Raw genomic sequence first — 57,671 nt, 5'->3', positions numbered from 1 at the left:
CGTCTCGATCCGCACGGGCGCGTAGCCCAGCTCGGCGAGTTCGTAGGGACTGGCGCGCATGTCCAGTTCGCGGACGTCCACGGCCAGCTCGAAGCAGTCCGCCAGCAGGTCGCTCGGTGTGAACGGCGCCAGCTTGTAGCTGTGCTTGAAAAGATCCATGTTCGCGTGCAAGCAGCCAGGCTGCTCGAGCGCGACCTGTGACTCACGTGTGGGCTGCACGGCGTTGAGCGGCCGTGCGGGCTCGGTGAAGAACCTAAAGGCGTCGAAGTGGCTGCACGCGACCCGCGAGTCCTCGACGACGCCGTCTGTGCCGTCGTGCCCTAGGCGCAACGACCAGCCGGTGTGCCGAACTTCCTCGGGAGTCGTGCGGTAGACCATCGCCCACTCATGGAGACCGAAGCACCCCAAGCGCGGCGGACGTGACGCGGTGGCAGTGAGCAGCGCGAGCACGAACTCGGCAGTGCGGCGCCGGGCATCGGTGAACGTCACCGGGTCGAGCGCGACGCCGTGCTCAACAGCCGAGTAGCCGGCCCACTCCAAGTACTCGTCTGCGCCCTGTAAGACGACGTCGGGGCCTGGGTGCCACCGCTCCAACCGCGAGGGGCGGAAGGAGTAGTAGGTGAAGAGGAAGTCCAAGACGGGATGCTTGAGTCCTTTAATGCGTCGCTCGCGGTGTCCCTGCGTCCACGGACTGACGCGCGCGAGATGGGCGTCACGGCGCGCACGCCACTCCGCCTCGCTCAACACCACGGTCATGCCGCACAGCGTATTAGTGCGGCGCGATGCGGAATCCGCCGGTGACCGCCTCGGCCAGGTACAGGGAGCGCTTCTTGCTCGCGTTCCACCGCGCGCGCAACGCGGACGACAGGTCGGACACCGCGAAGTCCTTCGTCAGCGCACCAGAAGCCGCGAGCATGTGGATCGCCGAGTAGGCCGACTCCGTGATGCTGGACAACGGAGCGGCCGTGGCACCGAACCGCTCGCGGTAGCGGCTCAGGAAGTCCTTGTTGCGCTTGGAGTCCACTTCCTGGAAGTAGCCGAACGTCGCCCACACACCACGCGACGCGTCTCCGCCGGTGAGCTCGCGCGTGGACTCGTCGTAGGCCATCGACAATGTTCGACACCGGTCGCGCAGCCCCGCGCAGTGGGACTGCCGTTCGAACAGTGCCGAGTCCGAACCCACGAAGGTCGACACCACCACGTCCGCGCGGCTGGCGACGATGTCCTCGATGACGTCGGAGAAGTCGTGGGTGCCCATCGGCTTGTAGCGCTCACCGGCCACTGTGCCGCCAAGACGCTCCACGAGCCCCCGTGCCGTCGCGTTCATGACGCGCGGCCACACGTAGTCATTGCCCGCGAGGAAGACATTGGTGCCGGTGCTCTTCATCAGCACGGGGAGCGCGGTGCTCAACTGTGTCGACGGACGTTCACCGAGCCGCACGACATTGGGGGAGTACCGGCCACCTTCGTTGATCGGTGTGTGCACGAGCAGCACTCCGAGGCGCCGCGCCAGCCTCGCGATCACCGGGAACACCGCCGACGTGCAGTTCGTGACCACCACCCGGCAACCGTCTACGCCGACCAATCGCCGAAACTGCTCCGCGCCGACCTCAGGGACACTGGCGTCGTCGCGCACCACGACCTGCACACGGGCTCCACCGTCGGCATTGACCTCGTCAGCCGCCATCAGGGCCAGCCGCTCGGTGGTGGCACCGAAGATGCTCGCGGGGCCGGATTTGCTGACGAGCACGCCGATCCGCACTGTTCCGGGCTCGGCGCGCTCTTCGATCGGGTCGTAGCCGCGTTGTCGCAGCAGCCAGGTCACGGCGTCTCCGGGGACTTCGACGTCTAATCGCACCGTTGTGCCGGAACCGTCCTTCGCGGGCAGCATCGTGCAGGTCACCGTTCCCGGCCACGGTGTCTGCTGCTCGATGACGATGCGCCGTGGCGGGTCGAGCACGGCAATTCGGCCCGTGGCCTCGATCGTGGCGCTCGACGGATCAGCGGGGTTCACGGGGAGGTCGAACCGCACGAGCCCGCCGACGCGCATCGCGCCGTAGTCGGCGCCGAAGAGCCAGCCAGCCGAGTCGTCGCTGCCCAGCAGGGCGAACACGTCCCCGGGGAGCAGGGGCACGTGCCGTTGCTGGGTCAGGACGAGGTTCCCCACCGCGTCCCTTCGACCTCGGCGGAGCGCTGTTCGGCGACAGCGGCCAAGGAGTCCAGCGAGGCGCCGTAGAGCGAGCTGAGGAAGCTGAGCACCTCGTTCATCGGCTCGACCCGCAGGGAGTAGTAGCGGTACTTGCCCGCGCGCCGCTCCTGGACCATGCCCGCGTCGCGCAGAACCTTGAGCTGCATGGAGACCGCCGTGCGGCCGATGTGGTCGAACCGCGACGCGAGATCGGAGACGGTCAGTTCGCCGTGCTCGGAGAGAAGGCTCAGAACGGCGCGGCGGGTGTCGTCGGCCAGCGCGTCGAACGCGCCGGAGGAACTGCCCGAGATCTGGCTCACCGAACCGCCCGCCGCCCGCGAAGTTGAAGATCGGCAGGGTATCGCCGCGTTTGCCACCCTGGCAAACCGTCCCTCGGAAGGTCGAAGTCCAGGCGTGGCGGCCCGAAGTCGGGTCAAGATCCATTGACACGATCCTCGGGGCGTCCATACCCTTTGCGGTGTCTGGGAATCCGCACGGACCACCGCACAAGAACCTTGGCGCAGAAGGGAACCGTCGTCGATGGGCATAGTCCCTCCGTCCGTCGCGGAGCTCAGGAAGATCGCGGAGCGCCACGGCCTGTCCCTCGACGACGACGCGCTCGCGTCCTTCCGCGATCTGATGGCACCGACCCTCGCCTCCTACGCCGAGGTCGAGCGGCTCCACGCCGAGCGGGCCCCCGAACCGCTCCGGCGGGAGCACGCGGTCCCCTCCCCGGAGGGGAACCCGCTCAACGCCTGGTGCGTGCGCACCGACCTGCGCACGCACCGGGACGGCCCGCTGGCCGGACGCACCCTGGTGGTCAAGGACAACATCGCCGTCGGCGGCGTCCCGATGGCCAACGGCTCCCGCGCACTGCGGGGATTCGTGCCGCGCGCCGACGCGACCGTGATCACCAGGGTGCTCGACGCGGGGGTGCGGATCATCGGCAAGGGCACCTGCGAGGACCTCGGCTACTCCGCGGGCAGCCACACCGGAGCCGACGGGCCCGTGCGCAACCCGTGGGACCCCGAGCGCTCCGCCGGCGGCTCCTCCTCCGGTCCCGCCGTGCTGGTCGCCACTGGCGAGGCGGACCTCGCGCTCGGCGGGGACCAGGGCGGCTCGCTGCGGGTGCCCGCCGCGTTCAGCGGAATCGTCGGGCACAAGCCCACCCACGGCCTGGTCCCGTGCACCGGCGCCTTCCCGATGGAGAACACGCTGGACCACCTCGGCCCCATGGCGGCGACGGTCACCGACGTGGCGACGCTGCTCGGCGTGCTGGCCGGGCCGGACGGCCTCGACCCCAGGCAGGGCCCCGGCGCGGAGCCCGTCGACTACCTCGCCGACCTCGACTCCGGCGTCGCGGGCCTGCGGATCGGTGTGCTGACCGAGGGTTTCGGCCTGCCGGGGCTGTCCGACCCCCGGGTGGACGAGGCCGTGCGCGCCGCGGCCCACCGGCTCGGCGCTGACGTTCGCGAGATCAGCGTTCCCTGGCACATCAAGGGTTTCGACGTCTGGAAGGTGATCGCCACCGATGGCATCGCCTGGCAGATGATCGACGGCAACGGCCTCGCGCGAGGGGTGCCCGGCCCGATGGACCCGGAGCTGGTCGCGCACTTCGGCGCCGGGCGGGCCGAGCACGCGGACTCCTTCTCCGAGACCGTCAAGCTGGTCACCCTCAACGGCGCCTACACCCTGGGCCGCTACCACGGCGCGCACTACGCCATGGCGCGCAACCTGGTTCCGGAGCTGATCGCGGGCTACGACGCCGCACTGTCCGAAGTGGACGTCCTGGTGCTGCCGACCGTGCCGCACGTGGCGAACCCCTTGCCAGGCAAGGACTCCTCGCGCGCGGAGTACGTGGGTGCCGCGCTGGGCATGGTGAACAACGTGGCCCCGCTCGACGCGAGCGGGCACCCGGCGACGGCGGTGCCCGTGGGGCTGGTCGACGGCCTGCCGGTCAGCATGATGATCGTCGGCCCCCGATTACGCGACGACCTCTGCCTGCGCGTGGCGCGGGCGCACGAGGTGGCCATGGGGGGCTTCCCCGCGCCACAACGGATTCCGAGCACGGCGAGAGCGTGAGACGACGATGACCAAGCCCCCGAACCCCGGTCGCGGCACCAGGAACCCGGGCCGACTGGACCCGCAGATCTTCTTCTGGCAGCCCGAGGAGGGCGCGCGGCACGCGATCCCCGGCGCGCACGCCGACTACGAGCTCGGCGAGCAGGGGCAGTCGCTGTGCGCGCAGCCCGTCCGGGTCCGCGCCGCCTCGGAGTCGGAGTGGATCGCCTTCCCCACCTGCGACAAGTGCTGGCAGGCGGCGAAGTCGCTGCACGGCGAACTCAAGACCGCCCGCCCCCGCCTCCTCTAGCCACTCCCCGAAACGCCCCGGCACCCGCTGGTGTGGGGCGTTTTTCTGTGCCCGCGCCACGCCACCGCGGTCGTCTCAGCCGTCGTCAAAGCCCTGAATGACTCAGTGAGGGCGCTCAAGTACCTCAATGAGTCATTCAGGGCGTAAGGGCGGGCGGCTAGCCGACGTGGGTGGCGTCGCGGACGGTGCCCACGTACTCCTCGACCAGGTCCTCCATCGCGACGATGCCCAGCACCTCCCCGGTGGAGGAGACGGCCGTGGCCAGGTGGCTCTGCGCGCGCCGCAGGGCCGCCAGGGCCTCGTCCAGGCCGGCGTCGGCGGGGATCGCGGGCAGGCCGCGCACCCGACCGGCCGGGACCGGCGTCTCGGGGGTCGCGCCCACCTGGTCCAGCACGTCCTTCACGTGCAGGTAGCCGCGCATCGAGCCGTCGGCGGCGCGGACCGGGAAGCGCGAGTACCCGGTGCTCGTCACCGCGCGCTCCACGTCACCCACGGACGGGTTCTCCGGCAGCGTGGTGAGCCGGTCCATCGGCACCAGCACGTCGGCGACGGCGCGGTCGGTGGAGGAGAGCGTCTTGGCCAGCCTGCGGTGCTCGGAGGCGTCGAGCAGGCCCTCCCTGCGGGACTCCGCGATCAGCGCGGAGAGCTCGTCGGAGGTGTAGGCGGTGTCCAGCTCGTCCTTGGGCTCCACCTTCATCAGCCGCAGCGTCCCGTTGGCCGCCACGTTGAACAGCTGGATCAGCGGGTTCACCAGCCGGACGAACGCGACGTGCAGCGGCACGAGCAGGATCGCCGAGCGCTCGGGCCCGGCGATCGCGATGTTCTTCGGCACCATCTCGCCGAGGACGATGTGCAGCACCACCACGATCGCCATCGCCAGCACGAACGCGAGCGGGTCCAGCACCGCCTGCGGCACGCCGAGCGGGCCGAGCAGCGACTCCAGCTGGTCGGCGACGGCGGGCTTGCCGAGGTTGCCGAGCACCAGCGAGCAGATCGTGATGCCCAGCTGCGCGCCCGCCAGCATCAGCGAGACCTGCTCGGAGGCCTTGATCACGGTGCGCGCCCCGGCCACGCCCTGTTCCGCCAGAGCTTCGAGGCGATCGCGCCGCGCGCTGATCAGGGAGAACTCCGCGGCCACGAAGAAAGCGTTGGCCAGCAGCAACAACAGCGAGATGGTGACGGCCAGGGAGTTGTTCATCGGGCCGCCTCCTTCTGCTGCGCGGTGCCCGCGGTGTCCACAGTGGACTCGGGCTCGGGGACCTTGGACACGCGCAGTTCGGCGATGCGGTGCCGGTCCATCCGCAGCACGGTCAGCCGCCAGCCGTCGTAGCGCACCTCGTCGTTGACCGACGGGATGCGGCCGAGCCGGTAGAGCACGAAGCCCGCGATCGTCTCGTAGTACTCGTCGTCGGGCACGCGCAGGCCGGTCGCCTCGTCGACCTCGTCCAGCCGAAGCAGTCCGGAGACCACCCAGCTGAGCTTGCCGAGCGGGCGCACCGGCGCGATCTCGTTGCGGTCGTGCTCGTCGCGGACGTCGCCGACGATCTCCTCGACCAGGTCCTCCAGCGTGACCAGGCCCGCGGTGCCGCCGTACTCGTCGACGACGACGGCGGTCTGCAGGCCCGAGCCGCGCAGGCGGTCCAGCAGCGCGTCGCCCTCCAACGTCTCCGGCACCGTCGGCACCGGGCGGCACAGCGCGACGACCCTGGTGGTGGCGCGCTCCTCGCGGGGGACGCCGAACGCCTGCTTCACGTGCACAACGCCCTGGATCTCGTCCAGGTCACCGGTGTGCACGGGGAAACGCGAGAAGCCCGTCCGCCGTGCCACCTCGACCAGGTCGAGCACGGTCGCGTCCGCGCGCAGGGCCTCCACCCGCACGCGCGGGGTCATCAGCTCCTCCGCGTTGCGCTCGCCGAAGCGCAGCGAGCGGTCCAGCAGCGTCGCGGTGCCCTGGTCGATGGTGCCGCCGGCGGCGCTGGAGCGGACCAGCGAGCCCAGCTCGTGCGGGGAGCGGGCGGAGCGCAGCTCCTCGGCGGGCTCGACGCCGAAGCGCCGGACGATCCAGTTCGCCGAGCCGTTGAGCGCGGTGATCAGCCAGCGGAAGGCCGAGGAGAACCCGGCCTGCAACCCGGCGACCATCCGGGCGGTGCCCAGCGGGCGGGCGATGGCCAGGTTCTTCGGCACCAGCTCGCCGAAGATCATCGACAGCGAGGTCGCCGCCAGCAGCGCGATCGCCAGTGAGATCCCCGCGGCGGCGGACTCACCGAGGCCGAGGCCGACCAGGCCGGGGGTGATCAGCACGGCGAGCGCGGGCTCGGCGAGGTAGCCGGTGACCAGCGTGGTGATCGTGATCCCCAGCTGCGCGCCGGAGAGCTGGAAGGACAGCGTGCGGTGGGCCTTCTGCACGGTGTGCGCCCTGCGGTCCTTCACGAGGTGGACGTGGCTGTCCACCTGGCTGCGCTCCAGCGCGGTGAGGGAGAACTCGGCGGCGACGAAGACCGCGGTGCCGAGGGTGAGCAGGACCACGACGGCGAGGCCGATCAGGCTGAACAGCACGTCGTTCATGAGCTGCCCCGCAGGGAGGAGGCCGGGTACAGATGACAGCCGGGGCTTTCCCCCGGCTCAGTACTACAGGGCTCGCCGCACGGTTCCGAGGAACCGCTGGGTTGTTCGAGCATCCGCTGGGACTGCGGATCGGGCACGGAGGTAGTCACTCCCTTGGTTGAACGGGTTGCTGACCAGTGTAAGTGCTCTTCAGGGCAGCTGTCGCGGCTCAGCCGAGAACTGCGGTGCTCTTGCGCAGCACGACCTCGGCGCCGATCTCGACCGTGCGCGGCGCCGAGGGTGCCTCGCCCTCCAGTGCCAGGCGGGCCGCCCGCTCGCCGATCTCCTCCAGTGGCAGCCGCACGGTGGTCAGCGGCGGCACGAGATCGCTCAGCGTCGGGATGTCGTCGAAGCCCGCGACCGCGATGTCCTCGGGGGAGCGCAGTCCGCGCTCGCGCACGGCCGCCAGCGCTCCGACCGCCATCACGTCGTTCACCGCGAACACGCACTTCGCGCCGGTTCCGCGCTCAAGCAGCTCGTGCATGGCCACGTGCCCGCCGTCGCGGGTGAAAGCGCCGTGCACGACGTTGTGCGCGGCCAGCTCGAGGCCGTGCTCTGCCAGTCCCGCGCGGAAGCCGTCCAGCCGGTCGCGCGCGGCGAGCAGCTTCTCCGGTCCGGCGAGGACGGCGAACTCGCGGTGGCCCTGCGCGGCGAGGCTGGCGGCCAGGTCGTGCGCGCCGAGGGCGTTCGCGGGGACCACGGTGTCGGCGGGCAGGTGCGCCTGGGAGACGCACGCCACGCGGCCGCCCTGGGCCTGGAACGCCGTGATCTCCTCGGCGAGCCGCTGCGTCGCGGAGTCGTCGGTGGTCCTGGTGCCGACCAGCACCACGGCCCGCGCCCGGTGCGCGCGCAAGGTGGACAGCAGCGCCAGCTCGCGCTCCGGCTCGCGGGAGGTGGTGCCCAGCACCACGATCAGCCCGGCCTCCTCGGCGACCCGGGTCACCCCGGCGGCGATGGAGGAGAAGTAGGGGTCGGCGATGTCGTGCACGACCAGGCCGACCAGCGAACTGGTGTTGCGCGCCAACGCCTGCGCCGAGGCATTGGGCAGGTAGCCCAGCTCGCGCGCCGTGGCAAGCACCCGCTCCCGCAGCTCAGCGCTGACCTGGCGCGTGCTGCCGTTGAGCACCCTCGACGCCGTCGCCAGGGACACCTTCGCGTGCTTGGCCACCTCGGCCAGCGTCACCTGATGATGCGCCACCCGTCACCTCCGTACCGGTCAACGGGGCAGCGTAACGGTCTGCCCGGCGGGGCGGAGCTTCCGGCGCCGCGCGTCCCCGGAGAAAGCAGGTGTGAAGTTGTCTCACGTCACACACATTTGAGTACTTCCGGCTCTCGACGAAATCGGGGCCGCGCTCGCTATGGTCCAGACAACGGCACCGGGGCCGTTGGCGTGGTGCTGGCGTGCCCTCGGGGCGACAACGCCAGAGGGAGGACGTCGATCGTGACGGCCACGGAATCCACGAAGCCAGCACAGCAGCGGGGCTTCTTCGGCCACCCGTGGGGGTTGGCCACCCTGTTCTTCACCGAGATGTGGGAGCGCTTCTCCTACTACGGGATGCGGGTCCTGCTGATCTTCTTCCTGACCGCCTCGGTCGCCCAGGGCGGTCTGGGCATGGAGAAGGGGCTGGCGTCCTCGCTGGTCAGCGCCTACGGCGCGGCGATCTACATGTCGGCGCTGGCCGGTGGCTGGATCGCCGACCGGCTGCTCGGCGGGCAGCGCTCGGTGCTCTACGGCGGCGTTCTGATCATGGCCGGCCACATCTGCATGGCCGTTCCAGGCGGCAGCACCACGATCTTCGCCGGGCTGGCGCTGGTCATCCTCGGAACGAGCCTGCTCAAGCCGAACATCTCCACCCTGGTCGGCGGTCTCTACCCCGAGCACGACGCCCGCAGGGACGCCGGTTTCACGATCTTCTACATGGGCGTGAACCTGGGCAGCTTCGCCGGGATCACCATCTCCGGCTGGCTCGGTCAGCAGATCGACTTCCACCTCGGCTTCGGCGCGGCCGCCGTCGGCATGGCGCTCGGCCTGATCCAGTACGTCCTCGGCAGGGGCAACCTCGGCGCGGCCACCGCCGTGCCGGTGAACCCGCTGACCGCCGACGAGCGCGGCAAGGTCCTCGGCCGCATCGGCGCGGGGCTGGCCGCGTTCGTGCTGGTGATCGTCGTGCTGCTGTCGATGGGCTTGCTGGACCTGCCGCTGGTCATCGACGGCATCAGCCTGATGTCGATCCTGCTGCCCGTCGGCTACTTCGCGGTGATGCTGCGCAGCCCGCTGCTCGACGACGACGAGCGCTCCCGGGTCAAGGGCTACATCCCGCTGTTCCTGGCCTCGGTGATGTTCTTCCTGATCTTCGAGCAGGCCGCGAACGTGCTCAACCTCTACGCCAGCGACAAGGTGCAGAACACCGTGCTGGGCATGGAGTTCCCGGCGTCGTGGTTCCAGTCGGTCAACCCCGTCTTCATCCTGCTCTTCGCCCCGCTGATCGCCGCGGTGTGGATGAAGATGGGCCAGCGCCAGCCCTCCACCGCGCGCAAGTTCGCCATCGCCCTGGTGCTGATCGGCGCCTCCTTCGGCGTCATCGTGCTCGCCGACGCGACCAGCGCGGGTGGCCTGGTCAGCCCGCTGTGGCTGCTCGCGGTCTACGCGGTGCAGACCATCGGTGAGCTGCTGCTGTCCCCGATCGGTCTCTCGGTCACCTCGAAGGCCGCGCCGAAGGCGTTCGTGTCGCAGATGATGGCGCTGTGGTTCCTGTCGATCGCGGCGGGCCAGGGCATCGCGGCGCAGCTGGTTCCCTTGTACGGCAACATTCCGGACGCGGTGTACTTCGGCATGTTCGCCGGGGCGGCCGTCGTGCTCGCGGTGCTGCTGTGGGTCAGCGCTCCGAAGATCCGCCTCATGATGCGCGGCGCGGAGTAGCGCTCGTCCCGATCGCGGAGCGGCCCGCTGTCCACTGTGGACGGCGGGCCGTTCTCGTTCAGATCAGCGGGCGAAGCAGAGCGGCAGCCTCGGTCATCTCGTACAGGACTTCGAGCCGGTTCAGGATCTCGGGGATCTCGCGCGGACGCCCCGTGCGACCGGATCGCGCGGCGATCGCCCTGACGGCGGTGAGCGCCTGCGCTGGGTTCAGTGCGACGGTGTCAGCGGCGAATCGCTTCGGGGCGAGGACATCGATGCCATCGGGGAGCAGGTGTGGCGGGAAGTCCTTGGTGTTGTGGGTGACGATCGCGCCCGCTCCGCCGACGACGGCGGCCGCGATCACGTGTTCGTCGTCGGGGTCCGGCAGGCCGTAGGTGCCCGCGAGCCCTTGCCAGCCGTCGATCTCCGCATCGTCGAACGCCTGGCGCATCACCGTGACGAGCCTTCTCGCGCGGTGCGCCGCTCGCGTGGTGTCCTCGCCCCGTGCGACCAGCTTCTGCTCTTCCTCGTACTCCAGCTCTTCGAGGATCGCCGTGCTCCACACCGGTCTGTACATGCCCTCGACCGCGAGGGACAGCAGGAAGTCGCGTTGCAGGCTGGGCCACAGAACGCAGGTGTCGAGCAGGGCGGTGAACACGTGGTCGGCTCTTCCGGGGTTGTCCGATGATCAGCTCATGCCGTTGCCCCGACGTCTCGCGACCTCTTGGCGCGCCTTCTTCAAGCGAGCCAGTGCGGTGTCGATGTCCTCGTCGTCCTCCACCGCGGTCGCTTCGAGGGCGGCGTACTGACGGGCACGGCGCTCTTCACGGTATGAGAGCAGATCTCGGAGCAGGATCTTGCGATGGCTGTTCACCCGTTCGAACGGGATCTGCTCCTCGTCGAGCAGGCGTATGACTGTCGGCCTGCTGACTCCGAGCAGGTCAGCCGCCTGCTGCGTGGTCAGCGTCGCCGTCACCGGGGCCACGGAGACCGCCAGGCCCTCCTGGAGCGCGGTGACCACCTGGCGCAGGACGCGGTACAGCTCGTCGGGGAGTTCGACCCGGTCGCCGGGCGCGTTCCCGCTGAGGAAGCAGGGAACGTGCGGACGGCCGCGTCCCGCGTCTTCGTGGGCCTGGAGGAAGTCGTAGACCCGTGCTACCTGATCGCCCTCGTCCGGCTCCGGGAGATAGGTCTCCTGGCGCAGCTTCTCGCCCATTGCGCACCTCCACTTTCGAACGAAACGTAGCAGGTTTCGTTTCGTTCGACTAGTGCTAGCGGACCGTGGTGCGGCGGCGGACCAGGGAGACGGGGACGCTCTCCAGGGTCGGCAGCAGGCGGGCGTGGTTGCGCTTGACCTGGCCGTCCAGGCGCAGGTGCGGGAAGCGGCGGAACAGCTCGCGCAGCGCGATCTCGCCCTCCATCCTGGCCAGGCCCGCGCCGACGCAGAAGTGCACTCCGCCCGCGAAGGCCAGGTGTTCCCGCGCGTTGCGGCGGGTGATGTCGAAGCGGTCGGGGTTGCGGAAGACCTTGGGGTCGCGGTTGGCGGCGGCGAGCAGCACCGCGACGTGGTCGCCCGGCTTGAGCTGGGTTCCGGCGATCTCGACGGGCTCCAGCGCGGCGCGCACGGTGAAGTGCACGGGAGGGCTGTGCCGCAGCGTCTCCTCGACGACGTTGGCGGCGAGGTCGAAGTCGGCGAGCAGGCGTTCGCGCGCGTCGCGGTTGACCAGCAGGGCGAGCGCGCCGTTGCCGATCAGGTTGAGCGTGGTGCCGAAGCCCGCGAGCAGCAGCAGCCCCGCGGTGGCGAGCAGGTCGCGGTCCGCGACGGGGGCACCGTCCACTTCGGCGTGCACGAGCTGGCTCAGCAGGTCATCGCCCGGGGAGCGCCTGCGGTGGGCGATCAGGTCGGTGAAGAAGGTGTGCAGCTCGCCGATCACGCTGTCCAGCCGCCGCTGCTCGGTCAGCGAGTGCACGCCGTCCAGCGCGGGGCCGACCTGCCTGGCCCACGCGCTGAACTGCTCGTGGTCGGGGGCGGGCACGCCGAGCATGTCGCTGATCACCTGGATCGGCACGCGGTCGGCGAACTCGGGCACCAGGTCGAAGCGCTCGCGCGTGGCCAGTTCGTCGAGGTAGCCGGTGATGGTGCGCTCGATCTGCGCGTAGCGGGCGCGCACGGCGCGCGGGGTGAACCACGGCGCGACGAGCTTGCGCAGCCGCGTGTGCTCGGGCGGGTCCATGCTGAGGAACGAGTCCTCGATGGGGTGCACGGGCTCCGGCGGGCGCGGGGGCAGCGGGATCAGCATGCCCTCGCTCGCCGAGACCTGGCTGACGCCGAAGCGCGGGTCGCGCAGGATCTGGGTGGCCCAGCGGTGCGAGGGCGTGATGTAGAGCTGGAGCTTGCTGCGCACGAGGTCGCCGTCGCGCCGGATGCGCTCGTACAGCGGGTAGGGGCTGTGCGAACCCCGGCGCAGGAGCTTGGCGCCGTGGTCGCCCCGGGACGAGTAGATGCTCAGAGCCGCGCGCTCCACCAAGAATGACACCGTCCGCCGTACATCCTCGTTGATGCCCATGGCGTGTCCCTCCCGGGTCGGGCCGCGTCCCCGAAGAAGTATCGTCCCGACCCGGCCGACGCGGAGTGCCGCCGGGCCCGGAGCGGGACGCGGGTGCATGTTACTCGATGGTAGGCGCGGCACCCGCGAGCTTGACCGACTTTTTTCCGAACTGAAGAATCTTGGTTAACAAGGCAAGGATGGGGGCGGCCATGACTCCGGACGACAGCTCCGCGCTCGCACGGCGGATCTCCGACGCGGACCGGGAGAACGCCGCGGTCGTGCTCAACCGTGCGGTGGCCGACGGCAGGCTGACCTGGCCGGAGCACGCCGAGCGGCTGGAGCTGGTCTACGCCGCGCGCACCGCGGCCGACCTCAGCCCCGTACTGGCCGACCTGCACCTGCCCGCGTCCGTGGACCGCACGCCGAAGCGGCTCAGCGCGGTGTTCAGCAAGGTCCTGCGCGCGCCGGAGGGGGCGAGCCCGCTGCACGTGCGCGCGGTGTTCGGCACGGCCGTGCTCGACCTGCGCTCCGCCGCGCCCGGCGAAGAGGTCGAGCTGAGGCTGTCCTCGCTGTTCGGCAAGATCGAGCTGACCGTGGCCGAGGACGCGGTGGTGCTCGACGAGGGCGGCGCGGTCTTCGGCAAGCGGCGCATCCCGGGGCGGCCCGCCGGAACCCCCGGCGCGGTGATCAGGCTCAGCGGCCGCAACGTCTTCGGCAAGCTGACGGTGCGCCGGGCCTAGCTCTGGTTGCGGTGGCGGCGCACGGTTTCCTCGACCACGTCGAGCACGGGGTCGAGGTCGTCGGCGGGCAGGCCCATCGCCAGGTGTGACACGAGCCCTTCGAGCACCAGCTCCAGGAACGCGGTCAGCACCTTCACGTCGACGTCGTCGCGGAGGTTGCCCGCGTCGCGCTGGCGCTGCAACCGCGCGGTGGTGGCCTCGGTGAGCTGCTGGGAGCGCTCGGCCCAGCGGGCGCGGAAGTCGGGGTCGGTGCGCAGCCGCCGCGTCACTTCCAGGCGCGTGGCCAGCGAGTGCACCGGGTGCTCGCCGCCGATGTCCTGCGGGGTGGCGAGCAGCTCGCGCATCACCTGCACCAGGCCCTGTTCGGCGACGACCTCGGCCATCCGCAGCGCGTCCTCCTCGGCGAGCGCGAGGAACAGCGATTCCTTGTCGCGGAAGTGGTGGAAGATCGCGCCGCGGGACAGCCCGGTGGCCTCCTCCAGCCTGCGCACGGTCGCGCCCTCGTAGCCGTGGCGCGCGAAACAGCTCCGGGCGCCGTCCAGGATCTGGCGGCGGCGGGCGTCGAGGTGGTCCTGGCTGACCCTGGGCACGGGCAGATCGTGTCAGCCGGTGTGCGCCCTGTGCAATCCGTACGTACGTATTGGGCCTGACCTCACGCGACGGGGCGAACGGTACCGCCACGCGCCCCGGATGGACGAATCCGATCGGAGGGTGTGCGGCAAGCGCTTACCCCGTGCTCTTGCGCGGTGCGGGGATCTGGCGAACCATCAGGGAACTTCCTTCACCTTTTGTGAGCACGACCGCCGCTGGACCGCCGCCGCACCCTGCACGCCCTCTTCGCTCTGGAGGCACTGTGGCTGTCCAACCCCGATGGCGTCCCGCCCTGGCCGTGGCACTGGCGGCGACCACGATCACCGCGACGCTGGCCGCGTCCGCGAACGCCGCGCCCACTGATTACGAGGCCGAGGACGCGCTGGTCTCCCAGGGCGTCGTCGAGTCCAACCACGCCGGGTTCTCCGGGAGGGGATTCGTCAACTACACCAACGTCTCCGGCAGCTTCGTCGAGTGGACGGTGAACGCCGCGCAGGCGGGCACGCACTCGTTGACCCTGCGGTACGCCAACGGAACCGGCGTGAACCGGCCGGTCGACATCCGCGTCAACGGCGCGCTGTCCGCGAGCGCGGTGGCCTTCCCGGGCACGGGAGCGTGGACGACCTGGCAGACGAAGACCGTCACGGCGACGCTCGCGGCCGGGCAGAACAAGATCCGCGCGACCGCGACGACGGCGGAGGGCGGGCCCAACGCGGACAAGCTCACCGTCGATGCCGCTGACGCTGAAAAGCCGACTGCGCCGGGGAATCTGCGCTCCAACGGCGCGGCGACCCCGAGCACCGTCGCGCTGGCGTGGGATGCCGCGCGTGACAACGTCGGAGTCGTGGGCTACGACGTTTACCAGCACGGCCAGCACATGAAGTCGGTCACGGGGTTGTCCACGACCGTCGACGGGCTCACGCCGAACACCGAGTACCAGTGGACGGTCTTCGCGAAGGACGCGGCGGGCAACGTTTCCCCGGCGAGCAATGAGGTGGTCATCAAGACGCCTCCCGCGCAGCAGGACACCGAGGCGCCGTCTGCTCCGACGAACCTCGCGCGCGGCACGGTCGGGCCGAACAGCGTTGCGCTGCAATGGAGTCCGTCGCGGGACAACATCGGCGTGACGGGCTACGAGATCCTGCGCGACGGCCAGGTCGCGGCCACGGCCACGGGAACTTCCGGCGAGGTCGGCGGGCTGAATCCCAGCACTGCCTACAGGTTCACGGTTCGCGCGCGCGATGCCGTTGGCAACAGATCCGCTGCCAGCAACGAGGTCACCGTGACGACAGCTCCGCCCGGTGGTGGCGGTGGAGTGGAGCCGGGGCGGGTGACCACGATCGCGTCCAATGTGGACGTTCCGTGGGGAGTGGCGTTCCTGCCGGACGGTTCGGCGTTGGTCAGCGAGCGCAACAACTTCAACGTATTCAAGCTCACGCAGAGCGGACAGCGCACTGCCGCGGGCAAGGTTCCCAACGCGGTCACCACGGGCGGCGAAGGCGGCCTGCTCGGGCTTGAGGTGTCGCCGAACTTCGCTGCTGACAAGTGGGTCTACATCTACCACTCGTCCAACGCGGGCAACCGCGTCGTGCGGATGAAGTACGAGAACAACGCGCTCGTCCAGTCCAGCTACCAGGTCCTGCTCGGCAACATCCCGCAGAGCCGCTACCACAACGGCGGACGGTTGCGCTTCGGGCCGGGCGGAATGCTTTACGTGGCAACGGGTGACGCGCAGGCGCACCAGAACGCGCAGAACCTCGGCTCCACGGCGGGGAAGATCCTGCGGATCACGCCGGACGGAAAGGTGCCGGGCGACAACCCGTTCGCCGGGAACCCGGTGTGGAGCTACGGCCACCGCAACGTCCAGGGACTCGGCTTCGACTCGCGAGGTCGTTTGTGGGCAACGGAGTTCGGCAACAGCCAGATGGACGAGCTGAACCTGATCGTCAAGGGCGGCAACTACGGCTGGGCGGACTGCGAGGGCACCGCGACCGGGCTCGGCGGTGGTGGCTGCGGCAAGCCCGGGTTCATCCGGCCGGTGCGGACGTTCGCGCCGACGGGGTCGAACTCGCCCAGCGGTTTGACGATCGTCAACGACCACATCTTCATCGCGCAGACCACCGGGCAGCGCGTGTACCGAATGAAGATCAACGGTGACGGGGTCGAAGCGCCCAAGGCGTACTTCCAGGGCGCCTACGACCGCCTGCGCACGGTGGAGAAGTCACCGACCGGCGGGCTCTGGTTGACAACCACCACCGACAAGGACGGTACGGCCAACAACGACCGGGTCCTGCACGTGGAGCTGACCGGCTGAGGTGGCTGACGCACGGGGGACGGCTCGGGGCTGAACGGGTGATGACCCGCTGGTGAAACCCGGTGCTCAAGCCGTCCCCCGTGCGGCGGCGCCTCACTCGACGGGGTGCGGGTGTCAGGGGGCGTGTGTAGCTTCGGGATGACCCCAGGCACCAGGAGTGATCATCTTGACCGCACGCACCGCGCCCCCGAGCGCGCAGGTCGTCAGCACGCGCGCGCACGCCGAGGCCTACATCGCCTCGATCTGTTTCAAGACAGGGCCTCCGCGTCTGGTGGGCGTCGAGCTGGAGTGGACCGTGCACCACGCCGACGACCCGCGAAGACCGCTGGAACACGACAACCTCGTCGCCGCGCTCGGGGCCCACGCGCCGTCCGAGCTGAGCGGCCCGCAACTCCCTCTGCCGAACGGTTCGCTGCTCACCGTGGAGCCCGGTGGCCAGGTCGAGATCTCGACCGCCCCGCAGCCCGAACTGAGCACCCTGATCTCCCTCACTTCCGGCGACATCGCTTACGTCGCCGAACTCCTGCGTCAGTCCGGGCTCGTGCTCGGCGCCAACGGGACCGATCCGTTCCGGCCGCAGAAGCGCCTGCTGGACACGCCCCGCTATCGGGCGATGGAGCGGGCTTTCGAACCCGTTGGGCCGCACGGCCGAACCATGATGTGCAGCACCGCTGGCCTCCAGGTCTGCCTGGACGCGGGGGAGCCGCACCGGCTTCCCGCGCGCTGGGCCGCGGTGCACGCGCTCGGTCCGGTGCTGTCGGCGGCTTTCGCGAATTCCCCGGAACTGTGCGGCGCGCGCACGGGCTGGGCTTCTACGAGGATGCGCGCGGTTTCCGGGACCGATCCCGGGCGCACGTCGCCCGCGCCCGTGGGTGCCGATCCGGCGCTGCTGTGGGCGCGGCACGCGCTGGACACGCCGCTGGTGTGCTTGCGCAGACCGGGTGACGACTGGACGCCGCCAGCTGGCGTGACGCTCGGCGACTGGGCGGACGGCGCGCTCGCGCCGGCGCCGACCACCGACGACATCGACTACCACCTGAGCACGATGTTCCCGCCGGTGCGCCCGCGCGGCTACATCGAGGTGCGCTACCTGGACACGCAGCGGCCCGGCGAGTGGGTTGTGCCGGTGGTGCTGCTCACCGCGCTGTTCCACCGGGAGTCCACTGTGGACGCTGTGCTGGACGTGACGGAGGACGCCGCCGACCGCTGGGAGCAGGCGGCGCGGTACGGGCTGGCCGATCCGGTGCTGGCCCAGGTCGCCGCGAAGGTCTTCGAGCTGGGCGTGCGCGCGATCCCCGCGCTGGGGCTGCCCGCCGAACTGGCCGCGCTGGTGACCGAATCCCTTGATCGGGCGAGGGCGGGTGAACTGGCATGACGACCACGGAGCAGGAACAGCTGCGGGCGAAGGCCGCCGCCGAACTGGAACGGGCGCGGCTGCGCAGCGCGGCGCTGACCGACGTGCTGGACGACGACGAGCTGGTGCGGCAGCACTCGCCGCTGATGTCGCCGCTGATCTGGGACCTCGCGCACATCGGCAACCAGGAAGAGCTGTGGCTGGTGCGCGACGTCGGCGGCCTGCCCGCCGTGCGCAGCGACATCGATGAGCTGTACGACGCCTTCAAGCACTCGCGGTCGTCGCGACCGGCGCTGCCGCTGCTCAAGCCGGGTGAGGCGCGGCAGTACGTGGACCAGGTGCGACGCAAGACGATGGACGTCGTGGACCGCGTTCCCTTGCAGGGGCGCAGATTGGTCGAGAACGCCTTCGCCTTCGGCATGCTCGTGCAGCACGAGCAGCAGCACGACGAGACGATGCTGATCACCCACCAGACCCGCAAGAGCACGGCCGTGCTGCACGCTCCGGACCCGCCGAAAGCGGGCAGAGCCGTTCTGCCCCAAGAGGTTCTGGTGCCGGGCGGGCCGTTCACCATGGGCACCTCGACCGAGCCGTGGGCGCTGGACAACGAGCGCCCGGCGCACCAGGTGCACGTCGACGCGTTCTTCATCGACACCACGCCGATCAGCTGCGGGCAGTACCAGGAGTTCATGGCCGATGGCGGCTACGAGCGCGCGGAGCTGTGGAGCGAGGTGGGCTGGGAGCACCGCAACAAGGCGAATCTGCGCGCGCCGCTGTACTGGCGGAGGGACGGCGATCGCTGGCTGCGCGACTGCTTCGGCGTGGTCGGGCCGGTGCGCGACGCCGAACCCGTCGTGCACGTCAGCTTCCACGAGGCGCAGGCGTACGCGCGCTGGGCTGGCAAGCGGCTGCCGACCGAGGCGGAGTGGGAGAAGGCCGCGCGCTTCGACCCGGAGAGTGGGCGCTCGCGCAGATTCCCTTGGGGCGATGAGAATCCCGGGCCGGAGCACGCCAACCTCGGCCAGCGCCACCTGCGCCCGGCGGAGGTCGGCGCCTACCCGGAGGGTGCGTCACCGCTGGGTGTGCGGCAGTTGATCGGCGACGTGTGGGAGTGGGTGGACACCGACCTGCACGGCTACCCGGGCTTCACCGCGTTCCCCTACCAGGAGTACTCCGAGGTCTTCTTCGGGCCCGACTACAAGATGCTGCGCGGCGGCTGCTTCGGCACCGACGCGGCGGCCTGCCGTGGCACGTTCCGCAACTGGGACTACCCGATCCGCAGGCAGATCTTCTCCGGATTCCGTTGCGCGCGAACGCCAGGGGGTGGGGAGCTGGGGTAGCGCCATGTGCCGACACCTCGGCTACCTCGGCAGGGAAGTCCTGCTGGGCGACCTGCTGTTGCTGCCGCCGCGTTCCCTGATGCGCCAGTCCTGGGCGCCGCAGGACATGCGCGGCGGGGGCACGATCAACGCGGACGGCTTCGGCGTCGGGTGGTACACGGCCGCTCGACCCGAGCCGACCCGCTACCGCACGATCCGTCCACTGTGGAGCGACACGGCGTTCGCCTCGCTCGCCGGGACCACGAGCAGCGGCGCGGTGCTGGCCGCTGTGCGCTCGGCGACGGTCGGCATGCCCGTGGTGGAGACCGCGAACGCTCCCTTCGCTGACGGCGAGTGGTTGTTCAGCCACAACGGCCGCGTCGACGGGTGGCCGGTGTCGCTGGCGGGCCTCGCCGCGCGACTGCCGACCGTGGACCTGATCACGTTGGACGCGCCCACGGACTCGGCGGTGCTGTGGGCGCTCGTGCGGGACTGCCTGCGTGCCGGAGCGCCGCCGGGGGACGCGTTGGCCGAGGTGGTCGCGGAGGTCGACGCGGCGGCCCCGGGGTCGCGGCTGAACCTGATGCTCACCAACGGGCGGCAGCTCGCCGCGACGACCTGGGACCATGCGCTGTCGGTGCGGCAGACCGCAGGCGGCGTGCTGGTCTCCTCCGAACCCATCGACGACGAGTCCGACTGGAAAGCGTTGTCGGACAAGCAACTCATCACGATTAGTGAATCCACTGTGGACATCGAGAGCCTTTAGGAGCTTCACCATGCCACAGCTCGTGCTCGACCTGCACCACACCGAGGCCGACGCCGCGCGCTCCCTGCGCGCCGACGTCCTCGCCGGCCTCGCATCGACCCCGAAGTGGTTGCCGCCCAAGTGGTTCTACGACGCGCGGGGCAGCGCGCTGTTCGAGGAGATCACCCGGCTGCCCGAGTACTACCCGACCCGGGCCGAACGGGAGGTGCTGGAGCGCGAGGCCGACGAGATCGCCAGGGTGACCGGGGCGGAGACGCTGGTGGAGCTGGGCTCGGGCTCCTCGGAGAAGACCAGGCTGCTGCTGGACGCGCTGCACCGGCAGGGCCTGCTCAAGCGCTTCGTGCCGCTGGACGTCTCCACCAGCGCGCTGGCCATGGCCGCCTCCTCGATCGCGTCGGAGTACACCGACGTCGAGGTGCACGGGGTGGTCGGCGACTTCACCGCGCACCTGGACGCGATCCCGGCCGTGCCCAACCGCATGGTCGCCTTTCTCGGCGGCACGATCGGCAACCTGGAGCCGCAGGAGCGCGCGGTGTTCCTGCGCTCGGTGCGCGAGGCGCTGGAGCCGGGGGAGTGGTTGCTGCTGGGCGCGGACCTGGTGAAGGACCCCGGAGTGCTGGTGCCCGCCTACGACGACGCCGCCGGGGTGACCGCGGAGTTCAACCGCAACGTGCTGCACGTGCTCAACCGCGAGCTGGGCGCGGACTTCGAGGTCGAGGAGTTCGAGCACGTCGCGCGGTGGAACGAGGAGGCAGAGCGGATCGAGATGTGGCTGCGCGCGCGGCGGGCCATGAGCGTGACCGTCGCCGAGCTGGGGCTGCACCTGTCCTTCGCCGAAGGGGAGGAGCTGCGCACGGAGACCTCGGCGAAGTTCCGCAGGCAGGGCCTGGCCGACGAGCTGCACGCGGCCGGGCTGGCGCTGCGCCGGTTCTGGACCGACGGGGCGGGCCGGTACTCGGTGGCACTGGCGCAGGTGACCGCGACTACCGGCGGGTAACCTCGGGAACGTGAATCCGATTACCGCCGTGGCGCGTCGGCTCGGCCGCAAGAAGTGGTTCTCCGACCTCGGCCGGGCCGTCGTGCCCGTCGACCTCGCCGTGCAGCGCCGGACCAGGGGCAAGATCAGCCTGCTGGCGCTGCTCGGCCTGCCGTCGATGCTGCTCACCACGACCGGGCGCAAGAGCGGGCAGCCGCGCGAGGTGCCGCTGCTCTACGTCCCGCACCCGCGCGGCTTCATCGTGACCGGCTCGAACTGGGGCGGCGAGAAGCACCCGGCGTGGTCGGCGAACCTCATCGCCAACCCCGACGCGCAAGCCCTGGTCCGCGCGAAACCCGTTGCGCTGCGGGCGGAACTGGCCGAGGGGGAGCTGCGTGCGGAGCTGTGGGCGCTGATCACCCAGCACTGGCCCGCCTACGACACCTACGCGGAGCGGGCGGGGTCGCGGCGGATCAGGGTGCTCCTGCTGACGCCCAGGACGTGACTTTCGGGCACGGCCAATGGGCCTCCCCGGCGACGCGTCGAGCTGGCTAGGTTCGCCGTGTGCCCACACGTGCTGTTCTCGCGACGGTCATGGCCCTGCTGGTCTTCGGCGGCGGGGTCACGGCGGCGGCCGAGCCGGTGTCCTACGCCGCCGTCCGCTTGGTGAAGGCGACACCCAGCGCGCCGAGCACACCGGAGATCACGCTGCCCACCGGCTACTCGATGGTGCCCGGCGCGAAGCACCAGGTCGCGAGCCGCGCGGAGTTCCACTTCTACCTGCAAGGCCCGCGCAGCACGGGGGTGGAGATCTCCGTGCGCTGGCCGGGAACTCCGATCGGCGCGGTGATCGAGGGCAAGGACCGGATTCCCACCGAGGCGGAGCCGGAGGGCGTGCGGTTCACCGTGCCGGTGCTCGCGGCGAGCCCCAACGCGGCGAGCTGGACCGTGCAGGTGTCCAGCTACCTCAGCGGGTCGACCGCGAGCGGGCTCTACTGGCGCGTGGAGCACAACGACCCCGACCGCGTCGCCGGGCCGTGGACGTCGGTGGCCTGGCCCGCCGGGCAGGTGAAGGCCGTGGTGAACCACATGGCCGCCGCCGAGGTGGTGCTGCGCGACGCGGGGCTGGTCGAGAAGGCCCGGCAGCGCGGGCACTTCTTCGCGTTGATGGGCTTCGAGACCAACAACACGCTGCACACCGACAACCCGCCGCACTGGCACCTGTCGTACTACCCGGGGCAGACCTTCAGCGCTCCCAAGGCGCACGTGCCGCACTTCTGGGTGGACAAGGCCGGCGCGAACTTCTACAACGGCATGGACGTCGTCGGCGAGGGTCGCAAGAAGTTCTACGTCGGCGATCCCGCCCCGGTCCACGACGCCGATCGACAGCTCGTCGTCACGCTCACGATTCGCGCCGATGGCGGCCTGGACGTGTTGGTGCCCAACGGTTCCGCGTACTCGGTGCTGCCCGTGGAAGGCGGCCTGACCGAGGGTGCGCAGGTGCTCCGCGACGGCCAACCGCTGACCGTGGTTCGCGCGGTCGACGACGTGCGCGGCGGCGTGCTCACGCTGCCCGGAGGCGTGCACCGCTACGACCCGCTGACGGGCTCGCTGATCTGACGGGTCGGGATGAACTCGACGATCTCCGCTGTGGCCGCACGGCTGGTGACGAACGGGTCTCTGGCCACCGCGCGCTCAACCTCCTCGCGCGTGCCGTCGAGCACCATCAGCCCGCCAGTACGGGGTTCCAGGCGGCCCGCGAGGCGCACCAAGCCCTTGGCGAACGCGCCGTGCGGGTTCGCGTAGTGCTGCTCCAACAACGCGTCGATCGCTTCCATCGAGTGGTACTTCAAGAGGACGAGGAACATGCCTCCAGTGAAGCTCGTGCGATGGCTCGCTGACCAAGACGAATCCGCGCGCGAGGCATAGGCTGGGGCCTATGGCTCAGCTCGACGGCATCGAACTGCGGCACCTCCGTGCGTTCCTCGCGGTCGTCGAGGCGGGCACGATCACGGGCGCGGCCGAGGAGCTGCGGATCGCGCAGCCGAGCCTGAGCCAGCAGATCAGTGCCTTGGAGCGTCGGGTCGGCGCGAAGCTGTTCCGCCGCAACGCACGTGGAGTCCGGCTCACCCCTGCCGGTGACGCGCTCGCCGTGGCGGCCCGCAAGGCGTTCCGTGTGCTCTCGGACGGGTTGGACGCGGCGCGGTCGGTCCCGGTAGAGGTCGTTGTCGGGCTCTGCTCCGGGGTGTCTGGCGAGCTGTTGCACCGCCTGCGCGCCGAGGTCGACGGGGAGGTTCGCTTCGAGCCCGCGGACTCCGCCGCTCAGCCCGGGCTGGTGCGTTCGGGCGCGCTCGACCTCGGTGTGGTGCGGCTGCCCGTGCCGTTGGACGGCTTGAAGAGCACGGTTCTCGCCGAGCAACCGCTTGGCGTCGTCGTGCACCGCTCGCACCCGCTGGCCGAGTTGTCCACTGTGGACTGGACTTCGCTTGTGGGGCAGCGGCTGTTGTGGTTCCCGGAGGAGCGCGCGCCCGGCTACTCGACCGCGGTGCTGGAGCACGCGGCCTCGGCGGGCTGGAATCCTGAGCTGCACCGCGCTCCGGCTGGGCACACGTTGTTCGCCTACGAGTTGAGCAGTCAGCGCGATCTGGTGGCATTGCGGCCGAGCGCGGACGATTCCGAGCTGGTGTGGATTCCGTTCGCTCAGAACGCGCCTGTGGAACGTTTGGCGCTCATCAGAAAAAGCTTCGCAGAATGAGGAACGCGGCACTCGCGGCGGCGACTCCGAGGACGGCGTAGCGCAGTCGGGGGCCGCGGAGGAACTTGCGCAGCGGGCCCGAAGCCGCGAATCCGGCCAGCATGAACGGCAGCAGCACCGCCGCCGCGCCCAGGTGCTCCACCCGCACCTGCCCGGCGATCAGCAGGGTCACCACCGAGGAGATCGACGCCAGCAGGAAGTACGCGCCGAGCGTCGCGCGCACCACCGGCCCCTTGGAGTGCTGGTACAGCAGCGCGATCGGCGGCCCACCGATGGAGGACGCGGTGCCGAACGCGCCGCTCGCGGCCCCGGCGACGACCAGGCCCGGGCGGGTCGGTGTGAGCTTCAACGACAGCAGGGACAGCCCGACGCAGACCAGCACGGACACGCCGATCACCACGTTGAACTGCGTCAACGGCAGCGCGGCCACGGCGAGCACGCCCAGCACGTTGCCGGGCAACCTGCCCAGCATCGCCCAGCCGACGCCGCGCCAGTCGGTGTGCTCGTGCTCCCGCACGACCGCGAGCGCGGCCTGGACGCAGGCGATCATCAGCACCGGAACGGGGACCAGCGCCGGGTCGATCAACGCCAGCAACGGCCCGGCCAGCAGGTTCAGCCCGTAGCCGACCGCGCCCTGGACCACGGCGCCCACGAGCACGACCAGCCCGGCGAACAGCAGTCCGACCGAAGTTCCGCTTGCGGGGTCGAGCATCAGCGCGGACACAGCCATACGTTTGCACGCCGAGCGCTCGCGATCCCGGCGCCGTGGTTGATCCCACACAAAGAGCGATGGTTGGCAAACGGGTGGTTTTTCTGCCCTTAAGTGCGATTTGCCCTTTCTGGTGGAGAAATGGGGTTGGCGCGTCGAGCCCGGCGCTGATGGGCTGCGCCGGGGAACGCGCAAGGGGGCCGCAATGCACGACGCACATTCCTTTGTGGGGCGAGGCGCTGCCGTCGCGGAGTTGACCGCCTGCCTCGATCGCGCTGTGGCCGGGCTGGGGTCGCTGGTGCTGGTGGCAGGTGAGGCCGGGATCGGGAAGACGGCTCTGGTCGAGCGCTTCGCCGCCGCCGCGGGCAAACGCGACGTCCGGGTGCTGTGGGGCGGGTGCTGGCCGGGCCAGGGCCAGTCACCGTACTGGCCGTTCGTGCAGGTGCTGCGCGGATGCGTCGCGAATCGGGGCTGGGACTGGGTTTCTGGGCTCGTCGGCGAGGACGCGCGCTACCTCAGCCGGGTGCTGCCCGAGCGTGAGGACACCGCAGGCGCCGAGGACGAGTCGACGCGCTTCCGCCTGTTCGACACGCTGACCAGGGTGCTCGTCGGCTGTGCCGGGGAACGGCCGCTGCTGGTGGTGCTGGAGGACCTGCACTGGGCGGACGAGGGATCGTTGCGCTACCTGGAATTCCTCGGTCATCAGCTCCGGCAGGCGGGCCTGGTGGTGATCGGCACCTACCGCGACGTGGACGCCGAGGACTCCGCGCTGACCGAGCGGCTGCCGCAGCTGCGGCGGTTCGGGCCGAGGGTGGACCTCACCGGGCTCGACCGCGAGGAGGTCGGCCAGCTCATGCGCTCGATCACCGCCACGAGCCCGCCCGCCGACCTCGTGGCCAAGGTGCACCGCAGCAGCGGCGGGAACCCGCTGTTCGCCGGGGAGGTCGCGCGGCTGCTCGGCGCGGGCGGCTCCGGCCTGGACATCCCCGCCGCCGTCGAGCACGTCATCGACCGCCGCCTTGCGTTGCTCGGCGAGGAGGAGGTGGCGCTGCTGTCCACCGCCGCCGTGCTCGGCGCGGAGTTCGATCCCGCCGAACTCGCCGACCTGGCCCTGGTGGACGTGCGCGGCCGCCTAGCGGAATCGTTGCGCCGTCGCGTGCTGGTCGCGGTCGAGGGAGACCGACTGCGTTTCGTGCACGCGCTGCTGCGCGACGCGCTCTACCGCCGCTTGGCCGTCGCCGACCGCGAGGCCCTGCATCGCCGTGCTGGCAAGGCGATCCTCGCGCGCGCCACCGATCGGGGCGCCGTCGCGAGCCGGGTCGCGCACCACCTCAGCCTCGGCAACGGCCCGCAGCAGGCGGTCCAGTACGACGTGCTCGCGGGCAAGCACGCGATGCGCTCGCTCGCCTTCGAGGACGCCGTCCGGCACTTCGCCCGAGCCGCTGAGGCCGCCGCCGAAGGGGAAGGCGCGCAACGCTGCGACATCCTGATGAACCTCGCGCTCGCGCAGTGGCGCTCCGGCAACGGCAGGCTCGCCGCGCGGACCTACCAGGACGCTTTCGAGCTGGCCAAGGCCATCGGCGACGTGCGCTCGCTCGGCCTCGCCGCGCTGGGCTGCTGCGTGCGGGACGAGCTGTGGGCGAACGAGCCGAAACTGATCGTCAACCTTGAGTACGCGTTGGATGCCTTGGGAGACAAGGATTCCGCGCTGCGCGCACGACTGCTCGCGCGGCTCTCGCGCGAACTCGTCCTCGTGCCTGGGACGGGGGAGCGGCGTGGCGTGCTGGTCGCGGAGGCAGAGTCCTTGGCGCGCGCCGCAGACGATCCCGCGACGCTGGCCGAGGTCCTGGGCACGATGCACAACGCGCACTGGACCCCGGACAACGCCGGTGACCGCCTGCGGACGGCCATCGAGATCATCGAGCTCGGCAGGCGCGCGGGCGACGAGAACCTGGCCGCGGACGGCGCGCTGTGGCGGGTGGTGTGCCTGGTCGAGCTGGGGGATCGGGTCGAGGCGGAGAAAGCCCTTGTCGCGTACGGCCGCTGGGCCGAGGAGCTGCGCGCGCCGCTGAGGCTGTTCTACCACCGGTGCGTCGCCGCGCACTTCGCCTTCCTGGACGGGCGCTTCGCCGACTCCGACCCGATCATCGAGGAGGCGCTGGTCCTCGGCGAGCGCGCGCACGTCGAGGCCGCCGAACACCTCTACTACCAGCACAAGACCGCACTCGCGCTGGCGCGCGGCGACCGCGCGGAGGCCGAGGCCCAGCTCGCCGCGTACGGCAGGCGGATGTCACAGCGACCGGAGTTCACCGCGTTCGGCCTCTGCGTCACCGCCGTCGTCCAGGCCAAGCTCGGGAAAACCGCTGAGCCCAAGGCTTTCCTGGACATGGCGATGTCGCAGAGCGCTCCCGCGATCGCGGGCCAGCCGCTGGGGATCTGCCTGCTGACGATGCTCGCCGAGATCACCTACCGCACCGGCGCCACCGAGCACGCCGAGCCGCTGTTCGACGCGCTCAGCCCGTACGACGGCTGCGTCGCGGTCGGTGCGGGGACGGTGCACGGCTTGGTGGCGCACGCGCTCGGGCTGCTCGCGGTGCTGCTGTCCCGGGCCGAGGAGGCCGAGCGCTACCTGAGTCGCGCCGCCGGGCAGGCCAAGTCCATGCGCGCTCGGCCGCTCTTCGCCCGGATTCGCTTGGACCACGCGCGTTTCCTCGGCGGGACACCGCGCGGAGCTTCGCTGGCCGCCGAGGTGCGTGACGAGTGCGCCGAGCTGGGAATGGCTCTGTTGCACGAGGAAGCGCTCGCGCACGTGGAGCCGGTCGGGGCCGCGCGATCGGCTTCGCTGCGGCGCGAGGGGGAGTACTGGTCGCTCCACTGTGGACAGAACGTGGTGCGGCTCAGGAACACCAAGGGGATCGGCTACCTGGTGCGGCTGCTGTCCAGTTCGGGAGAGCTGCACGTCCTCGATCTGGTGGGCGCGGAAACCGTTGCCCAGCAAGGGCTTCCCGTGCTCGACGCGACCGCGAAGGCCGCTTACCGCGCGCGCCTTGAGGACCTTCGGGCCGAGCAGGAGGAGGCCGAGTCCTTCAACGACCTCGCCCGCGCCGACCGCGCCCAGGCGGAGATCGACGCGCTCGTCCAGGAGCTGGCGGGCGCTGTGGGGCTCGGCGGCCGCGAACGGCGCACCGGCTCCAGTGCCGAGCGCGCCCGGCTCAACGTGACCCGCAGCCTGCGCACCATCATCGCGCGCATCACCGAGGGCGACGCGGAGCTGGGCCACCACCTCGACACCACGATCCGCACCGGCACCTACTGCGAGTACCGCCCAGGACCACGTCCGCCCGTCACTTGGAACTGGTGACGGGCGGACGAGATCGAGCGCTGGATCAGCTGCGAACCATCTTGCGCAGCACGTACTGCATGATGCCGCCGTTGCGGTAGTAGTCCGCCTCGCCGGGGGTGTCGATGCGCACGACCGCGTCGAACTCCACCTTCGAGCCGTCGCCCTTGGTCGCGGTCACCTTGACGGTGCGCGGGGTGGAGCCGTCGTTCAGCCCGGTCACCCCGGCCACGTCGAAGGTCTCCGTGCCGTCCAGGCCCAGCGACTCGGCGGTCTCGCCCTGCGGGAACTGGAGCGGGAGCACGCCCATGCCGATCAGGTTGGAGCGGTGGATGCGCTCGAAGGACTCGGCGATGACCACGCGCACGCCCAGCAGGCTGGTGCCCTTGGCCGCCCAGTCCCGTGAGGAACCCGAGCCGTACTCCTTGCCCGCCAGCACCACCAGCGGCACGCCCGCCTCGGCGTAGGCCACCGACGCGTCGTAGATGGTGCTCTGCTCGCCGTCGGCCAGGAAGTTGCGGGTGAAGCCGCCCTGCACGTCGTCCAAGAGCAGGTTGCGCAGGCGGATGTTGGCGAAGGTGCCCCGGATCATCACCTCGTGGTTGCCGCGGCGGGAACCGTAGGAGTTGAAGTCCCTGCGCTCAACGCCGTGCTCGGTGAGGTACTTGCCAGCGGGCGAGTCGGCCTTGATCGAACCGGCCGGGGAGATGTGGTCGGTGGTGACCGAGTCGCCCAGCAGCGCCAGCACGCGCGCGCCGGAGACGTCGGTGACCGGGGTGGTCTCCATCGTCATGCCCTCGAAGTACGGGGGCTTGCGCACGTAGGTGGAGTCATCGGCCCACTCGAAGGTGTTGCCGGTCGGCGTCGGCAGCGACTTCCACCGCTCGTCACCGGCGAAGACGTCGGCGTAGTCCTTGACGAACATCTCCGAGGAGATCGAGCTGGAGATGACGTCCTGGATCTCCTGCGGCGTCGGCCAGATGTCGGCCAGGAACACCGGCTTGCCGTCGGGGTCGGTGCCCAGCGGCTCGGTGTCCAGGTCGAGGTCCATCGTGCCCGCGAGCGCGTACGCGACCACCAGCGGCGGGGAGGCCAGGTAGTTCATCTTGATGTCGGGGCTGATCCGGCCCTCGAAGTTGCGGTTGCCCGAGAGCACCGAGACCACCGACAGGTCGTTGTCGTTGATCGCCTTCGAGATCTCCTCCGGCAGCGGGCCGGAGTTGCCGATGCAGGTGACGCAGCCGTAGCCGACCAGGTGGAAGCCGAGCTTCTCCAGGTACGGCAGCAGCTCCGCCTTCTCGTAGTAGTCCATGACGACCTTGGAGCCCGGCGCCAGGGAGGTCTTCACCCACGGCTTGCTGGCCAGGCCGCGCTCGACGGCGTTCTTGGCCAGCAGCGCCGCGCCGATCATCACCGAGGGGTTGGAGGTGTTGGTGCACGAGGTGATCGAGGCGATCGCCACGTGCCCGTGGTCCAGCGTGGTCTCGGTGCCGTCGGCCAGCGTCAGCGCGACGCGCTTGCTGCTGCGGCCCTTCGCGCTGGGCAGGCCGTGCGGCTCGTCGGCGCCGTTGGAGTTCGAGATGGCGGGGGAGTCCGACGCCGGGAAGGACTCCTCGGAGGCCTCGTCGGCCTTGCCGGAGTCACCGACGTAGTCGCCGAGCACGCCGCGGAACTTCGCCTTGGCCTCGGCCAGCACGATCCGGTCCTGCGGGCGCTTGGGGCCGGCGATGGACGGGACCACGGTGGCCAAGTCCAGCTCGATGTGCTCGGAGAAGTCCGGCTCGGCGGCCGGGTCGTGCCAGAGGCCCTGCTCCTTGGCGTAGGCCTCGACCAGCGCCAGCTGCTCCGCGGTGCGGCCGGTGAGCTTGAGGTAGTTCACCGTCTCCTGGTCGATCGGGAAGATCGCCGCGGTGGAGCCGAACTCCGGGCTCATGTTGCCGATGGTGGCGCGGTTGGCCAGCGGCACCGCGGTCACGCCCGAGCCGTAGAACTCGACGAACTTGCCGACGACGCCGTGCTTGCGCAGCATCTCGGTGATCGTCAGCACCAGGTCGGTGGCGGTGGTGCCGGGGGGCAGCTCGCCGTGCAGCTTGAAGCCGACCACGCGCGGGATCAACATGGAGACGGGCTGGCCGAGCATGGCCGCCTCCGCCTCGATGCCGCCGACGCCCCAGCCGAGCACGCCGATGCCGTTGACCATCGTGGTGTGGCTGTCGGTGCCGACCACGGTGTCCGGGTAGGCCTGACCGTTGCGGGTCATGACCACGCGCGCCAGGTGCTCGATGTTGACCTGGTGCACGATGCCGGTGCCGGGCGGCACCACCTTGAACTCGTCGAAGGCGCTCTGGCCCCAGCGCAGGAACTGGTAGCGCTCCTTGTTGCGCTGGTACTCCAGGTCCACGTTGCGCTCGAAGGCGTCCGGGCGCGCGAACACGTCGGCGATCACCGAGTGGTCGATGACGAGCTCGGCCGGGGCGAGCGGGTTGACCTTGGCGGGGTCGCCGCCGAGGCCGGTGACGGCCTCGCGCATGGTGGCCAGGTCCACGACGCAGGGCACGCCGGTGAAGTCCTGCATGATGACGCGGGCCGGGGTGAACTGGATCTCCGTGGCCGGGTCGGCCTTCGGGTCCCAGCTGCCGAGCGCGCGGACGTGGTCGGCGGTGATGTTGGCGCCGTCCTCGGTGCGGAGCAGGTTCTCCAGCAGGACCTTCAGGCTGTACGGGAGCCTCGCGGCGCCGTCGACGGCGCTCAGGCGGAAGATCTCGTACGAGGCGTCGCCGACGGCCAGTGTGCCGCGGGCACCGAAGCTGTCCTTGCTCGCAGGTGCAGTCACGTGAAACTCCATCACGGGCGGTGAGTCCGGGAACGGGGGCGAGTCTTGCGCACTCTCGCTGAGTTCGCTGGCGCACCCCTCACTTGATGAAAACAGTACGCTTGTCCTGTATTCGCGTTCAACCCGGGGTGCACGTGGCGTCTGGCACTGTTGTCCCGTGATCGCTTTGACCGACGTCGGCAAGCGCTACGGGCGCGGCCCGTGGGTGCTGCGCGGCGTCAGCCTGGATGTGGACCGCGCCGAGCTGGTCGTGCTGCTCGGTGTCAACGGCAGCGGCAAGTCCACGTTGATGCGCGTGCTCGCCGGGATCGTCGCGCCCACCGCGGGCACCGTCACCGGCCGGAGCACGATCGGTTTCGTGCCGGAGCGCTTCCCCGCCGGTCTCAAGCTCTCCGCCCGCGACTACCTCCGCCACCAGGCGGCGGTGCGCGGTGCCGGTGACACCGGCATGGAGTTCCTGGAGCGACTCGGTTTCGCCGGGAACCCCGACCGCCCCATGGCCGAGCTGTCCAAGGGCAACACCCAGCGCGTCGCCCTCGCCCAGGCCTTCGTCGCCGCCCCCGCCCTGCTCGTGCTCGACGAACCCTTCGCCGGCCTCGACGAGCACTCCCGCGCCGAGCTCTGCGCCATGATCAACGCCGCCGTCACCGAGGGCGCGTCGGCCGTGGTCACCGACCACACCGGCTCCCGCTCCCGCCTCGCGTCGACCCGCACCGTCGCCGTCGCGGACGGTTCGGTCCGCTCCGTCGACACCGATTCCACCGGCACCGGCGCGGTCGTCCTCACGTGCCCGTCCGACCTGCACGCTGAGGTGATCTCGCTGCCCGGAGTGCTCCAGTCCTCGCAAGGACCGTTGGTGCGCCTGGAAGTTCTCGGCGCCGAGGTCGATTCGGTGCTCACCGCCGCACTCGCCCTCGGCTGCTCGGTCCACGAGGTCCGCCGGAGCGCCGCATGACCGCGTTGGTCCGCTACCTCGGCGCCGAGCTGATCAGCTCCCAACGCTGGTTCCCGCCGATGGTCGTCTTCGCCGCCGTCTTCGGCATGCTCTACTCCACCGGCGCCGGCCCCGCGATCCCCGCCTACGGCGCCACCGTGCTCCTGTTGTTCCCGGTCAGCGCCTGGCTCAGCGCCGTGGTCGCCAACAGCGAAGACCCCGTCACCCGCATGGTCACCATCACCGCCGCCGGAGGTTGGCGCCGCGCGTCCACCGGAGTGCTCCTCCTCGCGGCGCTGTGCAACGCCCTGCTGGTCGCCCTCTCGGTGCTGGTCCCGATCCTCGTGAACCCCTCGCCGTACCCGGTGTCCACGGTGTTGATCGGCCTCGGCGCCCACGTTGTCGCCGCGTCGCTCGGCATCGCCGTCGGCCTCCTCTGCGCGCGCCCCGTTCTCGCCGGTCCCGGTTGGACGATGAGCGCCCTGATCACCGTGATGCTCATCGCCGTGGGCTTGGGCCGCGTGCCGCCGCTGGGTGATCTGGTCGGCCAGATGTTCGTTCCGGCACCGCCTGCCGCCCTGGCCGCTTCGCTGGCCTGGCACGTTCCGCTGGCCCTCGTGGTTCTCGGTGCCGCTCACGTGGTGATCAACCGAGTCGGCGCTCGGCGGCTCTAGAACGGTGCCGGGTCCGCGATGGGTTCCAGTTCCGTTTCGTGGACCCTGCCGCTGGGTGTGATCCACACGTGGCTGCCGTCGTCCCGGTTCTCACACCGCCAGTTGGAGTGGGTCTTCATGTTGTGGTGGTGCCTGCACTTCGGCCGGAGATTGCGGATCGTGGTGTTGGTTCCGTCGTAGGGGCGGCAATGATCCACATCGCAGCGTTGTGCCGGTTGTTGGCATCCGATCGCGGTGCAGCGCGGGTAGCGGGCGTTGATCAACTCCCGCTGTTTCGCCGTGGGCCGGTAGGTGTTGCTGACTTCCTCCGCCATGCCAGTGGCCGGGTCGGTCAAGATCCGCTTCCAGATGCCGCCCGCTGCGATGTCCTGAGCGACGCTCGTGGGGATTGGCCCGTATCCAGCCAGCATGCCTGGGTCATCGGTCAACCCGAGGAGCGCGGTCACCGGCATCGTCAGGTAGACCATCGTCTGTCCCTGCGGGGCGGGGGTGTCGAGTCCCAGCAGGAGGTCGCGGGCGACGTCGGCGCGTTTCTGGTCGAGGGTTCGGTCGTCTTTGGGGAGACTGCGCGCGATGCGGTCGATGTGGTCGTAGGCCATGGCGGTGTCGTGGGCGGTCATGCCCAGGCGAAGTTCGGCCATGCCGTCGTCCAGGTTGGTCTTCCACACCAACCGCTCTTTGCGCTTCTCCTCATGACGACGCTCAGCAGCCTTCGGGTCCAGTTTGTGGATCAACGTCTGGGCACGGCGACGGACTGAGGTGTGGGTACGGGTGGGCGCGTAGTCCAGGAGATCTGCCTCGGCGATCGACGCTTGGGGCTCCTTCAAGATCTGCAGCTGGTCGACGATGAGGCGGGCTTTGCCCTCATCGATGGAACCGGCCGACAACGCCGCCAACACCAAGGGGCGTTCGGTGAGTTCTAGGGAGTTGGAGAGGATGTGGTCGGCGCCGCGTCGGGAGATGTGCAAGGCGCAGGCGACCTCATTCTGCACATACCGGTAGTCACGATCATCGGCGGCGTCCTGGAATGCGGTCAAGGCCGAAGCGAGATTCGCTTTCGCATGACACAAAGCAGCGTGACTCGCCTCAACCTCGACCAACAACTCTTCGAGGGTCATACCTCAATTCTACCCTCGAATTCGAAACGATCATGGCTCTAAAGAATGAATTCCCAGGCGCCCCGCCGCCCGAAAAACGCAACCCCCGACCAACGGAACGCGCGGCTGGAATGGTCGGCTTTACCTGGGGTGCGCGTGCCATACGCTTGTCCGCGTGGGCCGGGATTCATCCCGTGCCCGCCCGGCCAAAGACGGCACGCGCAAGGGGTCCCAGGTCAAGCCGGCCCCACGCCGGAACCAGCGCAGCCAGCCGTACCCCGGGAAACCTAAGCAGCGTCCGTAGCCCGCAAAACAGGAACCTCACGCCGATCCGGCGACGACGGCGCAGGCAACCGCTCCTGCCGATTCAAAGCGAACAACAAACCCAACCCGACCAACAACAACCCATGCGACGCCACCCGGGCAAAAGGCACAGTCCCGGCAATCAGGTCGTGCACCGAATACCCGATCAACAACACCAAGAACCCCGACAAAACCGCAAGCAACCCGGCCACAGCGCGGGTCCGCAAAGCCGCCCAGAGCATGCCCACCGCGAGGCCGATGTTCCACGCGGTGCTCTCGTTGGACAGGTGCCCCGACATGAGCCCGCCGTGCGCGGCGTCGACGCCGATCAACTGCGCGATGCCGAGCGCCAACTGGGTCGTGGCGACCGCGACGAGCGCCGCGCGGGTCCACCGGCCTGGCTGGCGGGGCGCGGGGGCCGCGGCGAGAATAGCGGGCACGAGGTCGGGCGGGGTGACGGCTGGGCGCACGCGCAAAGACCTGGTCAGAGCGGTCGCGCGGTCCTGCCAGGCGCGGCACTCGGAGCAGCCCCGGAGGTGCGCGTCGGGGTCGACGGGCTCCGGTTCGCCGTCCATCCTCGCGGAGAGCGCTTCACGGCAGGTCGCACAGTTCACACCCTGATTGTCGGCTGAGGACGGGGGTGAGTTCCCGGCGGCCGGTGGATTACGCTTCGGCGTCGTGAGTGTGCCGGAGGGTGACGACGAGCGCGTGACGCAGTGGGCGCTGGACGCCGGGGCCGGTGACCGCGCCGCGCTCGAACGGTTCGTCCGCGCGACGCAGCGTGACGTGTGGCGTTTCGTCGCGCACCTCGCCGACGTGCGTTCGGCCGACGACCTCGCGCAGGAGACCTACCTCCGAGCCCTCGGCAGCCTGCACCGCTTCGCCGCCCGCTCCTCCGCGCGCACCTGGCTGCTGTCCATCGCCCGCCGCGTGGTGGTCGACCAGGTCCGCGCCGCCGTGGTCCGCCCGCGCACGACCGGCGGGGTCGACTGGGCCGCGGCGGCCGACGCCGCGCAGTCCCGGAGCACGGCGGCCGGGTTCGAGGACGTGGTCGAGCTGAACCTGCTGCTGGACGGCCTCGCCGGGGACCGCCGCGAGGCGCTGGTGCTGACCCAGGTGCTCGGCCTGTCCTACGCCGAGGCCGCCGAGGTCTGCGACTGCCCGGTCGGCACGATCCGCTCCCGCGTGGCGCGCGCCCGCGAAGACCTGCTCGACCTCGCGGAGCAGCGCGACACCGGCTGAGCGTTATCGACTCGTCACCTTCGCCTGGAACTCCCGCCCGCGTCGCGCCGACCACTCGGACATGCGGATCACGCCACAGGCCGGGAAGGCCATGGGGGTCGAGGTGACCGGCTTCGACGCCGCCACCGCGAGCGACGAGGACGTCCGGGCGATCGCCGACGCGGTCTACCGGCACAAGATCGTGCTGCTCAAGGGCCAAGAGCTGAACCCTCGCGAGTTCCTGGACCTGGGCGCGCGCTTCGGTGAGCCGGTCACCTACTACCAGCCGATGTACCGGCACCCCGAGTTGCCAGAGATCTTCGTCTCCGCCAACGAAGGCGGCTACGGCGTGCCGAAGACCGGGAAGTTCTGGCACGCCGACTACCAGTTCATGCCGGAGCCGTTCAGCATCACGCTGATCCACCCGCAGGTCGTGCCGAGCGAGAACCGGGGCACCTACTTCATCGACATGGGCAAGGCCTACGAGCGCTTACCCGAGGACCTGCGCGCGGCGATCGAGGGGACGACGAGCCTGCACAGCGCGCGCCGCTACTTCAAGATCCGGCCGAGCGACGTGTACCGGCCGATCTGGGAGGTCATGGAGGACATCGAGCGCGAGACGCCGCCCGTCGCGCAGCCGACCGTCTTCGAGCACCCCGTCACCGGCGAGTCCGTGCTGTTCATCAGCGAGGGCTTCACCTACGCCATCGAAGGCGCCGAAGACGATGTCCTGCAACGGCTTCTGCACGAGACGGGACAGCTCGACCCGGAGTGCGCGCACCCGAACATCCACCTCCAGACCTACGAGCGCGGTGACCTGCTCATCTGGGACAACCGCAGCCTGATCCACCGCGCGCTGCACACGGCGACGCCGGAGCCCGCGGTCTCGCACCGCGTCACCGTGCTGGACGAGCACAAGCTCTACGCGCGGGCGCTGTGATGGGTGATCTGCTGCTGGAGCGCGTGCTCCGACCGTACAAAGTGGACTGTCGCTACCTGCTCTCCGCCGAACCGATCGGTGACAAGGCCAGCGGTGACTTCGCCATCCCCGAGTCCTGTTACATCGACGACACCGGGCACTTCAACTCGGTGGAGTTCAACATCTGCTACAACCAGCTCGTCTACTACCTGATGGCGCGCGCCGTGCAGGACGGGTCGATGCCCGACTTCGAGCCGTGGACGCTGGAGGACTACTGGCGCAAGCAATTGCCGGACATCCTCATCGCCTCGTTCGAGTCCCGGTTCAAGCGGCCGATCAACGCCAGGCGGTTCTCCGGCGAGGTCACGATCGCCGACATCCGCTACCGCGAAGCGACCCGGCCGATGTTGTTGGCCCGCACCGAAGTTCGGTTCTGGGACGACGAGGGCGGCGCCGCGCAGGGCAAGGTGCTCCTGGCGATCATGGAGCCGCCGCGTGGCTGAGCGCACCCTCGGCGGAGCCCTGCGCGCGCAGGCTTCCGACCGCACCGCGTTGATCTGCGGGAGCGAAAGAACGTCCTATGCGGAGCTTGACCGGGAAGCCGACCGGATCGCCCGGAAACTGAACTCCGGCGAGCGGATCGCTTTCCTGGGCAAGGAATCCCCGCACTACTACGAGCTGTTGTTCGGGTGCTCGCGCTCCGGCGCCGTGCTCGTGCCCATCAACTGGCGGCTCACCGCGGCCGAGGTGAAGCACATCGTCGAGGACTCCGGTGCGACCGTGATCTTCGCCGATCGCGGCTGCGCCAAAGCGGTTCCGGACATGCCCGTGGTGTGGCTGGAGGACTTCGAGCACTGGAAAGCCTCTGCGCCCGAGGGGAATCCCGTCCAGGCGGGGCCGGACGACGCGGTGGCGCAGCTCTACACCAGTGGGACCACCGGTTTGCCCAAGGGTGTCGTGCTCGGTCAGCGCGGCTTCTTCGAGGTGCGCGCGGCGCTGGAGGCCAACGGGCTCGACTGGCTGGACTGGCGCTCCGAGGACGTCAGCCTCGTTGGTGTTCCTGGGTTTCACATCGGCGGCCTGTGGTGGGCCGTCCAGGGGCTGACCGCCGGCATCACGAACGTGATCATGCCCGCGTTCGTCCCGGCGGAGGCGGTCCAGCTCGTGCGCGAGCACGGCGTGACGATCACGTGCGTGGTGCCCGCGATGCTCCGCCTGATGCTCGACGAACGTCAGCCGCTGCGCGGACTTCGCAAGATCGTCTACGGCGGCTCGCCGATCTCCGAGGCGTTGCTGTCGCGGTGCATCGACGAGGTCGGGTGCGAGCTGGCGCAGATCTACGGGCTCACCGAGACCGGCAACACCGCCGTCTGCCTGCCGCCGTCCGAGCACAAGCCCGGTGGTGCGCGCATGCAGGCGGCTGGACGCCCGTACCCCGGCTTCGCCGCCGAGATCCGTGACGCGCGGGGGAAGCCGCTGCCGGTGGGCGAGGTCGGTGAGGTGTGGCTGCGCAGCCCGGCGAACATGCTGGAGTACTGGCGCAATCCCACGGCCACCGAAGAGTCCCTTGTGGACGGATGGCTGCGCACGGGCGACGCGGGGTGCGTGGACGAGGAGGGCTACGTCTTCCTCCGCGACCGCATCAAGGACATGATCATCGTGGCGGGGGAGAACGTGTACCCGGCGGAGATCGAGGGCGTGCTGGCCGGGCACCCCGCCGTCGCGGACTCGGCGGTGATCGGCGTCCCCGATGAGCGGTGGGGCGAGTCCGTGCACGCCTTCGTGGTGACGCGGGAGAAGGCCACCGCGCGGGAGCTGATGACCTTCCTCCAGGGCAAGCTCGCCTCGTTCAAGCTGCCGCTGCGCTACGAGTTCGTCGAGGCGATCCCGCGCAACCCCAGCGGCAAGGTGCTCCGCCGCGTGCTGCGCGAGCAGTTCTGGGCCGACCGCGACCGGCAGGTCAACTGACGTGGCCCTGACGCTGCGCCAGGTTCGGGCCGACGTCGCCGAGTTTCTGTTGATGGAGCCGGAGGAGCTGACCGACGACCTCAACCTGTACGACGCCGGGCTGGACTCCGTCCGGATGCTGACGATCGTGGACGGCTGGCGCGAGCACGGCGTGCACGTCGCCTTCGCCGACCTCATGGAACGGCCCACCGTCGCCGACTGGTGGTCGATGCTGACTGTTACCTCCGAACAGGCCACACCGAACCAGGTTCTCACCTCAGCACAGCAAGGGATTCGGGCCGCGCAGTTGCTCGATCCGGCCAGTCCCGCGTACAACACCGGCGAATACGTCGAGATCCGCGGCACGATCGACCCGGACGCGTTCGAACGATCGCTCCGCCAGGTCATGAGCGAGATCGGCCAGCGATTCGCATTCCACAAAGGACAGTCCTCAGTGGAGGACGCGCTCGCCTGGATGCGCCGGGACCTGGGGACGGCGGTCGACCTCGATGAGGGGCCGCTCTTCGGGCACGCGCTGTTCCAGGTGAATGACGAGGTCTTCCTGTGGTATCACCGAGTTCACCACATCGCCCTGGACGGCTATGGCGTCGCGCTCGTCGCCCGGCGGCTGGCCGAGGTCTACACCGCGCTGGCCGAGGGGCGGGCTCCTGAACCGCACAAGTTCGGCACGGCTGTCGTGGAGCCGATCACGGATTCGCGGCAGTACTGGTTGGACTACCTCGAAGGCTGTCCTCCGGTCGTGAGCTTCGCCGAGGGCGGTGGCTTGCCCTCACGCGACTTCCACCGCGTTCGCGCGCGGGCGGAAGCGAAGCCGGACCTCGTGGTCGCGGCGGTCGCCGCCCACCTGAGTCACGTGAGCGGCGCCGAGGAGGTTGTGCTCGGCCTGCCCGTGCTGAACCGGCCAGACACCGCCGCGTTGAGCGTGCCGACGACGGTGCTCAACGCGATTCCGTTGCGGCTGCGCGTGGACACCGATGATCTCGCCGTGCTCGCCGAGCGGGTGTCCGCGGATCTCCGGCGGAGCCTGCCGCACCAGCACTACCGCTTCGAGCAGCTCCGCCGCGACATCGGCCTGCGCAAGCGGTTGTTCGGGCCGGTCGTGAACGTGATGCCCTTCGACTACGACTTCCGCTTCGCGGGCGCGCCGTGCCGGGCGCACAACCTGTCGGCGGGGCCGGTCGAAGACATCGCGGTCAACGTCTACGACCGCCGCGACGGCTCCGGGATCGAGATCGTCATCGACGGCAACCCCGATCGGTACTCTGTCGATGACCTTGAACGGCACCTCGACGGAGTGCTCGGATTCCTTGCCGGGCAACTTTCCGTGCTCGATGGCGGCTCACACAACGAAGTCCGTTCGGTCGCGGAGCTGATCCGCGCTCAGCCTCCGCATGCGATCGCGATCGAGCGCGGGGAGCAGCGGCTCACCTACGGGGAACTCCTCGCCGCGACCGAGCGCGTGGTCCAGGTCAAGCCGACACGGGACATCGACACCGTCGCGAAGATCGTCGGAGCCGTCCTCGCGGGCGGCGCCTACGCCCCGTTCGAAGACCCCTTGCCGGACATGGAGTTCGCCGACCCGGCGTATGTGATGCAGACGTCCGGCTCGACCGGCAGACCACGGCGCGTGGTAGTCGGGCACAGCGCGCTCAACGCCTTCGTGGCCGCTGCTGTGGAGCGCTATGAACTTCGGAACACCGACCGCGTCCTTCAGTTCGCGCCGTTGAACTTCGACGCGAGCGTTGAAGAGATCTTCCCGATCCTGTGCGTCGGCGGCACTCTCGTCCTGCGCACCGACGAGATGACCGAGTCCCCGCAAGCACTTCTGCGCGCATGCGCGGAGCAGCGGATCACTGTTCTCGATCTACCGACGGCGTATTGGCACGAGCTGGCGTTCGCGATGCCACCGCTGCCGCCGGAGCTGCGCTTGGTGATCATCGGCGGGGAAACGGCACTGCCAGAGCGTGTTGAGCGTTGGCGCAGAGCACAACCTCGCGCACAGCTGATCAACACCTACGGCCCCACCGAAGCCACCGTGGTGGCGATAGCCGCCGATCTCGTTGCCGGAGACGGAGTCCCGATCGGGACTCCGCTGCGCGGTGTGCGGGCAGTCGTGGCGGACGCTGCGGGAAAGCCCCTGCCGGTCGGAGTCGCGGGGGAGCTGTGGCTGGCCGGAGACGGGCTCGCGCAGGGCTACCTCGGCGAGCCGGAGCTGACAGCCGAGCGTTTCCGCGACGGTGCTTACCGCACGGGGGACAGGGCGCGCGTGGGTCGCGACGGGCAGCTCTACCACCTCGGACGGCTCGACGACGAAGTCAAGATCAGTGGGCACCGGATCTCGCCGACCGCCGTGGAGGCTGCGTTGGTCAGACATCCGGCTGTGCGGGAGGCGATGGTCACCGCGACCGCCCGCCCTGACGGCACGAAGGTGCTCGCCGCGAAGGTGGTGACCGACCTGCGCGATCACCTGCGCGAACAGCTCTCCGTCGTGCCCAGCGTGATCGAACTCGTGGACTCGCTGCCCCGCAACCGTTCCGGGAAGCTCGACCGGTCCGCCAACGACGGCACGGTGCTCGGGATCATGCGACACGTGCTCGGCAGGCCCGATCTGTCCACTGAGGACGATTTCTTCGAGTCAGGTGGCCAGTCGCTCCAGACGATCCAGGTCGCGAACCGCATCGGCGCCGCGCTGGGGATCGAAGTGCCCGCCAAGCTGGTGTTCCAGCACCCCACGGCGGGCGGCCTGGCCCGCGCGCTCGACGGCGGTGAGCGGCAACCGCAGGCATCGCCGGAGGAAGACGCGGTGCTCGATCGCGACATCCTCCCCGGCCCTCCCGGAAGTCAGACCGGCCGCATCCTGCTGACCGGCGCCACGGGCTTCGTCGGCCGACACCTCCTCGCCGAGCTGCGCGGCACCACGGACGTGGAGATCATCTGCCTCGCGCGGCCGGAGTACGACCTGACCAAGCCCTGGCTCGGTCTCGATGCGGCGACCTGGCAGGACCTGACGAGGGTCGATGCGATCTACCACTGCGCCGCCGAGGTCAGCCTGCTGCGCGGGTACGACAGCGTCCGGGCTGCGAACGTTGAAGGCACTCGTTCACTGCTGCGGCTAGCTGCGGCTGGAGCACCGTCGCGATTCCATCATGTGTCCACTGTGTCCGTCCTCAGTGGACACGACACCGGATATCAGCAGAGCAAGTGGGTGGCGGAACAACTCGTGCTCGAAGCCGGTCGGCGTGGGCTGGACACGACGATCCACCGGCTCGGCCGAGTCGCCGGGCCGACGTTCAACCCGCACGACGTGCTGTGGCGGCTGCTGCTCAAGGGAATCCCCACCGGAGTTCTGCCGAAGCTCCACCACGCTGAGCCGTGGGTCGACGCCCGCGTCGCAGCTCGTGAGATCTTGGCTCAGCACGGCGGGGTCCACGCCGTGGCTCCGGAGAGCCGCATCGTGTTGGACGACCTCTACGCGTGGATCGCCGACTACGGCTACCCCGTCGAGGTGTGCTCGCGCGTGGACTGGCGTGCGCGCGTGACCGACCTCGATCCCGCCACTTCCGCACTACTCGACCTGTGGTCCGACTCGGAGGCGAACGAGCCGGAAACCTCCACAGTGGACAGAGCTGGCGTGCACCGGCTACTCGACCACTGCGTCGCCGCAGGTCTGCTTCCCGCCGTCAACTAGGAGAGAATCACATGCAGGTCAAGCGCACCGCCATGGCACTGGTGCTGCTCACCATCGCCGGGTGCGGCACGTCAACGGGTGCGGCGCAGCAACCCACGGCGCCGGGCTACCCGGTGACGATCTCCAACTGCGGCAAGGACGTCACCTTCCAACGCCCGCCGACCCGGACTGTCGTGATGAACGGCGGTTCGGTGGCCGAAGTGTCCACATTGGTCGCACTGGGCCTCGGGGACCGCGTCGTGGCGAACTCGCAGTCCTACGGCGCCTCCGACGAGCCCGGCCGCGCCGAGGCGATCGCGAAGCTGCCCACCGGCGGCATCAAGCTCAACGACCAGATGGACATCCCGCGCGAGGCGATGCTGGGCCAGCGCCCGGACTTCGTGCTCGCGACGTACTCCGGCGGCTTCGACGGCAGTCGTGGGTTCGCGACCCGTGAGGATCTGAGTGCCATCGGTGCGAACACCTACGTGCCCGCGAAGATGTGCGGCACCGGTGGGACGCAGACCGTCGAGGACAGCTACGCGATGCTGCGCGACCTCGGCAAGGTCTACGGCGTCAGCGACCGCGCCGAGCGCCTGGTGGAGGACTCCAAGCAGCGGATCTCGCAGGTCGAGGCGCGGGTGAAGGACAAGCCCAAGCCGAAGGTCATGCTGATCATCCCCGGCATGGACATGGGCGCCGGGGACTTCAGCTCCGTTGGCGCGAAGGGCATCTGGAACGACCTCATCGCGCGGGCGGGCGGGGTGAACGCCTTCGCCGACAGCGCGCCGCAGCTGTTCGCCAACCTCAGCAAGGAACAGCTCGCCGCCGCGCAGATCGATGCCGTGATCGTCGTGAACTACCAGAACCCCGACCCGAACGCCTCCGCGACCAAGCTCTACGAGCAGTTCCCGCAGTGGGCGGCGGCGAAGGCGAAGCGGCACGTGGTGCTCTCCGACTCCATCTACTTCGGACCCAACAACGCCACCGCCGTCGAGCGGATCGCCGCGCTGCTGCACCCGGCCCAATGAAAACCGGCCCAGTGAAGACAGCTTCAGCGGTGCTGCTCGTGGTGGTCATGATCGTGGCCACCACGATCGGCTCCGTCAGCATTCCGCTCGGTGACGCGTGGGCGGTGATCACCGGTCACCTCACGGGAAACACCGCCGGACTCGACCCTGTGTCCGACCAGATCCTGTGGCAGTACCGGGTTCCCCGTGTCGTGCTCGCCGCGCTGTGCGGAGCCGGGCTGTCGGTCGCGGGCGTGGTCCTCCAAGCGCTTGTCGCGAATCCGTTGGCCGATCCCTACGTGCTGGGCATCTCCTCCGGAGCGTCGGTCGGCGCGGTTCTCGTGCTGACCGCTGGTGTCGGCACGCTGGGCGTGTCATCGGCCGCTTTCCTTGGCGCGGCGGCATCTGTGGCCGTTGTGTTCGCCCTAGGGCAGCAGCGCGGACGGCTCGTTCCGACGCGGCTCGTGCTCGTCGGCGTCGCGGTGGGTTACGTGCTGTCGGCGCTGACGAGCTACATCCAGCTCCGCGCGAACCCGAACGAGCTGAAGTCGGTGATGTTCTGGCTCCTCGGCAGCGTGGCGGGGGCGCGGTGGGAGCAGCTCGGCCTGGTGAGCGCGGTCGTGCTGATCACCGTTGCGTCGCTCATGCTTTACGGTCGTCGGCTCAACGCTCTGGTCACCGGCGAGGAGTCGGCGACCTCGCTCGGCGTGGACGTCCGGCGCGCGCGGGTCGGGCTCCTGCTGACATCCTCGTTGCTGACCGGCACGTTGATCGCGGTGGCGGGCGGGGTCGGCTTCGTGGGCCTGATGATCCCGCACCTCGTGCGACTGCTCGTCGGCGCGGACCACCGCCGCGTGCTTCCCCTGGCTGCCTTGGGCGGAGCGCTCTACCTGGTGCTGGTCGACCTCCTGGCCCGCACTGTGGACAGTCCGAACGAGTTGCCGCTGGGCATCTTCACCGCGGCCTTCGGCGCGCCGTTCTTCTTGTGGTTGCTCCGCCGGGGCCGGGCGTTGGGGGAGACGTGAAGCTCGACATCGGCGGAGTCGGTGTCACCCTCGAAGGCAAGCCGATCTTGGACGGCGTGAACCTGACCGTGCCGCAGGGGTGTGTGGTCGGCCTGGTCGGCCCCAACGGCAGCGGGAAGTCGACCTTGCTGCGCACCGTCTACCGCTCGCTCCGCCCCTTGACGGGCGCCGTCAAGCTCGACGGCGCCGACCTGTGGGCCATGCCGATCAGAGCTTCCGCGCGGCGCGTGGCGGCCGTCCTCCAGGAAGGCGGCACTTCGGCGCTGACCGTCGCGGAGATCGTGGAGCTGGGCCGAACTCCGCACCACGGCGTGGTTTCCCGGGCCACGCCTGAAGATCGCGGAGCCGTGCGCGTGGCGATGGAGCGCGCCGGCGTGACGGAGCTGGCCGAGCGGCCGATGACGTCGTTGTCGGGCGGAGAGCGGCAGCGCGTGCACCTGGCGCGTGCGCTGGCGCAGGAACCCGCGCTGCTGGTGCTCGACGAGCCGACCAACCACCTCGACATCCGCGCCCGCTTCTCACTGCTGGCAACGGTGCGCGAACTCGGCGTGACCACGTTGGCGGTACTGCACGAACTCGACCTCGCCGTGCGCAGCTGCGACTTCCTGGTCGTGCTGGACCACGGCAAGGTCGCCGCGGCGGGCGAGGTGCTCGACGCGCTGACACCAACGATCTTCCGCGAGGTCTTCGGCGTGCACGCGAAGGCCGAGCGGCACAGCGACGGGGTGGTCCGGATTACGTATGCGGCCGACCCCTTGGGAGACTTGTAGCCATGTCCCACAGTGTGGCCACCGAACTCGAACTCATGATCGGTGGCATGACGTGCGCCGCGTGCGCGAATCGCGTGCAGCGCAAGCTGAACAAGCTCGACGGCGTGACCGCGACCGTCAACTACGCGACGGAGAAGGCGGCCGTCACCGCGCCCGCCGACACCGACCCGAGCACCTTGATCGCCACGATCGAGCAGGCCGGGTACACCGCGCGGATGGTCACCCAGGAGCCTGAACCGACGGACCCCGTGCGCGCGCTGCGGCACCGGCTGTTCGTCGCGCTCGTGCTGTCGATCCCGCTCTGCGACCTGTCGCTGGCGTTCTGGCTGCTGCCCGGCCTGCGCTTCCCCGGCTGGCAGTGGGTGTCGCTCGCCCTGGCGACGCCCGTCGTGCTGTGGTCGGCATGGCCGTTCCACCGCGCGGCCTTCAAGAACGCCCGGCACGGCGCCGCGTCGATGGACACGCTCGTGTCGATGGGCGTGCTCGCGGCCTTCGCCTGGTCGGTGTACTCACTGCTGTTCACCACGGGCTCCGAGCTGCACACCGGTTTCGAGATCACCACCGAGGCGGGCGGCTCCGTCTACCTCGAAGTCGCCGCGGGCGTGACCGCGTTCCTCCTCGCGGGCCGCTACTTCGAAGCACGCGCGAAGCGCAACGCTGGCAACGCCTTGCGCGCACTGTCCACTTTGGCCGTCAAGGACGTCACCGTGCTCCGTGACGGCGCTCAGGTCGTGGTTCCGATCAGCGAACTCCTTGTAGATGATCTCTTCATCGTGAAGCCGGGCGAGCGGGTCGGCGCCGACGGAGTGGTGCACGAAGGCCGTTGCGCCGTCGACAACAGCATGGTCACCGGCGAGTCGGTCCCCGTGCCCGTCGCGCCGGGGGACGCGGTGATCGGTGGCACGGTCGCGGTCGGCGGGCGGCTCATCGTGCGCGCCACCAAGATCGGCGCTGACACGCAGCTCGCCCAGATGGCCAAGCTCGTCGAGCAGGCGCAGAACGACAACGCCGACGTCCAGCGGCTCGCCGACCGCGTGGCCGGTGGGTTCGTGCCCGTCGTGCTCGTGCTCTCCGCGCTCACCTTCGCCGGCTGGCTGCTCTTCGGCCAGCAGACCGAGGCCGCGTTCACCGCCGCGCTCGCCGTGCTGATCATCGCCTGCCCGTGCGCGCTCGGGCTGGCGACGCCGACCGCGCTGCTCGTGGCGACCGGCCGGGCCGCGCGCCTCGGCATCCTGATCAAGGGCGCCTCCGCGCTGGAGTCCACCCGCGCCGTCGACACCGTCGTGCTCGACAAGACCGGCACCGTCACCAGCGGCAAGATGACCCTCGCCGCCGTCCACCCCCGCGAGGGCGTCGACCGCGCGGAGCTGCTGGCCACCGCCGGAGCCGTCGAGGACGCTTCCGAGCACGCCATCGCCGCCGCGATCGTGACCGCCGCGCGCCAGGAACTGGCTTCGTTGAGCCAGGTCCAGGACTTCGTCGCGCTCCCGGGCCTCGGCGCGCGCGGCGTCGTCGACGGGCGCGAGGTCGTCGTCGGCCGGACCAGTCTGCTCGCGACGCCGCTGCCCGACGAACTGGAAACCCTTCGGCAGCAATGGGAGTCCCACGGCAAGACCGTCGTCGCCGTGGAGTGGGACGGCTCCGTGGCCGGACTCCTCGCCGTCGCCGACACCGTCAAGCCCACCGCCGCTGCCGCCGTCGCCGAGCTGCGCAAGCTCGGGTTGAAGCCCGTGCTGCTGACCGGCGACAACGCCGCCACCGCGCACGCCGTCGCGCAGGAGGTCGGCATCGACGAGGTCGTCGCGGAGGTGCTGCCGCAGGGCAAGGTCGAGCTGGTCCAGCGCCTGCGCGAGGAGGGCCGCGTGGTCGCCATGGTCGGCGACGGCGTGAACGACGCGCCCGCGCTGGCCACCGCCGACCTCGGCCTCGCGATGGGCAGCGGCACCGCCGTGGCGATCAACGCCGCCGACCTGATCCTGGTGCGCGAGGACCTGCTCGCCGTGCCCGACGCCATCCGGCTCGCCAGGCGCACCCTCGGCACGATCCGCGGGAACCTGGTGTGGGCCTTCGGCTACAACGTCGCAGCCCTGCCGCTCGCCGCGCTCGGCCTGCTCAACCCGCTCATCGCGGGCGCGGCCATGGCGCTGTCGTCGGCGTTCGTGGTGTCCAACAGCATGCGGCTGCGCAAGTTCGCCTCCGCCAACCCCTCCGTCGGCCGCCCCGAGGACGACCGCATCACCGGCTAGCTAACCCGTTGCTCGCGCGCGGCGAGCCGCGGTGCTGATGTGCCACGCCACTGCGTACAGCAGCAGCGCGGCCACGAACGCGGCGCCCGCGCGCTTGGCGGCTCCGGTGGCCATCCCCTCGACGAGGGTGAACCACGGCGCGGGCGCGGTGGTGGTGGGGTAGCTGGTCTCGGTCCTGCCGTCGCCGTGATCAACGGTGATCGGACGCTCGTAGTCCGCAGAGGACACCGTGCTGAACGACTCGTAGTCCTCGTGGGCGTTCACGGCGAAGCCCAGCACGGGCAGCGCGACCAGCAACGCGATCACGCTCCACCGCAACGCGGGCCGCAACTTCGCGACGGCCTCCGAAGAGCGCAACCGGCCGCGGTGGTGCCAGAGGTACCAGCACACCGCGACGAGGCCGATGGCCGTGCTTCCGTTTTGCAGCAACGGTGACACCGTCAAGACATCCCACAACAGGTGCGAGGCGACGCCGATCAGAACGGAGATCAGCAGCCAGCCCACGTGCCGCGAACCAGGCCCCGGCAGACGCAGACCGGCGGGCAGCAGCGCGGTGATCGGCGCGCGCAGCGACCAGAAGACAGCGACCAGCCCGAGCGCGAAGGGGATGTCGATCAGCAAGCCCCACAACGAATGCGTCTGCGTGGCGTTCGGCAGGAGCGGGCCGTACCAGTCCTGGGCGCTGGTGGAGGACACGCCGAGCGCGCTCAGGAAGTAGGGGAGATCCGGCACCACGGCTCCCGCGACCAGGCCCGCCGGGACGAAAGGCTTGCGCAGCAACGGGAGCACCACTGCGGGATGCGACAACGTGAACGGCAACGCGGCTCCTTCAAGCCAGCAGCGGGGGGCTGGCCACCCAACCCCCCGCCAGGAGTTACCTGCCGCCCTTGGCCAGCTCCTCGATGTCCTTGGGCTCCAAGCTGCGCAGCACGGTCAGCATCAGCTCGGCGAAGGTGCGCACGGGACTGACGTAGTGCTTGCCGCCGACCTGCGTGGTCATCACGCCCGCGTTGAAGAAGTTGCGCACGATCCGCTCGGCGAAGTCCTTCAGCTGCTGCGGCATCGGCTGCCCGGTGGTGCGGAGGAAGTTCGCCTCGGCCTCGGCGGTGAAGTTCGCGACGACGTCCTTGGCGCAGGTCTTCTCCACCGGCCCCGGCTCCTGCTGCACCTCGTAGCAGTCCCCGGCCCGCCGCACCGTCTTGCGCTGGCCGTTCATCTCGACCACCGCCGACTCCAGGCCGATCAGGGTGCCGCCGTTGACGTCCTTGCGGGTGGTCTTGAGCTCGACGATCTTCAGGCCGTACTCCGTCTCACCGGCCTGGACCCCGCTGAGCAGCAGCGGACCCAGGTCGTGCAGCACGCCCATCTCGTCCGGCGGCAACAGCTCGAAGGCCCGGCGCGGGTTGCCGGAGAGCAGTCCCTGCACCAGGTCCCGGACCGCGGTCTCCGCGTCGCCGGTGCCGACCGCCGGGACCGGCTCCTTCGGCCACGCGATCTCCTCGAGCGCGAGGATGTTGTCGGCGATCGTGTAGAACATGCTCGCGTACCAGGTGCCGTCGACCTTCACCGAGGCGATCCGCACCGGCCCGCCGATCTGCTGCACGAGCTGGGCGACGTCGAAGGTGATGGTGCGGCGCTCGTCGACGCGACCGCCGGGGAAGGCGAGGTCGACGAACTTCTCCGCCAGCGGCAGCTTGGCCGTGTCCGAGGTGATGGTGATCTTGCCTTCGACCAGCTTCGACACCGCGACGTGGTCGTTGAGCTGCTCCTCGGCCTTCTCGTCGAAGCGCAGGCCCTCCGCCGCGAACTCCAGCCCGGAGATCTGGTCGGGGTTGGCGTCCGGCTTCATCACCTCAAGGCGCTTGAGCTCGTTCATCGACGCGACCGTGTAGTCCACGCTCAACTTCGACTCGGCGGGCGTCAGGCTCGCCATCATCCCCGGGATGTCACCCCGGCTGAGCGCCTGCACCAGCCGGGTGGCCGCCGCGGTCGGGGTGTTGCCGCCACCGCCGGAGAACGCGAAGACCGCGGTCACCCCGGCGGCGATCAGCGCCAGCACCGCGACGACGATCCCGACGACCTTGCCGGTGTTGCGCTTGGGGGGAGCGGAGAACACGGTTCCTGGCGGGTAGCCCTGGCCCGGGCCGGGCCCGTAGATCGCGTTGCTGCCAGGAGGCGGCCCGTTCTGCCACTGCTGCTGGGGCTGCGGCATCGGCGTGCCCATCGGCGGCGTGGTCATGTCCGGCCCGGCCTCGGCGGGCTGGGGCGTCGGCTGGGGGACCGCCCCCGCGGCCGGATCGGGCTTCTCGGGCGAGCCCGAATCGTTTCCCGGAGTGCTCACGGTCGGTCCTCCTGCGGTTCTTTCGCGTTGTGCACGGCGACACTAGGTCGTCGCGGACCCGAATCGGACAGCGGCCCACGAAGAGGGTCCCCGAAAGTGGGACAAGCAAAAGGGGGCCGCCCGGATTTTCCGGACGGCCCCCCTCGACGTGCGCGGCTCAGCGGCCGAGCTTCGCCAGTTCCTCCATCGCCGCGGGGTCCAGCCCGCGCAGGAAGGTCAGGGCCAGCTCGGTGATCGTGCCGGTCGGGCTCAGGTAGTGCTTGCCGTTCTCCTCGACCGTGGCGACGCCGATGTCGAGCAGGTTGCGGCCGATCCCGAGGAAGGCCCGGATCGCGGGCTCGGGCAGCACGACGCCCTCCTCGGCCGCGGCCATCTCCATCCCGGCGAGCACCTGGTCCAGGCACATGACGCGCTTGCCCTCACCGGCGTCGATGGTGACGCAGTCGCCGTCCCTGGCCAGCGTGATCCGCATGCCGCCGGTCTCCACCACGATCTTGCGCGGGCTGATCCGCTTGCCGCCGGGGATGTCCTTGGTCTCGGTCTGCAGCTCGATCAGCTTGGTGTCCGAGGGGGTCTCGCCGCTGAGCTCGACCACGAGCGCGTTGCCGAAGTCGTGCGCGACCGCCATCTCGGTCGGCGGCAGCAGCTCGATCACCCTGCGCGTGTTGCCGTCCACCGCCGCGGTGACCAGCTCGCGCACGGCCTGCTCCGGGCTCGCCGCGCCGACGGCCGGGATGGACTCCTTCGGCCAGGAGCGCCCGGTCATCTGCAGCACGAAGTCCGCGAGCGAGTAGTAGACGCTGGGGTACCACTTGTCGCCGACCTTCACGGTGGCGATCCGGACGGGCTTTCCGGTGCGCTGCACGACACTCGCGATGTCCACAGTGGACGTCTGCTTGGTCGACGCGCCGGGGGTGCCCTCCACGAGCTTGAGGAACTTCTCGGTGTACGGCGCCTGCGCGGGGTCCTCGGTCATCGAGAACCGGCCGGTGACCAGCTTCACCACGCTGATCCGGTCGTTGACCTTCTCCTCGGGCTCGTCGGCGAAGCCGACCTCCTGCGCGGTGAAGGCGCCGCTCATCTTCAGCGCGTCGGCGTCCGCGCGCAGCACCTCAAGGCGCTTCATCTCCGCCGAGGAGGTCATCGCCAGGTCGCGGAAGGCCTTGGCCTCCGCCGGGTGGACCCGGTCGAGCACGCCGACGGTGTCGTTCTTGTTCAGCGCGTCCACCAGGCCGGTCACCGCGGCCTGCGGGGACGAGCCCGGCGCGCCGCCGCCCTGCATCGCCACGGCCAGCGTGACGCCCCCGCCGACGAGGGCGACAACGCCCACGACGACACCGGCGATCAGGCCGGTCCTGCGCTTGCGCGGCTGCTGCTGGAGCGGCTGGGGCTCCTCGAAGATGATCCCGGGAACCTCAGGGACCGGCTGTCCCTCGGTGCTGCTCAATGTTTCTCCCCTGAATGAACGGTCCAGGGGCGCCCACGAGCACGGCGATCGCGCCGAGCAGCGCCAGCACGGCGCCGACCAGCACGGTCACAGGTCCCGTCCAGCTGATGCCGACCAAAGATCCCCCGTTGTCGGCGTGGACGGACGCGAACACCCCCACTGCGCCGGTTATCGCCGAGAACACGAGATTCGCTACAGCCGAGACGCGAGGAAATCCCACGAGGTAACCAGCGACACACAGCGCGGCCACCGGGCCGACCCCCGGCCAGACCAGCAGCAGCGCGCCACCGACCCCGGAGTCGAGTTCGAGCAGGCGTCTGACCAGGTCAGCGGCCTCGTAGCTGTTGCGGAGCACCGAGCCGGAGTGCAGCCACGGCAGGAACGTGCCGAGGACGGTGACGACGAGGCCGAGGATGGCGAGCCCGGTACCGGCCCGCCGCAACTGGAGACGCACGTCCGCATCCTGGCACCGGCTTCCGCAAGGGTGAGTCATCCCGGGGGTGCCTGTCGCTCGCTCGTAGCGCTCAGTACTCTTCCCGCCACTCGGTGTTCCCGGCCCTGGAGGTACGAAGACCATGCGGGTCCCGCTTACCGTCGCCGACTTCGTGGATCGAGCCGAGACCGTGTGGTCCGGCGCGACCGCCGTGGTCGACGAGCCCGACCAGCCAGCGGCCGCGGTGCCGACGACCACCTACGGCGACGTGGCGGCGCGGGTCAGGGCCTGGCAGGCGGGCTTGGACGCGCTCGGCGTCGGCGAGGGCGAGCGCGTGGCCGTGGTCAGCCACAACTCCAGCAGGCTGCTCGAACTGCTCTACGCCGTGCCCGCCAGCGGCCGGGTCTGCGTCCCGGTCAACTTCCGGCTGCGCGCCGAGGAGATCGCCTACATCGTCGAGCACTCCGGCGCCTCGACGCTGCTGGTGGACCCCGAGCTGGACGCCGACCTCAGCGGCATCACCGCGCCGCACCGCTTCGTGCTCGGCGAGCAGACCGAGACCGAGCTGATGCGCTTCGGCGTCGAGCCCCGCGCGTGGGCCGAGCCGGACGAGGAGGCCACGGCCACGATCAACTACACCTCGGGCACCACCGCGCGGCCCAAGGGCGTGCAGATCACCCACCGCAACATCTGGACCAACACGATGACCTTCGGGTTACACGTGCGGGCGTGGGAGCGCGACGTCTACCTGCACACGCTGCCGATGTTCCACTGCAACGGCTGGGGCATGCCCTTCGTGCTGGCCGGGCTCGGCGCCAAGCAGGTCGTGCTGCGCAAGGTCGACGGCGCGGAGATCCTGCGCCGGGTCGAGCAGCACGGCGTGACCCTGGCCTGCGGCGCGCCCGCCGTGTGGAACATGGTGCTCGACGCCGCCCAGGACTGGCAGGGCGAGATCCCCGGGCGCGGCTCCCTGCGCATCGTCTGCGCGGGCGCCCCGCCGCCCACCCGCACCATCGCGCGCATCGAGGAGGAGCTGGGCTGGGAGTTCCAGCAGCTCTACGGCCTCACCGAGACCTCGCCGACGCTGACCTTCAACCGCACCCGGCCGCAGGACGTCGACCTGCCCGCCGAGGAGCGCGCCCGCAAGCTCTCCCGCGCGGGCGCCCCGGCCATCGGCGTCCGGCTCAAGGTCTCCGACACCGGCGAGGTGCTGGCCCGCTCCAACACCGTGCTCGCCGGCTACTGGAACAACGAGGAGGCCACCGCCGACGCGCTCGACGGCAGCTGGTTCCACACCGGCGACGGCGGCACGCTGGATGAGGAGGGCCACCTGACGATCTCCGACCGGAAGAAGGACGTGATCATCACCGGTGGTGAGAACGTCTCCTCCATCGAGGTCGAGGACGCCGTGTTCAGCCACCCGGCCGTCGCCGAGGTCGCGGTGATCGGCGTTCCCGACCAGAAGTGGGGCGAGACGATCAAGGCGCTGGTGGTCACCGCCGAGGGCGCCGAGGTCAGCGAGCAGGAGATCATCGCGCACTGCAAGCAGCGGCTGGCCGGGTACAAGGCGCCGACCTCGGTGGAGTTCCGCGAGTCCATCCCGCGCACGGCCACCGGCAAGATCCAGAAGTTCAAGCTCCGCCAGCCGTTCTGGGCTGGTCAGGACCGTCAGGTCAACTAGGCTGGACGGGTGAGTTCGAATGGCCCCTTCTTCGCGGGAGGGGCCGTTTCGGTGCCCGAAAGGGCTTCCCAGCGGCGTCGCGCTGCGTAAGGTTCAGCGCGTCGGTCCTCTCCTCCCGGGCGGGGCAACGGGGCGGGACCGTGACCGATTTGTAGCCTTTTGTGACACGAGTGAGGGACGGGGCGCGTGTTTCTGCTGCTACGAGTGGCAGGAGTTGGGGCAGCGGTGCACAGTTGCGCTGCGTGTTCGGCGGGTGACACCGCGTCGGACGGCTCAGCGGGACCAGGAACAACCGTGGTCCGCCGTGGGAGGTGAGTTGATGTCGGCTCGTAGGAGCGGCAGCACGCTCGTCAGCGTGGCCCTCGCGATGGTCACCGCGGTCGGGATCGCGGGCACGGCGCAGGCCGTCCCCCCTCCGCCGCCCAACCCCAGCGACTCCGAGCTCCAGCAGGGGCGGGTGGACGTCGACTCCAAGGCCGGTGAGGTCGGCAGGCTGACCAACCAGCTGACCCAGGCCGAGACCAAGCTCCTGGAGCTCTCCGCCGAGGTCCAGCTGAAGATGGAGGACGCCAACAAGGCGCAGGTCGACCTCGACGAGGCCGAGGCGGCGGCGCTGGCGGCCAAGCGCGACGCCGACGGGGCCAAGGCCGAGGCGGAGGCGGCCGGGCGGGCCATCGAGGAGGTCCGCAAGCAGGTCGACGCCTTCGCCAGCAGCAGCTACCAGCAGGGCAGCACGGTCGGCTCGATCCGCGCGCTGATGGGTGTGCGCAGCGCCGACGAGCTGCTGGAGCGCCTGCGGATGCTCGACGCGGCCAGCGGCTCGCAGCTCACCGCGCTGGACAACATGCACCGGGCGCGCACCGACAAGGCCAACAAGGACTCGCTGGCCCGCAAGGCGCTGGAGGTCGCGAAGTCCAAGGAGGACGCGGCCGAGACCGCGAAGCGCACCGCCGACACCGCCCGCAACGCCGCGGTCAGCGCGCGGGCCGGGCAGGAGCGCAGGGCCGAGCAGCTGGAGAACGAGCGCGGCTCGGTCGAACGGCAGCTGGAGGAGGCCCGCAACCGGGTCGGCGGCCTGCAGAACCAGCGCCGCACCTTCGAGAACTGGCAGGAGGCCAAGCGCCGCGAAGAGGCCGAGCTGGCCCGCCAGGCCGCCGAGGCCGCGGCGGCGGCCGCCTCCGAGGAGCGCAGGCGCACCGGTGGTTCCAGCGGTGGCGGCAACCGGGGCACCGCGCAGAAGCCGACCAGGGTCTCGGGCAGCGGCGCCGCGCAGATCGTGATCAACCGGGCGCTCTCGCAGCTCGGCGTGATCTACGCGTGGGGCGGCGGTAACGGCAGCGGTCCGACGCGCGGTATCCGCGACGGCGGCGTCGCCGACTCCTTCGGCGACTACCGCAAGATCGGCTTCGACTGCTCGGGCCTGATGATCTACGCCTTCGCCGGGATCGGCATCAACCTGGCGCACTACAGCGGCTACCAGTACAACTCCGGCCGCAAGGTGCCGCTGTCGCAGATGCAGCCCGGTGACATGTTGTTCTGGGCGCACAGCGGCGGTCGCATCCACCACGTCGCCATGTACATCGGCGGCGGGCGGATGGTCGAGGCCCCGTTCTCCGGAGCCCGGGTGCGCGTCACCTCGGTGCGCTACGGCGGCATCATGCCGTACGCCACCCGCCTGATCTGACGCACGTTCTCCACCGCCTGCCCCCGCGCCCGATCAGGCCGGGGGCAGGCGGCTTTCCACGACCCTGGCCAGCGCGACGGCCTTGGCGCAGAGCGCGGGCAGCGGGTCGGACTTGGTCTCCACGGCGACGTTGACCAGCTCGTCCCAGCGGTCGTTCCACGCCGCCTTCTTGTCGTACTTGCGGAACACGATCTGCGCTACGCAGACGTCCGCGCCGTCGTTGCGCGCCTTGATGGTGTCGACGAAGACATCGCGCGTGCCGATCCGCATCAGCTCGCCGTCCTCGTCGGGGCCGGGGGAGAGCTCCCAGTTGCGCGACAGTGAGATCTCGGCCTCGACCTTGCCCTTCTCCCAGTAGCAGGTCCAGCCGCCGATCTTGGGCTCCACCGGCATGCCGGGGACGCCGAGCACCTGGGCCAGGTCGGCATCGCCCAGCAGGCTGCACGCCTCCAGCCGCGCGATCGACTCCTTCGCGAACGGCTCGCGGCGGCGCGGGATCTCGCCGCGGGAGAGCACGGCGAGCGCGTTGCTGAACGCGGCCTCGGCGATGGCGCACAGCGGAGCGGGCTTGTCCTGCTTGTGGTACGTGGTGATCTTGACCTGGCCGATGTCGGGCAGCGCGACCGCGCGCACGCACTGGCCGTCCTTTTCCGGCGGACGGTGCGGCCAGCCGAGCTGCCCCGGCGTGTACGGGCGCTCCGGGTACTCGTCGCGCTTGTCGAATTCCAGCCCCAGCACGATGAGGTCCTGGTCCTCGGCGCTCTGCTTGATGAAGAGGCCGCAGCGGAGGAACTCGCCGTACTCGGAGTCGAAGGTGACCTCGCCGAAGGAGGCCACGGCCGCCGCGTCGAGCAGGGAGCACGGGTCGGCGGTGCGCGGGTCGCCGAGCGAGCCGGGGACCACGGTCTGCCGCGTCAGGTAGATCGCCGCCCCCACCACCAGCGCGATCGCGACGGCAGCGGCTCCGAGGGCCAGCGCACGCCGCTTTCGCTTGCGGGGCAAGGAGAACACTGGGGTCGAGGTGCCGCTGATCGCGTCGAGCAGCTCCTTCGCCCGCTCCGCGCTCGGCCGCCGCGCGGGGTCCTTGTCGAGCATCCGGGCCAGCACGGGCTCCAGTGGACCCGCGCGCTTCATCGGCTCGGTGACCCCGGAGGCGGCGCGGCGCAGCTGCGCGAACGGTCCGCGCGTGGACTCACCCCACGGAGAACCGCCCTCGACGGCGGCGTAGAGGGTGGCGCCCAGGGAGAAGACGTCGGAGGCGGACTTCGCGTCGTGCCCGTCGGCCACCTCGGGGGCGAGGTAACCGGGCGTGCCGCCGACCTGGCCGCTGGTGGTGTGGGTGACCTCCGCCCACTGCGCGATGCCGAGATCGGTGAGCTTGGCGGTGCCGTCCTCGCTGACCAGCACGTTGCCCGGCTTGATGTCGCGGTGCACCATGCGGCGCTCGTGCATCGCGGTGAGCGCGGCGGCGAGCTGGGCGCCGATCCGCGCGGTGGTGCCGGGGTCCAGTGGGCCGTCGGCGTCCAGGACCTCGGCGAGGGTGCGCGCGGGCAGGTACTCCATCACCAGCCAGCGCTCGTCCTGATCCACGACCACGTCGAAGACGGTGACCACGTGCGGGTGGTGCAACCCGGCGCCGATCCTGGCCTCGCGGCGGATCTGGCCGTTGTCGCCCTCCTGCGAGCGCTTGAGCGCCACCTCGCGCCCCAGCTCGGTGTCGGTGGCCCGCCAGACCACGCCCATGGCGCCGGAGCCGATCCGCTCGTCGAGCCGGTAGCGCCCGGCGACCACCCGCTCACTCCCCATGGGCGGGCATCTTAGGCGGATGTCGGACATCACCGTTCGGCAAGGCCCGAAAATCTGGTGTTCACCTTAGTCCGATGGGGTGCGTGATTCACGGGGAATCTTGTTCCGGGCACGGGTGGCGAGGATGCTTGCCAGCCCAGAGCGCGCGAGACCGCATATTTGTGGTTGATCTACTGATTTCCTTCGGACATTCCGCGTGCTCCCGAAATGTTCGGCGCAGAGAAGGTGTTCTCGATGACGACTGGAATTCCCTCGTTCCCGGCAGCGGATGAGTCCGTGCTCGACACCTGCACCCGTCTCCGGGAGATCGGCCCCGTCGTCAAGGTCGCCTATCCCGGTGGCGTGCAGGCCTATCTCGCGCTGTCGCAGGCCGCCGCGCGCCAGATCATCGCGGGGGACAACAAGACCTTCCTCCGCGAGCCCGAGCACTGGCCCGCGCTGCACGACGGCACCATCGCCGAGGACTGGCCGCTGCGCGCGATCGTGCAGGGCAAGCACCTGTCCACCACCGACGGCGAGCAGCACCGGCGGCTGCGCGGGTTGATCACCAAGGCGTTCACGCCGAGCCGCGTGCAGGCGCTGCGCCCGCGTGTGCAGGCGATCGTGGACGAACTGCTCGACGGCGTCGCCGAGGCGGGCGACGGCGTCGACCTCGTGCCCGCCTTCACCGAGGCGCTGCCGATGTGGGTGATCTGCGAGCTGTTCGGCGTTCCCCGCTCCGAGCGCGCCCAGGTGCGGCGGTGGACGACGCTGCTGCTCTCGCACACCACGCCGCCCGAGGAGGCCTTCGCGACGCAGAACGCCTACCTGGGCTACCTGCACGAGCTGGTGGCGCGCAAGCAGGCCGAGCCCGGCGACGACCTCACCTCGGGACTCGTCCAGGCGCGGGACGCGGGCGACAGGTTCAGCACCGACGAGCTGGTCGGCGTGCTGTGGCTGATGGTGCTCGCCGGGCACGAGACCACCGTGCACATGCTGGGCAACGCGATCGTCGCGCTCGCGCAGAACCCCGATCAGCTGGAGCTGGCCAAGTCCGGGGACCGCTGGGCCGACGTGGTCGAGGAGACGTTGCGGTACCGGCACTCCGTGATGTGGACCAGCTTCCGGTTCACCGCGGAGGACGTCACCATCGACGGCGTGCACATCCCCAAGGGCGAGGCGGTCGGCGTGTCCTTCCAGGCGGCGGGCCTGGACCCGGAGGCGTTCGGGGAGAGCGCGGGGGAGTTCGACATCACCCGCGACCAGGGCGCGCACCTCGGCTTCGGCCACGGACCCCGGTTCTGCGTCGGCGCGCACCTCGCCCGCCTCGAAGGGCAGATCGCCCTCGCCTCGCTCTACCGGCGGTTCCCGGACCTGGGGCTGGCGATCGATCCGGCCGACATCCCGTACTCGCCGTCCTTCATCACCATCGGCCCCACCTCGATCCCCGCGACCCTGGGTTGAGACCCTTCCGGGCGTGGATCTGATCGTGTTGGCCGGGGGTTCGGGTCGGCGGCTCGGCGGGCGGGACAAGGCGGCGATCGTGCTCGGCGGGCGGACGCTGCTCGACCGCGTGCTCGACGCGGCGCCCCCCGCCTCGCGCGTCGTGGTCGTCGGGCCGCCGCGGGAGAGCGCCCGGCCCGTGGTGTGGACGCGCGAGGAACCGCCCGGCGGTGGTCCGGTCGCCGGGCTCGCGGCGGGCTTGGCGCTGGTGGAATCCGACGTCGTCGCGGTGCTCGCCGTCGACCAGCCCGGGGTCACCGCGTCCACTGTGGACAGACTGCGCGCCGCGCTGGCCGTCGGCGTCGACGGGGTCGTGCTCGTCGACGCCGACGACCGTCCACAGTGGACCGCTGGGGTGTGGCGCGCCGGGGCGTTGCGGCGGGCGCTGCCGGAATCCCCCGCAGGCGCCTCACTCCGCCGCGTGCTGGCCGATCTCGCCGTGCTCCACCTGCCCGCGGAGCACGCCGAGACCGACGACATCGACACCCCCGCCGACCTGGCCAACTGGCGCCACCCACCACGCCCCACGAACTAGAATTCCCTCATGCGCCTCATCCTCCCGCCCGCCTCATCGCGCGCCGGAGTGGTCTGAACCTTCCCGTTTCGTACTCCTAGCGGGAAAGAGAGCGATCCCAAATCCCGCTAGGAGTACGAA

The 57,671-nt window shown here is 70.2% G+C and carries 48 protein-coding genes (1 of these 48 running past the window's edge); 28 read left to right on the top strand and 20 right to left on the bottom strand.

Annotated elements, in window-relative coordinates:
• The 3 genes in view from CCN37_RS03160 to CCN37_RS39605 are tightly spaced (at most 13 nt apart) and all read right to left on the bottom strand, a layout consistent with a single transcriptional unit that may run on beyond the window.
• Nucleotides 1-756, bottom strand: the 5' portion of a protein-coding gene (locus CCN37_RS03160) for a 3-methyladenine DNA glycosylase (RefSeq protein WP_086819100.1). Its footprint begins 126 nt before the window's first position; the window shows 756 of its 882 coding nt (coding positions 1-756); it begins with the start codon at nucleotides 754-756; its stop codon lies off the left edge, out of view.
• A gap of 13 nt (nucleotides 757-769) precedes the next feature.
• Nucleotides 770-2,167, bottom strand: a complete 1,398-nt coding sequence (locus tag CCN37_RS03155) for an ABC transporter substrate-binding protein (RefSeq protein ID WP_086819099.1) — start codon at nucleotides 2,165-2,167, stop codon at nucleotides 770-772.
• Nucleotides 2,149-2,508: a helix-turn-helix transcriptional regulator gene (locus CCN37_RS39605; RefSeq protein ID WP_168200498.1), complete on the bottom strand. Its 360-nt coding sequence runs from the start codon at nucleotides 2,506-2,508 to the stop codon at nucleotides 2,149-2,151. The genes CCN37_RS03155 and CCN37_RS39605 overlap by 19 nt, the downstream gene beginning before the upstream one ends.
• A 220-nt stretch (nucleotides 2,509-2,728) precedes the next feature.
• Between CCN37_RS39605 and CCN37_RS03145 the strand changes: the two genes are divergently transcribed.
• Both CCN37_RS03145 and CCN37_RS03140 read left to right on the top strand, forming a co-directional pair.
• The gene (locus tag CCN37_RS03145) at nucleotides 2,729-4,270 is read left to right on the top strand and encodes an amidase (RefSeq protein ID WP_086819097.1); all 1,542 of its coding nucleotides are present in this window, start codon (nucleotides 2,729-2,731) and stop codon (nucleotides 4,268-4,270) included.
• 7 nt (nucleotides 4,271-4,277) lie between these two features.
• Entirely contained in the window at nucleotides 4,278-4,559 is a 282-nt protein-coding gene (locus CCN37_RS03140; protein ID WP_086819096.1) for a zinc finger protein, read from the top strand.
• A 157-nt stretch (nucleotides 4,560-4,716) separates the two neighbouring features.
• Here the strand turns inward: CCN37_RS03140 and CCN37_RS03135 are convergent, their stop codons facing one another.
• The 3 genes from CCN37_RS03135 to CCN37_RS03125 all read right to left on the bottom strand — a co-directional run bounded on the left by CCN37_RS03135 (nucleotide 4,717) and on the right by CCN37_RS03125 (nucleotide 8,361).
• Nucleotides 4,717-5,757 carry a hemolysin family protein gene (locus CCN37_RS03135; protein ID WP_086819095.1) on the bottom strand — a complete coding sequence of 347 codons (1,041 nt, stop codon included), beginning with the start codon at nucleotides 5,755-5,757 and terminating at the stop codon, nucleotides 4,717-4,719.
• The gene (locus CCN37_RS03130; RefSeq protein WP_086819094.1) at nucleotides 5,754-7,124 is read right to left on the bottom strand and encodes a hemolysin family protein; all 1,371 of its coding nucleotides are present in this window, start codon (nucleotides 7,122-7,124) and stop codon (nucleotides 5,754-5,756) included. The genes CCN37_RS03135 and CCN37_RS03130 overlap by 4 nt, the downstream gene beginning before the upstream one ends.
• A gap of 208 nt (nucleotides 7,125-7,332) precedes the next feature.
• Complete coding sequence (locus tag CCN37_RS03125; RefSeq protein WP_086819093.1) at nucleotides 7,333-8,361, bottom strand: LacI family DNA-binding transcriptional regulator; 1,029 nt, start codon at nucleotides 8,359-8,361, stop codon at nucleotides 7,333-7,335.
• Nucleotides 8,362-8,604: 243 nt separating this feature from the next.
• On the opposite strand from CCN37_RS03125, the gene CCN37_RS03120 reads away from it, so the two are divergent.
• The gene (locus CCN37_RS03120) at nucleotides 8,605-10,083 is read left to right on the top strand and encodes a peptide MFS transporter (protein WP_246842787.1); all 1,479 of its coding nucleotides are present in this window, start codon (nucleotides 8,605-8,607) and stop codon (nucleotides 10,081-10,083) included.
• A 58-nt stretch (nucleotides 10,084-10,141) separates the two neighbouring features.
• Here CCN37_RS03120 and CCN37_RS03115 read toward each other — a convergent pair whose 3' ends face one another.
• From CCN37_RS03115 to CCN37_RS03105, 3 genes are read right to left on the bottom strand one after another with little or no spacing between them, the layout of a single operon-like run.
• On the bottom strand, nucleotides 10,142-10,720 hold the full coding sequence (locus CCN37_RS03115) for a PIN domain-containing protein (RefSeq protein WP_086819091.1): 579 nt from the start codon (nucleotides 10,718-10,720) through the stop codon (nucleotides 10,142-10,144).
• A 30-nt stretch (nucleotides 10,721-10,750) separates the two neighbouring features.
• A complete protein-coding gene (locus tag CCN37_RS03110) occupies nucleotides 10,751-11,278 on the bottom strand; it encodes a helix-turn-helix domain-containing protein (protein ID WP_086819090.1) in 528 nt (175 codons plus the stop codon).
• A gap of 55 nt (nucleotides 11,279-11,333) precedes the next feature.
• Nucleotides 11,334-12,629, bottom strand: a complete 1,296-nt coding sequence (locus CCN37_RS03105; RefSeq protein WP_168200497.1) for a cytochrome P450 — start codon at nucleotides 12,627-12,629, stop codon at nucleotides 11,334-11,336.
• A 191-nt stretch (nucleotides 12,630-12,820) separates the two neighbouring features.
• Here CCN37_RS03105 and CCN37_RS03100 point away from each other — a divergent pair, with 191 nt between their 5' ends.
• On the top strand, nucleotides 12,821-13,351 hold the full coding sequence (locus tag CCN37_RS03100; protein WP_086819088.1) for a DUF1707 domain-containing protein: 531 nt from the start codon (nucleotides 12,821-12,823) through the stop codon (nucleotides 13,349-13,351).
• Here CCN37_RS03100 and CCN37_RS03095 read toward each other — a convergent pair.
• Nucleotides 13,348-13,941, bottom strand: coding sequence for a TetR/AcrR family transcriptional regulator (locus CCN37_RS03095; protein WP_086819087.1), 594 nt, complete (start codon nucleotides 13,939-13,941; stop codon nucleotides 13,348-13,350). The genes CCN37_RS03100 and CCN37_RS03095 overlap by 4 nt on opposite strands.
• Before the next feature lie 263 nt (nucleotides 13,942-14,204).
• Between CCN37_RS03095 and CCN37_RS03090 the strand changes: the two genes are divergently transcribed.
• The 7 genes from CCN37_RS03090 (at nucleotide 14,205) to CCN37_RS03060 (ending at nucleotide 22,291) form a co-directional block, all read left to right on the top strand.
• On the top strand, nucleotides 14,205-16,256 hold the full coding sequence (locus tag CCN37_RS03090; RefSeq protein ID WP_246842786.1) for a PQQ-dependent sugar dehydrogenase: 2,052 nt from the start codon (nucleotides 14,205-14,207) through the stop codon (nucleotides 16,254-16,256).
• Nucleotides 16,257-16,413: 157 nt separating this feature from the next.
• Entirely contained in the window at nucleotides 16,414-17,631 is a 1,218-nt protein-coding gene (egtA, locus tag CCN37_RS03085) for an ergothioneine biosynthesis glutamate--cysteine ligase EgtA (protein WP_086819085.1), read from the top strand.
• Nucleotides 17,628-18,950: an ergothioneine biosynthesis protein EgtB gene (gene egtB / locus CCN37_RS03080; RefSeq protein ID WP_086819084.1), complete on the top strand. Its 1,323-nt coding sequence runs from the start codon at nucleotides 17,628-17,630 to the stop codon at nucleotides 18,948-18,950. Before egtA ends, egtB begins: the two co-directional genes overlap by 4 nt.
• 4 nt (nucleotides 18,951-18,954) lie before the next feature.
• Entirely contained in the window at nucleotides 18,955-19,695 is a 741-nt protein-coding gene (gene egtC, locus CCN37_RS03075; protein ID WP_086819083.1) for an ergothioneine biosynthesis protein EgtC, read from the top strand.
• Nucleotides 19,696-19,705: 10 nt separating this feature from the next.
• Nucleotides 19,706-20,692, top strand: coding sequence for an L-histidine N(alpha)-methyltransferase (egtD, locus tag CCN37_RS03070; RefSeq protein ID WP_086819082.1), 987 nt, complete (start codon nucleotides 19,706-19,708; stop codon nucleotides 20,690-20,692).
• Between the two features lie 10 nt (nucleotides 20,693-20,702).
• Nucleotides 20,703-21,176, top strand: coding sequence for a nitroreductase family deazaflavin-dependent oxidoreductase (locus CCN37_RS03065; RefSeq protein ID WP_086819081.1), 474 nt, complete (start codon nucleotides 20,703-20,705; stop codon nucleotides 21,174-21,176).
• Between the two features lie 59 nt (nucleotides 21,177-21,235).
• Entirely contained in the window at nucleotides 21,236-22,291 is a 1,056-nt protein-coding gene (locus CCN37_RS03060) for a hypothetical protein (protein ID WP_143261395.1), read from the top strand.
• On the opposite strand, the gene CCN37_RS03055 is transcribed toward CCN37_RS03060, so the two are convergent.
• Nucleotides 22,261-22,539 carry a YciI family protein gene (locus CCN37_RS03055; RefSeq protein WP_086819079.1) on the bottom strand — a complete coding sequence of 93 codons (279 nt, stop codon included), beginning with the start codon at nucleotides 22,537-22,539 and terminating at the stop codon, nucleotides 22,261-22,263. The genes CCN37_RS03060 and CCN37_RS03055 overlap by 31 nt on opposite strands.
• A 71-nt stretch (nucleotides 22,540-22,610) precedes the next feature.
• Here CCN37_RS03055 and CCN37_RS03050 point away from each other — a divergent pair, with 71 nt between their 5' ends.
• Nucleotides 22,611-23,426: a LysR family transcriptional regulator gene (locus CCN37_RS03050; protein ID WP_086819078.1), complete on the top strand. Its 816-nt coding sequence runs from the start codon at nucleotides 22,611-22,613 to the stop codon at nucleotides 23,424-23,426.
• On the opposite strand, the gene CCN37_RS03045 is transcribed toward CCN37_RS03050, so the two are convergent.
• Entirely contained in the window at nucleotides 23,404-24,138 is a 735-nt protein-coding gene (locus CCN37_RS03045; protein ID WP_086819124.1) for a sulfite exporter TauE/SafE family protein, read from the bottom strand. The genes CCN37_RS03050 and CCN37_RS03045 overlap by 23 nt on opposite strands.
• Before the next feature lie 202 nt (nucleotides 24,139-24,340).
• Between CCN37_RS03045 and CCN37_RS03040 the strand changes: the two genes are divergently transcribed.
• Nucleotides 24,341-27,496, top strand: a complete 3,156-nt coding sequence (locus tag CCN37_RS03040) for an AAA family ATPase (RefSeq protein ID WP_086819077.1) — start codon at nucleotides 24,341-24,343, stop codon at nucleotides 27,494-27,496.
• Nucleotides 27,497-27,521: 25 nt separating this feature from the next.
• On the opposite strand, the gene acnA is transcribed toward CCN37_RS03040, so the two are convergent.
• Complete coding sequence (gene acnA / locus CCN37_RS03035; protein ID WP_305764703.1) at nucleotides 27,522-30,308, bottom strand: aconitate hydratase AcnA; 2,787 nt, start codon at nucleotides 30,306-30,308, stop codon at nucleotides 27,522-27,524.
• 157 nt (nucleotides 30,309-30,465) lie between these two features.
• On the opposite strand from acnA, the gene CCN37_RS03030 reads away from it, so the two are divergent.
• Together CCN37_RS03030 and CCN37_RS03025 are read left to right on the top strand one after the other, a co-directional pair.
• Nucleotides 30,466-31,263 carry an ATP-binding cassette domain-containing protein gene (locus tag CCN37_RS03030; RefSeq protein ID WP_246842784.1) on the top strand — a complete coding sequence of 266 codons (798 nt, stop codon included), beginning with the start codon at nucleotides 30,466-30,468 and terminating at the stop codon, nucleotides 31,261-31,263.
• Nucleotides 31,260-31,916, top strand: a complete 657-nt coding sequence (locus CCN37_RS03025; protein WP_086819074.1) for a hypothetical protein — start codon at nucleotides 31,260-31,262, stop codon at nucleotides 31,914-31,916. Before CCN37_RS03030 ends, CCN37_RS03025 begins: the two co-directional genes overlap by 4 nt.
• On the opposite strand, the gene CCN37_RS03020 is transcribed toward CCN37_RS03025, so the two are convergent.
• Nucleotides 31,913-33,034 carry an HNH endonuclease signature motif containing protein gene (locus CCN37_RS03020; RefSeq protein ID WP_086819073.1) on the bottom strand — a complete coding sequence of 374 codons (1,122 nt, stop codon included), beginning with the start codon at nucleotides 33,032-33,034 and terminating at the stop codon, nucleotides 31,913-31,915. The two genes, CCN37_RS03025 and CCN37_RS03020, sit on opposite strands and share 4 nt — an antisense overlap.
• 266 nt (nucleotides 33,035-33,300) lie before the next feature.
• On the bottom strand, nucleotides 33,301-33,891 hold the full coding sequence (locus CCN37_RS03015; RefSeq protein ID WP_086819072.1) for a hypothetical protein: 591 nt from the start codon (nucleotides 33,889-33,891) through the stop codon (nucleotides 33,301-33,303).
• A 103-nt stretch (nucleotides 33,892-33,994) separates the two neighbouring features.
• Here CCN37_RS03015 and sigC point away from each other — a divergent pair, with 103 nt between their 5' ends.
• The 9 genes from sigC to CCN37_RS02970 all read left to right on the top strand — a co-directional run bounded on the left by sigC (nucleotide 33,995) and on the right by CCN37_RS02970 (nucleotide 46,142).
• Nucleotides 33,995-34,558, top strand: a complete 564-nt coding sequence (gene sigC, locus CCN37_RS03010) for an RNA polymerase sigma factor SigC (protein WP_086819071.1) — start codon at nucleotides 33,995-33,997, stop codon at nucleotides 34,556-34,558.
• 61 nt (nucleotides 34,559-34,619) lie between these two features.
• Entirely contained in the window at nucleotides 34,620-35,477 is an 858-nt protein-coding gene (locus CCN37_RS03005) for a TauD/TfdA family dioxygenase (RefSeq protein WP_086819070.1), read from the top strand.
• On the top strand, nucleotides 35,477-35,959 hold the full coding sequence (locus tag CCN37_RS03000) for an FcoT family thioesterase (protein ID WP_086819069.1): 483 nt from the start codon (nucleotides 35,477-35,479) through the stop codon (nucleotides 35,957-35,959). The genes CCN37_RS03005 and CCN37_RS03000 overlap by 1 nt, the downstream gene beginning before the upstream one ends.
• A complete protein-coding gene (locus CCN37_RS02995) occupies nucleotides 35,952-37,424 on the top strand; it encodes a long-chain-fatty-acid--CoA ligase (RefSeq protein WP_086819068.1) in 1,473 nt (490 codons plus the stop codon). The genes CCN37_RS03000 and CCN37_RS02995 overlap by 8 nt, the downstream gene beginning before the upstream one ends.
• A gap of 1 nt (nucleotide 37,425) precedes the next feature.
• Nucleotides 37,426-41,112: an AMP-binding protein gene (locus CCN37_RS02990; protein ID WP_086819067.1), complete on the top strand. Its 3,687-nt coding sequence runs from the start codon at nucleotides 37,426-37,428 to the stop codon at nucleotides 41,110-41,112.
• Nucleotides 41,113-41,123: 11 nt separating this feature from the next.
• Nucleotides 41,124-42,122 carry an ABC transporter substrate-binding protein gene (locus CCN37_RS02985; protein WP_086819066.1) on the top strand — a complete coding sequence of 333 codons (999 nt, stop codon included), beginning with the start codon at nucleotides 41,124-41,126 and terminating at the stop codon, nucleotides 42,120-42,122.
• Between the two features lie 11 nt (nucleotides 42,123-42,133).
• Nucleotides 42,134-43,126, top strand: a complete 993-nt coding sequence (locus CCN37_RS02980) for an iron ABC transporter permease (protein WP_246842783.1) — start codon at nucleotides 42,134-42,136, stop codon at nucleotides 43,124-43,126.
• Nucleotides 43,123-43,896 carry an ABC transporter ATP-binding protein gene (locus CCN37_RS02975; RefSeq protein WP_086819065.1) on the top strand — a complete coding sequence of 258 codons (774 nt, stop codon included), beginning with the start codon at nucleotides 43,123-43,125 and terminating at the stop codon, nucleotides 43,894-43,896. The genes CCN37_RS02980 and CCN37_RS02975 overlap by 4 nt, the downstream gene beginning before the upstream one ends.
• A gap of 2 nt (nucleotides 43,897-43,898) precedes the next feature.
• A complete protein-coding gene (locus tag CCN37_RS02970; RefSeq protein ID WP_086819064.1) occupies nucleotides 43,899-46,142 on the top strand; it encodes a cation-translocating P-type ATPase in 2,244 nt (747 codons plus the stop codon).
• On the opposite strand, the gene CCN37_RS02965 is transcribed toward CCN37_RS02970, so the two are convergent.
• The 4 genes from CCN37_RS02965 to CCN37_RS02950 all read right to left on the bottom strand — a co-directional run bounded on the left by CCN37_RS02965 (nucleotide 46,143) and on the right by CCN37_RS02950 (nucleotide 50,384).
• On the bottom strand, nucleotides 46,143-46,961 hold the full coding sequence (locus CCN37_RS02965; RefSeq protein WP_246842782.1) for a DUF4184 family protein: 819 nt from the start codon (nucleotides 46,959-46,961) through the stop codon (nucleotides 46,143-46,145).
• Nucleotides 46,962-47,016: 55 nt separating this feature from the next.
• A complete protein-coding gene (locus CCN37_RS02960; RefSeq protein ID WP_143261393.1) occupies nucleotides 47,017-48,483 on the bottom strand; it encodes a flagellar basal body protein FliL in 1,467 nt (488 codons plus the stop codon).
• A 157-nt stretch (nucleotides 48,484-48,640) separates the two neighbouring features.
• Nucleotides 48,641-49,930: a hypothetical protein gene (locus CCN37_RS02955; protein WP_086819062.1), complete on the bottom strand. Its 1,290-nt coding sequence runs from the start codon at nucleotides 49,928-49,930 to the stop codon at nucleotides 48,641-48,643.
• The gene (locus CCN37_RS02950; protein WP_086819061.1) at nucleotides 49,899-50,384 is read right to left on the bottom strand and encodes a hypothetical protein; all 486 of its coding nucleotides are present in this window, start codon (nucleotides 50,382-50,384) and stop codon (nucleotides 49,899-49,901) included. Before CCN37_RS02950 ends, CCN37_RS02955 begins: the two co-directional genes overlap by 32 nt.
• A 121-nt stretch (nucleotides 50,385-50,505) precedes the next feature.
• Between CCN37_RS02950 and CCN37_RS02945 the strand changes: the two genes are divergently transcribed.
• Nucleotides 50,506-52,044: an AMP-binding protein gene (locus tag CCN37_RS02945; protein ID WP_086819060.1), complete on the top strand. Its 1,539-nt coding sequence runs from the start codon at nucleotides 50,506-50,508 to the stop codon at nucleotides 52,042-52,044.
• A 319-nt stretch (nucleotides 52,045-52,363) separates the two neighbouring features.
• Nucleotides 52,364-53,728, top strand: coding sequence for an NlpC/P60 family protein (locus CCN37_RS02940; protein WP_086819059.1), 1,365 nt, complete (start codon nucleotides 52,364-52,366; stop codon nucleotides 53,726-53,728).
• Between the two features lie 33 nt (nucleotides 53,729-53,761).
• Here CCN37_RS02940 and CCN37_RS02935 read toward each other — a convergent pair whose 3' ends face one another.
• Nucleotides 53,762-55,534, bottom strand: coding sequence for a serine/threonine-protein kinase (locus CCN37_RS02935; protein WP_168200495.1), 1,773 nt, complete (start codon nucleotides 55,532-55,534; stop codon nucleotides 53,762-53,764).
• A 234-nt stretch (nucleotides 55,535-55,768) separates the two neighbouring features.
• On the opposite strand from CCN37_RS02935, the gene CCN37_RS02930 reads away from it, so the two are divergent.
• Nucleotides 55,769-56,977, top strand: coding sequence for a cytochrome P450 (locus CCN37_RS02930; protein WP_143261392.1), 1,209 nt, complete (start codon nucleotides 55,769-55,771; stop codon nucleotides 56,975-56,977).
• 13 nt (nucleotides 56,978-56,990) lie between these two features.
• The gene (locus CCN37_RS02925) at nucleotides 56,991-57,551 is read left to right on the top strand and encodes a molybdenum cofactor guanylyltransferase (RefSeq protein WP_086819056.1); all 561 of its coding nucleotides are present in this window, start codon (nucleotides 56,991-56,993) and stop codon (nucleotides 57,549-57,551) included.
• The last annotated feature ends 120 nt before the right edge of the window (nucleotides 57,552-57,671 follow it).

The organism is Allokutzneria sp. NRRL B-24872 (assembly GCF_002155965.1).
GTDB lineage: Bacteria > Actinomycetota > Actinomycetes > Mycobacteriales > Pseudonocardiaceae > Allokutzneria.
Note: the sequence above shows the minus strand (reverse complement) of the source record. Positions and strands in the feature narration are given on the sequence as shown.

Excerpts from the sequence above, each read along its gene's own strand:
- CCN37_RS03145 (WP_086819097.1), top strand. The coding sequence starts at position 2,729 with ATGGGCATAGTCCCTCCGTCCGTCGCGGAGCTCAGGAAGATCGCGGAG.
- CCN37_RS03140 (WP_086819096.1), top strand. The coding sequence starts at position 4,278 with ATGACCAAGCCCCCGAACCCCGGTCGCGGCACCAGGAACCCGGGCCGA.
- CCN37_RS03135 (WP_086819095.1), bottom strand. The coding sequence starts at position 5,757 with ATGAACAACTCCCTGGCCGTCACCATCTCGCTGTTGTTGCTGCTGGCC.
- CCN37_RS03130 (WP_086819094.1), bottom strand. The coding sequence starts at position 7,124 with ATGAACGACGTGCTGTTCAGCCTGATCGGCCTCGCCGTCGTGGTCCTG.
- CCN37_RS03110 (WP_086819090.1), bottom strand. The coding sequence starts at position 11,278 with ATGGGCGAGAAGCTGCGCCAGGAGACCTATCTCCCGGAGCCGGACGAG.
- CCN37_RS03105 (WP_168200497.1), bottom strand. The coding sequence starts at position 12,629 with ATGGGCATCAACGAGGATGTACGGCGGACGGTGTCATTCTTGGTGGAG.
- CCN37_RS03100 (WP_086819088.1), top strand. The coding sequence starts at position 12,821 with ATGACTCCGGACGACAGCTCCGCGCTCGCACGGCGGATCTCCGACGCG.
- egtB (WP_086819084.1), top strand. The coding sequence starts at position 17,628 with ATGACGACCACGGAGCAGGAACAGCTGCGGGCGAAGGCCGCCGCCGAA.
- egtC (WP_086819083.1), top strand. The coding sequence starts at position 18,955 with ATGTGCCGACACCTCGGCTACCTCGGCAGGGAAGTCCTGCTGGGCGAC.
- egtD (WP_086819082.1), top strand. The coding sequence starts at position 19,706 with ATGCCACAGCTCGTGCTCGACCTGCACCACACCGAGGCCGACGCCGCG.
- CCN37_RS03055 (WP_086819079.1), bottom strand. The coding sequence starts at position 22,539 with ATGTTCCTCGTCCTCTTGAAGTACCACTCGATGGAAGCGATCGACGCG.
- CCN37_RS03050 (WP_086819078.1), top strand. The coding sequence starts at position 22,611 with ATGGCTCAGCTCGACGGCATCGAACTGCGGCACCTCCGTGCGTTCCTC.
- CCN37_RS03045 (WP_086819124.1), bottom strand. The coding sequence starts at position 24,138 with ATGCTCGACCCCGCAAGCGGAACTTCGGTCGGACTGCTGTTCGCCGGG.
- CCN37_RS03040 (WP_086819077.1), top strand. The coding sequence starts at position 24,341 with ATGCACGACGCACATTCCTTTGTGGGGCGAGGCGCTGCCGTCGCGGAG.
- CCN37_RS03025 (WP_086819074.1), top strand. The coding sequence starts at position 31,260 with ATGACCGCGTTGGTCCGCTACCTCGGCGCCGAGCTGATCAGCTCCCAA.
- CCN37_RS03020 (WP_086819073.1), bottom strand. The coding sequence starts at position 33,034 with ATGACCCTCGAAGAGTTGTTGGTCGAGGTTGAGGCGAGTCACGCTGCT.
- CCN37_RS03015 (WP_086819072.1), bottom strand. The coding sequence starts at position 33,891 with ATGGACGGCGAACCGGAGCCCGTCGACCCCGACGCGCACCTCCGGGGC.
- CCN37_RS03005 (WP_086819070.1), top strand. The coding sequence starts at position 34,620 with ATGCGGATCACGCCACAGGCCGGGAAGGCCATGGGGGTCGAGGTGACC.
- CCN37_RS03000 (WP_086819069.1), top strand. The coding sequence starts at position 35,477 with ATGGGTGATCTGCTGCTGGAGCGCGTGCTCCGACCGTACAAAGTGGAC.
- CCN37_RS02985 (WP_086819066.1), top strand. The coding sequence starts at position 41,124 with ATGCAGGTCAAGCGCACCGCCATGGCACTGGTGCTGCTCACCATCGCC.
- CCN37_RS02970 (WP_086819064.1), top strand. The coding sequence starts at position 43,899 with ATGTCCCACAGTGTGGCCACCGAACTCGAACTCATGATCGGTGGCATG.
- CCN37_RS02945 (WP_086819060.1), top strand. The coding sequence starts at position 50,506 with ATGCGGGTCCCGCTTACCGTCGCCGACTTCGTGGATCGAGCCGAGACC.
- CCN37_RS02940 (WP_086819059.1), top strand. The coding sequence starts at position 52,364 with ATGTCGGCTCGTAGGAGCGGCAGCACGCTCGTCAGCGTGGCCCTCGCG.
- CCN37_RS02935 (WP_168200495.1), bottom strand. The coding sequence starts at position 55,534 with ATGGGGAGTGAGCGGGTGGTCGCCGGGCGCTACCGGCTCGACGAGCGG.
- CCN37_RS02930 (WP_143261392.1), top strand. The coding sequence starts at position 55,769 with ATGACGACTGGAATTCCCTCGTTCCCGGCAGCGGATGAGTCCGTGCTC.